Source organism: Streptomyces sp. SYSU D01066-1, assembly GCF_054956795.1.
The window spans coordinates 1-56,162 of record NZ_JBUDHV010000047.1 but is presented as its reverse complement, the minus strand read 5'-3'; the positions used below and the strand labels follow the sequence as shown (position 1 = coordinate 56,162).

Here is a 56,162-nt window from a genome sequence, read left to right as displayed (position 1 = left end):
GGCCGGTGCGGGCGCTGCCCGACGTGCCGGTGGCGCGTTGCATGGAGGTGACGCGGTTGTGGCTGTCGTAGGTGAAGAGGGTGACGGTGCCTTCGGGGGTGGTCACCTTCGTCAGGCGGCGGGAGGAGTCGTACTCGTAAGCGGTGGCTTTGCCGGCGGTGTCGGTGACCTTGGCGAGGTTGCCCGCGCTGTCGAGGTCGAGGACGGCGGTGCGGCCGGTGTGGTCCTTGGCCTGCCACTGGCTCGCGTCCGTCTTGACCAGGTCGATCCAGCGGCCCGTGCGGGTCTCGGTGAGCTTGAAGCCCTTGTGCTCGGCGCCTTCGTCGTGCTGGTCGACGGTGATCGTGCCGTCGTTCTTGTCCGTCACCTTGGTGAGGGTGCCGTGCTCGTTGTAGGTGTCCTTGGTGCCGGACTTGCGGTCGGTCAGGGTGTAGGTGCCGTCCGCGTTCTTCTTCAGGTCCTTCGAGTAGCCCGTCGGCGTCGTGTAGGTGCCGTCGGCTTTGGCGGTGAAGCGCAGCAGGTTCCCGGTGGCGTCGAAGACGTCGACCTCGCCGTCGCCGACCTGGAGGTAGCGCTCGTAGGCCTGCCACCAGCGCTGCGACACCTTCCCCCACGGCGCATCGAGGGAGCTGTAGGTACGGGTCAGCTGCAGCTTCTGACCGACGCCGGCGATATCGAAGTCGGTCGCGGCGAGCATCAGGTTGCCGTTGGAGACGTTCACCCGCGCCACCAGGGCGTCGTTGAGACGGGTGTCGAGGATCTGGTGCCAGGGCACCTCGCCCTGACCCTCGGGCAGGTAGTCGGCCGCTGCAGCAGCGACCGAGCGGGATGCGGAGCTCCTGGCAGGCTCTTCGCCCGTGGCACGGGCCTTCTGGGCCGCCCGCCAGGCCGTGACCTCGGCCGAGGGCTTGGCTTCGGCCTCCGAGGCGGGCGCCTTGACTGTGCCGGCCGGTGTCGCGGGAGCCTGGACCTTGGTCGGCTTCGTCCACGGACTCTCCGGCTCCGGGAGCTCCGGTTTCGGTGTCGCCGCCAGGCCGGGCGCGGCGGCGATCACCACGGCGGCCGTGGTGATCGCGGAGACGAGAGCGGTTCTGTGTGTTCTTCGGGCACGCCACATAGGCGTGCGCGCAGCACGCGAGTGCATCAGCTTCCCCCCCACAGAAAGTTAGACCCGGCGACCCCAGCGGCCACCAGCGGCACACAAGCTGTCACAAGAAGCACACAAATCGATGCGGCGTCCCCTCGAACGCCATATGCACACGGGCCGGAATGCGCCCCACCGCTTCACTGGTTCAAACACGCCCTTATTGGCGCAATAGGGTCGCCGAGCAAGCCCAGTTGGCGAAATTTTCACCGATCTTGGTGAGCATTCAGATCGAAAATGCTCGAACAGGCCCTGTGTCTGCGGGTCCAAGGACAGCGACCGGACCTTTTCGGCCAGGTTCAGACCTTCCAGCCGACCATGAGGCGTGATCACCGAGTCGTTCATGCTGGTCATGCCATGACCGCACTGGCCACGGAAGTTGTCTCAAAGGCGGTGGCGAACGCCAGCGGTTCCTAGGTGCAGGCCTTCACGGAATGCACACTGACCCCGTCCTGCATGCGTGGGCCCCCAGCCCGCGGCAATCACCCCTGCTGTGAAGGACCTCCTCTCCGATGAACGCACCGGGCAGACGTATGCCCTGCTCCCGCTCCACCCGCCACTCCCCCGTCCCACACCGGCTCACCCTCGCCGCCCGGCGGGCCGGGCACGTGCTGTGCTGGAGTCTCGCCGCCGGCATGACCACCGCCGCCCTCGACCTCCTCGCCACACCCCAAGCAGCCTGGTGGCCCACCGTCTGGCCACTGCCCTGGTACCTCACCTCCCTGGGCCTTCTTGCGCGCCCGCGAAAAGGCCACACAGCAACCACCCGACGAGGACACCCTGCCCGACCATTGGGACCGGGCAGCGTAGGAACGGCCGACCCTTCAAGAACACGGCGGGCACTGAAAACGGCGGCCATGCTGATCGCCACGTACTGCCAACGCACGGGCGTGGGCCGGGAGTCCCTGGAGTCGTGCGGGGTTCGCCGGGGCGCGGGTCGTACAGGGCGCGGCCGCCGGGCCACCGGGACAGCTCGGTGGTCAGGGCGACGCCGTCGTCGACCTCCTCGGTCCGCCAGCCGTGGATGTCCAGCAGCAGGCTGTCCAGCGGGCCGCCGACCAGTTCGGCGTAGGTCCGGTGCGGGAGCGGGCCGGGGTTGGGGTCGTCGTGCTCCGCGCCGTAGACGCGGCCGTTCAGCAGCTGCTCGTCTCCGTTCATCCGGTCAGCTTTCCAGCCGCTACCGACAACCGGGCCCGGCCTGGGTGGAGGCCGGGCCCGCTGTGCTCACCGCGGCTTGGGCGCTGCGGCCAGCACCCGCCGGTCCTCCTCGCCGCGGCCGACGATCCGCCACACCGGCCGGTCGGCCCCGTCATGGGTGAGCTGGTGCAGGGTCGTCGTCGCCACGGTGATCCGCCAGTTCGGCCGGGCGCGGTCGTGGAAGGCGGCCTCCCTCGTTTCCGGGGCCGCGCGGCGCTTGGCCGGGGCGAAGACGAACAGCAGCAGCGGGAAGGTCCGCTCCAGTGACGGACCGGCGTAGGTCTCCCGCCAGTGGTTGCGCGGGGAGCGGGCGGCGTTGCCGCGCCCGGACGCAGGCGCGTTGCGGTAGGCGTCGTAGCGCTCCAGCTTGGCGAGCAGGCCGGCGTAGGACACGGTGCGGTCGATCTCCACGAACGCGCTGGCGCCGTTGGCCAGGAGCACCACGGCGTCGGGCACCAGGTTCCCGGCCGGGGTGGGGTGGGCGACTTCCACCCGCCAGTCGGCGTGATCGGCCACCCCCGCCTGGTGGAAGGCGATGACGGTGTCGACCAGGGCGAGGCCATGCTCCCGAAGGCCCGTCTTGCTGGCCGCGATGCGCTTCCCCGTCGTCCGGCCGGCCGGCGACGCGAGCTCACCGGAGGCGGCGGCTTCGGCGAAGCCCGCCGAGGTGCAGTACCAGTAGCTCTGCTGGGCACGGTGGGTCCTGCCGACCAGGGCCGGGGATTCGGCGAGCAGGTTGCGCAGCGCGCGGCGGACATGGTCGGTGTCCTGCTGATGGGGCAGCAGCAGCGCCTTCAGCTGGCGGGGTGTGGCCAGGCGCAGCCGGGCGAGGGTGAGCAGGACCTCGCCGCGGAGCTTCGCGCCGGCCTTCGTCGCCGCGGCCTTCCGGGGCCGGGACGCTTCTCCAGATACATCAGTACCTGGAGAAGCGGAGTTGCAACCGGCCGGGGCAGGCGAATCAGGGGTCTGATCAGCAACAACCGCCAGACGACGGCTGGAGGCTGCGGGGCTGGGAGCGAGGCTTGTCGCAGGGCTCGGAGCAGGGCTTGCCGTCGCAGCGGTGTCCGCCAGGACCGGCGGGGTGTGCGGGTCGGGTGCGGTGGTCATCGCGTCCTCGGGTTTCTCCGGCCGCACAAGGCCGGGTCGGCAGTCGTCCGGCCCGCGCGCGGATCTGCGCACGGGCCGGAGCCACCGTGTGAAGCCACCCCTTGACCGCGGTCTGACGGCCACCAACAACCTGCGCCCGATTCCTCCTTGACCGCCCCTTGCAGTCCGAGTTTGTCCGTGACCGGAGTCACTCCCCACCGCCTCCCGGAGCGCGGCCTCTGTCCACAGGGCAGGGCTCGCACCGTAGGGCGACCGGCCGGGCGCACCAGGCATCCGGCCAGCGAACAGCAAGGAGCCGTCATGGAGACGACGTCACCCAAGGTCCCCCAGCTCGCCCCGGAGCAGATCCTGCGGGCCGCCGACTACGTGGAGCTGGTCTGGCGGGAACAGGGCACCGAGGAGGAGAAGGCCGCGCTGGCGGAGTTCCACGCCGACGGCCCCGAGCTGGCACGGCTGATCGGTGAGTTCGGTGCACTGCTGCTGGCCGGCCACCTCACCGCCGTGCCCGACGAGCACGCCGACTGCGAGTCCGCGTACGTCACCGAGAAGGTGGTGACGGTGGCGAGCCGGTACCTCAAGCGGTGGTGCCTGGCGAGCGGGGCCGGGGCGCACACCGCGTGGATCGCAGCCGGCTTCCTGATCGAGTGCATGCAGGAGGTCGATCAGGTGGGCCAGTATCTCGACGACATCCGCGGCAACGTCGGCGCGGGATTTCGGAGCGGCTACCGCCTGAACTGAGTCGGCAGCCGGGCAGCGCCCGGGGACGGAGATTTCTCCTCCCCGGGCGCTGCCCCTTTTGTGTGGGATGTCGCAGGTAGCGGAGGCGGACAAGGGGGGCGCCGCGAACGGCGCGGGGAGGGCCCTCTCCCCCGCCCGGCGGCCGGACTCTGTCCACAAGGCTGCAGCTCGAAGGTGGTTTCGAGGTCGCCGCGATCAGCGAGGCGGCCCGTACGTGAGGAGCTGTCATGCCCGAGAACACCGTCACTACGCCGCTCGCCCCGATGGAGCCGGAGGATGTCGCCGTTGCCTTCGCCTACATCCGGGCGCTGCAGGCCGACGACATCGACACCGCCTGCGCGGTCGTCGACGGCATGGGCCCGGAGGTGCTCCAGATGCTCCTGGACGTCGCCGCGCGCATCGTCATCCCGATCACCGCAGTGGACGACCACGACGGGGAGCCCTGCGCGCATTCCTTCCTGGCGGCGGCGCTCGGACGGCTTCTGCTGGAGCTCCTCTGTGATGGCGAGTGCCTGGCCGGTGCGCTGGGCATCGCCCAGACCATCATCCGCTTCACCGAGAACATCCTCACCGAGGAGCACAGCGACGTCGCCGACGTTCTGCGCCAGCTGGAGGCCACGGGGATGAAGCAGGCGATGCAGGCGCACCCAGCGCACCGCACCTCCGCGTAGCCGCACCTTCGCGACGGCGGTGGTGCGGTGCGGCACGCATCGCAGGCGCACCACCGCACCGCACCACCGCACCACGGTGGTGCGGTCCGCCGGCACCGCCGCGCCGCAGCGGGTGCGCCACAGCCGGGCGGGCTTCTCTATCACACACCCCCTTGACCGCGACCTAATCGCGAGCCGAAACCGGCGATGGCAAGGAGAAATGTCGCGGTAGCAGAGCTGGACAAGGGGGTCGCGCGCGTCCGGCCGCACCCGGGCAAAGGATCGGCCGACGGCGGGCGCACCGGTGCGGTGCGGTGCGTCGGGTGTGGCGCACCGGCGCGCGAGAGTGCCGGGCATCGTCGGAGTGGTGCGGTGCCGGACGCGGTGGCGCACCATCGAGCGACTCTGTCGGGGATCTTGGGATTCCCTTGATCATTGTCCTTGGCGCCACCAGCGAGGGCGGGGAAGTGCGTGCTCGTCGAGGTGCTGCTGGAATGCGGTCGGGGAGCGGGGCCGGTGGGTGGAGTCCGGCGGTTCCTGGGTGCTGAGCCGGTCGATGTTGATGGCGATGGCGGTCAGGACGTGCTGGACGTGGGCCTTGGCAACGCCGCGGTAGCGGCATCGCCGCATCTGGTGGTCGTTGGTAAGCGCGTCCATGGTGCCCTCGATGCCGGAGCGTGAGGCGTAGAGCCGTCGCCACTCCGGATTCTGTTGGTCGGCGCGGTTCTGGGCCTGGATCTGGTGCAGGTGGCGGGGCAGGAATTTCACGGTCCGTGCCGTTCCGGAAGTGCAGGAGGTCTTCTCGGGGCACGGGCCGCACTGCCGCTTGTCGAACCGGACCACCACGTACGGGGCCATTGAGGGGATTTCGTTCCAGTTGCCGCTGACCTTGCCGTTGGGGCAGGTCACCTCGCGGCGGTCGAAGTCGATGATGAAGTTCTCCCGGGCGAAGCCGTCTGCGGACTTGTTCTGGCGGGAGTTGTTGGTCTTGACCGGGCCGACCATGGTCACCCGGTGGGTACGGGCGGCGGTGTCGTGGTGGACGACGGAGGTGTAGCCGCTGTCGACGAGGTGCTCGGCGGGCAGCAGGCGGCGGCGCTTGAGGCGGGTGTGGATGCCCGGCAGCGCGGTGCTGTCGGCGGAAGGCGGCACGGTGGCGACGTCGGTGATGACATTGACGCCCTTGTCGTCGCAGGTCTCGGTGGCGTGCGCCAGAGAGCCGGTCCAGCGGCGGTGCCCGCGACTCGTCCAGCGGGCCTCGGTCTCGTACGGGGACTCGATACGCACCCGGGACGGCGGCTGCCCGTCGCTCTCCCGGCGTGGACGCAGTCGGCCGCGGGCATCGAGGAGGAAGTGCTGCACCAGTACCTGCCGCAGGATCTCCGCCTGCGGGCCGGCCAGCCGGCCCGCATCGCGGATACGTTCCAGGAGCTCGGTGGCATCGGCACCGGCCTGGGTGAGGCGCGTGACCGGGTGCGAGGGCTGGCTGGCCAGGCGGACCTGACGGCCGTAGCGCAGGGCCCACTCCTCGTCCACCAGCCCTTCCAGCAGGTCCGGCATCGTGCGAGCGGTCTCCTCCAGGGCCGCGCGGACCGTCTCCAGGACCAGTTCCAGCCGGGTCAGTTCACGAGCTGCGGACAGAATGAAGGTGGAGTCGGTGCGCTGCCGGCCACGCGCCTTGACCAGCCCTGCTTCCCTCAGCCGGGCCAGGACGAGATCGAGCAGAGCGTCGGCGCGGCCCGGCTCGGCGATCCGGTCACGGAAGTCGGACAGCACGCTGTGGTGGAAGCCGGGATCGTCCAGCTCCAGGCCGAGCGCGTACTTGAAGTCGATGCGGCAGCGCACCGCCTCGGCGACCTGCCGGTCGGAGAGATTGTGCAGGAACTGCAGGACGCTCACCGTGGCGAGTTGCGCGGGCGACAGTCCCGGCCGCCCGTCCCGGGGGTACCACGTGGTGAAGTCCCTGTCCCGCCACAACCCTTCGAGCCGGTCACGCACCCACATCGCGGTCGTGCCATGGGGATTACTCGCCCGAGCGATCTGCGCGGTCAGGGCAGGAACCTGGCCACCGGAACGGGGAGACATGGACACCGGATCACCTCGTGCACGACGAACGACCTTCACTTCCAAGCCGATCATCCCGGTCGAGCACCATGATCCACCGGTGAATCCCAAGATCCCCGACAGAGTCGCTCAGTGGGTGACGTGATCCTCACTCGGCCCGGCGGGTCGTCTCGTGGGTTAGGTTTCGCCAGACTCCGGGCGAGACGCCCTCCTTCTTCGAGAAGGCGCGGCTCAGGGCGGTGCCGGTGTCGTAGCCGACTCTGACAGCGATCTCCTGAACGCTCAGCGGTGTATCGCGAAGCAGTACCTTCGCCCGGTACATACGCCATGCCGTGAGGTATCCGAGCGGGGTCTCCCCCGTCCTCTCTTTGAACAGGGCGGCGAACGCCGAGCGTGACATCCCTGCCTCACGGGCGAGTTCGTCGACCGTCCACGGACGGCTCAGGTCCGCGTGCAGTTCATGCATTGCACTCGCTAGCCGTGGGTCCCTCAGTGCGCTGATCCAGCCGATGGTGCCGCTTCCTACGTCCGCGCAGCAGGTCCGTAGGGCTTGGACGAAGAGCACGTCGGACAGGCGACTCATGATGAAGCCGCCGCCGAGCCCGCCCGCCTCGCTCTCGCCCGCGATGAGGTCGAACGTGGCGCGCAGGAGCCGACTGGTGGTGTCGTTCAGGTTCAGTCGGAACAGCGGCGGCAGAAAGGCGAAGAGGGGTTCGGCCGCCACGGCGTCGAAGGCGAACCGGCTGGACACGATCTGGGTCGGCGCACCTGCGCCTCCGACCCGTACCGCATGGCCGGAAGCCCGGGGGACCAGGCCGTCGCAGTCGACGACCTCGCTGCTCGCCTCGTCCCGCAGGGTGAAGCCCACACCTGCCCGGGCCAGGAAGCAGTCGTCGGCTTCCAGACGATGTGGCTTGGCGAGGGTGTCCGCGGTGAGCACGCACGAGCCGCTGGAGATCAGGACCAGCCGGGCCAGGTGGCGGGGCGGAAACGAGATGCCCCACGGCGCACGGGCGTCGATGCGCGCATACCGCGCGTCCTCAATCCTCATCGTGGCGAGGAGGTCGTCGATCGGATCCATCCATCCTCCTGGACGATCTGCATCAAATATCGGACGTGACGATACAGACCGTCCAGCCGGACCGCCCTATCTTGAGGTCGATTCACGAATGAAGGGCATAACATGCGCATATTCCAGGTGCAAAAAGGCGGAGGTCTCGCGGTCTCCACTAAGCGTCCGGTGCCGAGTCCGTCGGTGGGCGAGGTGCTCGTACGGGTAAAAGCCACTTCCCTCAACGCGCGTGACCGACTCATCGTCGCCGACCGGTATTCTGCTGCTGCGGCTCCGGGGCGCGTCCCACTCTCCGACGGCGCGGGCGTCGTCGAAGCCGTCGGGGAGGGAGTCACACGATTCCGGACCGATGATCGAGTTGTGGGCGCCTTTCACCCGACCTGGCTGTATGGCCCGTTCCCAGGATGGGGAGAGTTGCACGGCACACAACGCGACGGATGGCTCGCCGACTACATCGTCCTCGGCGAACAGAGTCTGGTCCCCGTACCGGACCACCTGTCCTTCGAGGAGGCGGCCACGTTGCCGTGTGCCGCGCTCACCGCGTGGTCGGCCGTGAGCGGCGTCGGCCCGGGCGATGCGCTGCTGATCCAGGGCTCGGGCGGGGTGTCGGTCTTCGCGCTCCAGTTCACCCGCCTGGCCGGCGCACGCGTACTGGCCACGACATCCGGCGACGGCAAGGCCCGACGCCTGAGCGCTCTCGGCGCATCCGACGTCGTCAACTATGCCGACACCCCACAGTGGGGTGCACGGATACGGGCGCTCACGGACGGCGGCGTCGACCGTGTCGTCGAAATCGGCGGTGCCGGAACGCTTGCCCAGTCCATCGACGCCGTCGCCCACGGCGGGCAGATCGCCCTTGTCGGCGATCTCGCGTCGGGCGGCGGCATGGACGTGACGCGGTTCTTCCGCCGTGCCGCGACACTCCGATCGATCAGTGTCGGCAGCCGCAGCGACTTCGAGCAGATGAACAGAGCCATCGGTAAACACCGACTGCGGCCCGCCATCGACCGCGTCTTCCCGTTCGAACAGGCACCGGAGGCGTTTGCCCACTTCGAGAAGGGCTCCCGCTTCGGGAAGGTCGTCATCAGCCACTGAAGGGCCGTTCTCTATCCGGTCGTGCGCTCGGTCCGCTTCGAGCGGTGCCCTGAATCGGGTCACTTGTTGATTGGTAGGGCATAGAGGAAGGGCCTCTTGGTAGCTCGCGGTTGTCGAGTCCGGCGAGAGGCAAGAGGCCCTGTTGCCGAAGTGTCGCGTGATCGGGGAGTGTCTGACCTCGATCTTTCTTGAGGTTCCGCCGACGGAGTCGGTGGACCCTCCCGCTTTTCGGGGCTGATGGTGGGCAGGCTGGCGGCCCGGCTGTCGCGTCGGGCGGGCGCCGAATTCCACTGTCCTGAGGTTGGGTGACGCTGTCGTCGGAGCGGTGAATCTGCTGGTCAGCCGGGGTCTGACAGGAGTGCGAGCCGTTCGAGGGCGGTGGTGATCTGGCTGGTCCAGGGCCAGTGCCGGGCGAGGCGGAGGATGCGGCGTCGGCCGGTGGTGACGAGCTGGGCGGCCGCGGAGAGCAGCCGGAATCGCAGGCGGCGGGGCTCCCAGAGCCTGGCCTTGCCGGTCAGGGCGAGCATGGGCATCCAGGCCGGCAGGTCGAGAGCGACCCGCACGATCTCCAGCCAGATCCGGTTCTGGGCCGTGCGGTGCAGGGGCAGGTTGCGCAGACCGGTGGCCCGGGCGGCGCGGATGCGGTCCTCGGCCCGGGCCCGCAGCCGGCGGCGGAGTTCGAGTTCGGCGATCGGCCGGCCCAAGGTGTTGGTGGCGAAGCAGGTCAGCCGCATGCCGTCCGCGTCCGTGAGCCGCAACTGGGCCCCGGGTGGGGTCGTTCCTTGCAGACGATCAGCCGCATGCCCTTGGGCCGGCCGTCCAGGACGTCGCCGGTGAGTTCAGCGACCCAGGCGCCGTCGCGGATTTCGCCGTCCGCCTCGACGGCCGCCGTCCATGCCGATGCCAGAACCCTCAGCACATGCTGGTGGATCGTGTCGGTGATCACCATGCTGACCGAGTAGGACAGCCACTGTCCCCGATGAGCGAGCCAGGTGACGAAGTCGTGGGTGTGCCTGGGTACTTGTCTGAGTGCACCACCGAGTACGAAGTTATGTGCACCACTGCTCAGGCTGTCGGCGTACGGACTTTTCTCCCCAGTTGCGTACGGACGAACGTCCCCAGCTCTGACCGCAGGCAGCGGCAGTACGGTAGAGGATCTCGGTTGAGATCGATGCCCCGCCCAGGGACACTCGCGCGATGAGCCCCAGCACATCGTCGGAGCCGATCGAGCGAGGGTGGGACGAGCCCTGGTATCGGGTCCGCATGGCGGACTTTCAGGCGTCGTTCCTGCCCAGCGACGGCGAGGACTTGGACGAAGTCTGCAATGTCGATGTCTTCGTGACTCTGAGGGGTGGATCTTGTTGGACCGCGACCGTGTTCACCGTCGCGGAAGTCGAGCGTCTGATGAAGCTCTGGGCAGGGACCGACGAGGCCCTCGGAGGCCGGTACTTCTGGGTCTCGGACGGCCTGATCGTCAGGGATCCCGGCATCGACAGCATGACCGGCGTGATCGCCGGGCTGATCGAGAACGGCGAGTTCTCCGAGATCTTCCAGCGGGTGATCAACGACTGATCAAGTGTTCGGCCGCTGGAATCGACGTGGGCCGTCAGGCCACCTCGTTGTCCCGCTCGATGGCCTTGAGGCGGTTCTTGAGCCGGTAGCTGGGGCCGTTGATGGAGATCACTTCGCAGTGGTGCAGGAGACGGTCGAGGATCGCGGTGGCCAGGACTTCGTCGCCGAAGACCTGGCCCCATTCGCTGAAGGTCTTGTTCGAGGTCAGGATGATCGAGTCCTTCTCGCAACGCTTGGAAATCACCTGGAAGACGAGGTTCGCTTCGGCCCGTTCCAGCGGCTGGTAGCCCACCTCGTCGACCACGAGGACGCTGGGGCGGAGGTAGCTGGTGAGCTTGCTGATCAGCCGGCCCTGGTTCTCGGCGGCCTTGAGATGGCGGACCATGTCGTCGGGGCTGGTGAAGTAGATCGAGTAGCCGGCCCGGCAGGCCGCGACGGCCAGGGCGACGGCGATGTGTGTCTTGCCTACCCCGGGCGGCCCGAGCAGAGCGACGTCGGCCTTGTCGTCGACGAAGGACAGGGTGGCCAGGTCCTTGACCTTGCGGAGGTCGAGGTCGGGCTGGAAGGAGAAGTCGTAGTCCTCCAGCGTCTTGTGGTGCGGCAGCTTCGACAGCCGCAGGCCGTTGCGGAAGCGCCGGTCGTCGCGGACGGCGAGTTCCTCGGCCAGCACCAGGTCGAGGAAATCGAGGTAGCCCATCTTGGCCTCGGTGGCCCGCTGGACGTACTGGTTCAGGGCCTTGGCCAGGTGCGGCGGGCCGAGCTTGGCGGCGGTGGTGCGGATGCGGGTGCTGGTCAGCTCGCTCAACGGGCTTTCCTGGTCGGGTCCCGGAAATCTCGACGAGGTCCCCGGGACGTCCATCCGCTTGATGTCCTTTTGATGACCGTTTGGTCAGGGTGCGTCGATGAGGGCCCGGCCGTCAGTGCGTGCGAGCGCGGCGACTGCGTTCGCGTAGGCGGACTGAACGAGGGAGCGCTCGGTGGCGTTCGGTGTGGCGTTGGTGCAGGCCGTGCCGGCGCTCGATCCCGACATCAGTTGCGAGCAGGGGCCGGGCTTGGTGTCGGGCAGGCCGAGGCTGTGCCCCAGCTCGTGAGCGGCGATCCGGGTCTTGTCGTAACCCTGGTCCACGGCCTGGCTGCCGAGTTCGACCCGGACCTGACGGCCCGGACGAACAGGGCCGAGGGTGGCCTGCGGCCAGCCCGTGGTCGCGACGATCACGATCTCGGCCGCGGTGCCGGACGCTGCTTCGACCAGGTGGACGTTGCTCACGTTCGCGTTCCATGACGCGACTCCGGCCGCGATCGCGGTTTCCCAGCCCGCAGCGCGGCTGTCGTCGTAGCGAAGGGTCACCGCCGCCGCCCGCGCGGCGGACGATTCACCTGCGGGAGCGACCGCAGCGGTCGCGGGGCCCGCCATGGCGAGAACGAGCGCTGTGGCGGACGTGCCTGCCTTGAGCCAAGTAGCGAGGGGCATTGCTGCTCCTTCATCTGTGGGGGGGAATCCGGCCCCAGCGGGGTCGGGTACGCGAAGGAGGGGCACGGGCTGTCCGGTGGGGGCCGGACACACCGTCGACCGCCCCTCCGAGGCGTTGCGATGGTATGCCCTTCGATCCACTTACGTCATGCACCTGTCATGGTTAATTTCCGTCAGGATCCGCTGAGACATCCGGCCCACGAGCACGAGACTCCGGCAGGACGCACGCGGCGACCAGGCCGGCCGCGCCCGCTCGGCGGCCGACTGCCCCGCCAGGACGGAGGCGACCAGGATCCGGCCGTCCCTGGCCGCGACGCGGATCAGCCGTACCGCCCCGTTGCCTGCGGCGCCCCGGAGCGGCCACCGCCGCGCCCGTGAGGTTCCCCCGTTGCTCGGGGGGCTGATCAGCTGGTCAGGGCAGGTTGGCGGGGTTTCGGGTTCGCTCGTTCGGTCGTTGCCTGCTTGGCGTAGTGCTGCTCTTCGAACTCGACCGGACTGAGGTAGCCGAGGCGTTTCTGGATGCGCCGACTGTTGTAGAACCCGTCGATGTACTCGAAGAGCGCGAGGTTCACCTCGGCCCGGGTGACGAAGGTGCGGCCGCGCAGGCCCTCCGTCTTGATGAGCATCCAGAGGTTCTCCGCGAGGGCGTTGTCGCAGGAGTCCCCGACGGAGCCCATGGATGCCTGAATTCCTGCTCTCGTCAAGCGTGTTGTCAGCTTCACGGATCTCGTCTGGTTGACGATATCTGCGCCTCCCGGTTATCGTCGTACTGACGAAATCGAGGAGGTCCGCCATGGCCGACATCACCCGGCGCTTCGGATGGCGCCATCTGCGCTCCGCGCCCACCGCCCACATCCGCCACCACAAGCGCGGCCGGCTCGTCCACGACGGCCGGGGGCTCAGCTTCTGGTACCGGTCGCTGTCGGCGGCGCTGTCCGAAGTGCCGGTCGACGACCGGGAGTTGGCCATGGCGTTCCACGCCCGTACGGCAGACTTCCAGGACGTCGCCGTGCAGGCCACCGTCACCTACCGGATCAGTGACCCGGCCGAGGCGGCGAACCGGCTGGACTTCTCCGTGGACCCCGACAACGGGAGGTGGCGCGGCACCCCCCTGGAGCAGATCGCCACCCTCCTGACCGAGACCGCGCAACAGCACACGCTGGACGTGCTGGTCCGCACCCCGCTGGCCGTCGCGCTGGTGGACGGCGTCGCCTCCGTGCGGGAACGGGTCGTTGCCGGTCTCGCCGCCGAGCCCCGCCTGCTGGCCACCGGCATCGACGTGGTCGCCGTACGCGTCGTGGCGATCCGGCCCGAGGCGGAGGTGGAGCGCGCCCTGCGCACCCCGGCCCGCGAGCAGATCCAGCAGGAGGCGGACCGGGCCACCTACGAGCGGCGGGCCGTCGCCGTCGAGCGCGAGCGTGCCATCGCCGAGAACGAGCTGGCCAGCCAGATCGAACTGGCCCGACGCGAGGAGCAGTTGGTCAACCAGCGCGGCACCAACACCCGGCGCGAGGCGGAGGAGAAGGCGGCGGCGGACGGCGTACGGACCGAGGCCGAGGCGGCCCGCACGGTCCGCCTGGCCCGCGCGGAGGCCGAGGCCGCGCGCGCGACGGGCGCGGCGCGCGCCGAGGCCCAGGCCGCCTGGCTGCGGGTGCACGGCGAGGTCGATCCGGCCACGCTGCACGCCCTGGCGGCGACCCGGCTGGCGGAGAACCTGCCGCGGATCGAGAGCGTCACCCTTTCCCCGGACGTGCTCACCGGGCTCCTCGCCAGGATGGGGCGGCCGGAAGGCCGGGCGGACGCGTGAGTCTGGCCCCGCGGGCGGTGCTCGTGCACCGCAGGACCGAGTACGAGGAACTGCTCGCCCGGCACGGGACGCACGGGCAGGCCGCGTTCTTCCTCTCCAGCCGCGGCCGCTTGATCGACGAGGTGGCCCGCCGCCACGACGCCACCCGGCGGGCGCTGCGGGAGGTGGCGTCGGCGGTGCCGCTGACCTGGCGCAGCACCAGGGTGGAGCGGGCGGACCTGGACCGGTTCCTGTTCGCCCCGGAGGACGTGGTGGTCGTGGTCGGCCAGGACGGCCTGGTCGCCAACACCGCGAAGTACCTCTCCGGGCAGCCGGTGGTGGGCATCGACACCGATCCGGAACGCAATCCGGGAGTCCTGGTCCGTCACCGCTGCGCCGACGCGGCGGACCTGCTGCGCGCCGCGACCGCGGCCCGGGACGGGGACGGCGGCGGGGTGGAGGAGCTGACCATGGCCGAGGCGGTCGCCGACGACACCCAGCGCCTCCTGGCGCTGAACGAAATCTACCTGGGGCCGCCCGGCCACCAGACGGCCCGTTACCGCCTGGGCACCGGCACCGGGACGGACCCGGGCGAGGCCCAGGCCTCCTCCGGCGTCCTCGTCGGCACCGGCACCGGCGCCACCGGCTGGCTCCGCTCCCTGTGGCTGGAGCGCGGCGCCACCGTGACGATGCCCACGCCACGCGATCCGCGACTGCTGTGGTTCGTGCGCGAGGCCTGGCCGTCGCCCGCGACCGGCACCTCGAGAGTCTCGGGTGAACTGGAGCGGGGACAGACGCTGCGGCTGACCGTGGAGTCGGACCGGATGGTGGCCTTCGGGGACGGGATGGAGACCGACGCCCTGGAACTGACCTGGGGCCAGAGCGTGCGGGTGGGGATCGCCGAGGCGTCACTGCGCCTGGTGACGTGAAGGGCCCTGCCCGCGGGTCACCGGTGACCGGTGGGGGGGTGCCTCTATGTCTTTCGTCAAGCGAGTCGGGAGCTTCTGGGCTCGTAGAGGGTTCCTCGCGGAGCATGGCGAACAGGACGCTGATGCGTTGACGGGCCAGGCGGAGGGGGGCCTGGGTGTGGGTTTTGCCGCGGGCTCGGCAGCGGTCGTAGTAGGTGCGGGAGGCGGGATCGTGGAGGGCTGCGAACGCGGAGAGGAACATCGCTCGTTTCAGCTGCCCGTTGCCGCCTCTGGGGGCGTACTCGCCGTGGATCGACGTGCCGGACTGGCGGGTTGCCGGGGCGAGGCCGGCGTAGGAGGCCAGGTGGGCCGCGGTGGGAAAGCTGCTGGCGTCGCCGACGGTGGCCAGGAGGACTGCGGCGGTCCTGACGCCGATGCCGGGCATCGAGGTCAGGACCTGGGAAAGAAGGTGGGCCTCCAGCAGTGCCTCGATCCGTTTCTCCAGGGCCCGGTGTTGTTCATGAACGGCGGCCGGCGACTTGGCCAGCGACGGGACGATCACGTCGAGGGTGCCGGTGCCCGGGGCGGTGACGGTCTGCTCGTCGAGCGCGGTGAAGATGTCGTCGACCAGCCGCTCGGCCATGCGCGGCGCTCGGGGCCGGAGGACCTCGGCCAGCTTGCGGTGGCCCGCTTCGCGCAGTGCTTGCGGGGAGCCGTAGCGCTCGAGGAGCCAGTTCGCCACCGGTCGGTCTGGCCGCTCTGCCCGGACCACAGGACCGGGACTTGAGCTGCTTGCGGAGCTGCTTGCGGAGCTTCTCCGTGTTGCGTTTCACGACCACGATGCAATGTGCCCGCCGGTTCAGCAGACAGACGGCGTGGCCGTTCCGGTTGTGCATCGCGTCGCTGGTGACGACCGCGCCTGCCAGGTCCTCGAGGGTGTCGAGCAGCGGCTCGAAGCAGGTGATCTCGTTGGTCTTCTCGCCGACGTCCATCTGGGCGAGGACCAGCCCGCTCGCGTGGTCGCAAGCGGCCAGGAGGTGGATCTTCCGGCCTTTCGCGCGGGCCGCACCCCGCAGCGACTTCCCGTCAACGGCCAGTGCCCGAAGCCCCTCTTTCTCGGCCCGCCGATCTGCGAGCCAGGCTCCGACCGCCCGGTCCAGAGCGTCCGCGTCGATTCTGCTCAGCAGTCGCCGGACGGTGGACTCCGCAGGGCAGGCCAGGACCGTTTCGGGAACAGCGGATCGACGACCGCACCGAGCCGCTCGAGCAGAGCGGGCGGCGCGTCGGCGACCCATTCACCCACCGCGAGCAGAGATCTCGCTCCGGCCAGGACCGCGCAGGCCGGCAGGGCCAGGACCGTCACCAGCGGATGCCTCACTCCCCTCGGAGCACGTGGATCCGGGACCTGCGCGAGTCGCTCCAGCAGCCCGGGAACCTCGTTCCCGGCCGCTTCCGGGTGCGGTCCGAACTGGTCTAAGGCAGAAGTGATCAGAGATGATGCGTCGGCAGGCACGAGCAGTCCAAGTCACAGAGCGTAGAGAACTTCATGATCACGGACGTTCGTGCCTGCTTTGTTTCGAACTCTGCCCAACACGACGAGACGTCAGTGACCGGGCGTCAGCCGACCACGCCGAAGCCTTGGGCCCGCGGGGCCTGGACATCGACCACCTGGTATCCGTAGCCGCGACGAGTTGAATGGAGTTTTTACAGTTCACGACGTCAGCGGCATATCGTCGACAACTGGCCGTTGACGCGGTACTCGTACTCGCGACGGGCCGTACTGCGCCCCCTCACGGCTCATGTGAACTGGACTTTTTCGAGGGATAACCCCACCCGGTTTCGGGGGTCTCCCGGAGTGTGCTGAGGTGTCCACCGCCCTAGCGTGCGGCCATGTCAAATTCCCGACGCATCAGGGCCTTCGCGGCATACGCGGCAGTACTCGCCGCCACCGCGACGACCACCGCTACTGCCGCCGAGCCGAATCCGTTAGCCCGCTTCCACGGCCAGCACCTCGACTGGCACGCCTGCGCACTCGGCATCGACGACGAGCTCGGACAGGAGCTGGACGCCGCCGGCGCCGACTGCGCGGACATCACCGTGCCGCTCGACTACGCCGACCCTGGTGGTCGCACGATCACCGTCGCCATATCGCGCCTGAAGGCCACCGACACCGCCCACCGCATCGGTCCGCTGCTGTTCAACGACGGGGGACCGGCCGGCCCCAGCCTCCACATGCCACTGACCAAGTCAGAGGTGATGGGAGAGGTCGCCGACCGCTACGACCTGATCGGTATGGACCCGCGTTTCGTCGGCCGGAGCACCCCGCTGGACTGCGGCTGGAACCTCGGTTCGGCTCTTCTGCGCTCTGCGGGCGCCGACCGGGCGGCATACCGCCAGGAGGTCGCCGTCGCGCGCGACCTGGCCAGGCAGTGCGAACGCGCCCACGGCGACGTGCTGCCGTACGTCACCACCCGCGACACCGCTCGCGACATGGATGTCATCCGCGCCGCCCTCGACGAGGACGTCTTCTCCTACCTCGGATACTCCTACGGCAGCTACCTCGGCGAGGTGTACACACAGCTCTTCCCGGGCCGCACGGATCGCATGGTGCTCGACGGCGTCATGTCCCCGAAGCTCTACAACCACACCCTGCTGCGCGGCACCGAGGCGGCCAACGAGGCGGCCCTGCGCGCCTGGGCGTCATGGGCCGCCGCACGACACAGCGCCTACGGGCTGGGCGCCACGCGCGCCGAGGTCCTGACGGCAGTCGAGCACATCCTCGCCGCCGCCGCGCAGAAGCCGCTGCGGATCGGGAAGATGTACAAGCTGGACGAGCACGTCCTCCCCGCCGTCCTCATCGGCGGCCTTGGCAGCGACCTCGACGAGCGGCGCGCCGACCTGGCAGCGACCGTCCGCCTCCCGGCGCGCGCCGCGGAACGGGAGCCGGTCGAACCGTCCGAAGCGCTCGCCGGGCAGTTGGAATTCCTGCTGACCGGGGCAGGCTCGGCCCCCTCCAGCCAGATGACCGCGATCATCTGCGGTGACGTGGCCGAGCGACGCGGCGTTGGCACCTATTGGCGCGCGGTCCAGGTTTCCCGTGAGCGGTTCCCCCTCGCCGGGCCGCTGGCCGGCAACATCACCCCCTGCGAGTTCTGGGACCGGCCCGCCGAGGCACCGACCGTGCTCGACAACGACGTCCCCGCCCTGCTCGTCGCCGCCACCGGCGACCCCCGCACCGTCTACACCGGCGCCGAGGCCATGCGTGAGCAGTGGCCGAGCTCCCGGCTGCTCACCATGGACAGCGCCCGCCAGCACGGCCTGTACGGCGAGTACGAAAACGCCTGCATCGACGAGCGTGTCAACGCCTATCTCCGCACAGGACGACTCCCCGCACACGACCTGACCTGCGAGGTGTAACCCCGGCAGCGTCCTCGGCGACGCGGGCGGTGCCAGCGTCGCCGAGGACGTACACCGAGACCGACCTTGGGGAGCATGACGTCAGGGGATCGATCAGCGGGCCATGCCCTTTCACAACTCAGTCGGCTTCGTAGCAAGCCAGACGCCTGCGCAGGTCGAGGTTCTCGCCTCGTCTATCAAAGCAGGCCGAATCGGACATAATGGATGATTCATTGAGTCGAGGGCGGAGAAGGAGCAGTGCCCGGGTGGCCGGCACGAATGACCACGGGATGCCTGATCCGCAGGTGGAAGCCCGTTCGACCGGTCCGCGCCGGTATACCGCGGAGTACAAGGCGAGGGTCCTCGCGGAGTACGAGACGTCGGACAAGAAGGGCAAGGGCGCCCTGCTGCGGCGGGAGGGCCCGTACTCGTCGTTGATCACGACGTGGCGGCAGCAGCGGGACAAGGGCGGCCAGGCGGTGCTCTCCGCGCCGGCCGGACGGCCGAGGGCGGATCTGAGGGACAGAAAGATCGCGAAGCTGAAGGGACCGGGCAAGGGCGTCTACTGCTGCCTCTGCACGATCATCGACATCTTCAGCCGCTGCACGGTCGGCTGGATGACCGCCGCGCACGAGAACAAGGACCTCGCCGAGCGGTTCCTGTCCGAGACGATCGCCAAGTACGGCACCGAGCCAGGCCAGTTGACGATCCACTCGGACCGCGGGTCTCCGATGGCCGCACAGAACGTCGCCCAGATGACGGCCGGCCTCGGCGTCACCAAGTCGCATTCGAGGCCGAAGACGTCGAACGACAACCCGTACAGCGAGAGCCAGTACAAGACCCTGAAATACCGGCACGACTTTCCCGGCCGTTTTGGATCCCTCAAGGACGCCCGGGCGTGGTGCACCCGCTTCTTCACCTGGTACAACGAGGAGCACCGGCACTCCGGGATCGGCCTGCACACGCCCTACGACATGCACTTCGGCCTCGCCGGGCAACTCCGCGAGATGCGTGCCGACGTCCTCCAGGCGGTCTGCGCGAAGCACCCCGAACGCTTCGCCCGCAAGCCGCCCGAGCCGCCGGCACTCCCCCACGGATAGAACAGCCAGTCAGGCGTGGGCGTGGTGGCGGGCGTTTGGCAGTTTGTGCGGGGCAGCGTGGTGCACGGGCTGGCCTGTTGCGGGAACTGCGAGGCGTCGCAGGGACAGGCTCGCGGTGACGAGGAGAGCGGTGAAGACGGCCAGGAGGAGGACGGACACCCACATCTGTCGGCTCCCGGGTGCCTGCCAGCCGGTCCAGAGGGCCGAGCCCGTCCACAAGAGGATGCCCGCGGCGTAGAAGGAGCGGATACGGCGCAGTTGCCGCACGGCCCGCAGGAACTGGATGCGTTCGGTCTTCGGTGCCATGTCGGCCCGTGTACCCCGGTGCATGCTGTTCAACGGCCTGGGTTGATCGGGTTCGTCCTCCGACCGTCTCCCACGCTTACTGTTGGGTGCGTCCTTCGAAGCCACGTCGTACTGCTGCGCCTTGGTCCTCGACCAGCCCCGTGCTGTCAGGGAGGTTCAGGACGGCGCCGCAGTGGTTGCACAGTTTCCCGTCCTCGGCCGGCGTGCCGCACGCCTTGCAGAACCGGTTTCCCTCGGCGTCTCCAACGGTCTGTGTCATGACTCTCTCCTACAGGGTGGACAGTGATGGGTAGGGAGTACCCCTGAATCGCCCCGGTTCAAGTGAAGACTCGATTTCATGAAAGGATCGAGTCATGGCGTGACCTTCCCGTTACCCGCTTGAGCTCCGCCGCCGTGCGGTGCGCATGGTCGCCGAGGTGCGCGACGACCACCCGAACGAGACCGCCGTTCCGCAGGCGGTGGCCGAGAAGCTCGACATCGGCTCCCTCGAGACGCTGCGGAACCAGGTGAAGCAGTACGAGATCAATACCGGGACGCGTCCGGGGACGACGGAGGGGTCCGCCCGGCTCAAGGCGCTGAAGAAGGAGAACGCCGAACTCAGGTGGGCCAACGAGATCCTGAAGGCTGCGGCAGGTTTCTTCGCGGCCGAGCTCGACCGGCCACACACGCGCTCGTGGCCTTCATCGACGGGCACCGGGGCCGCTTCGGCGGCGTCGAGCCGATCCGCAGAACCCTCACGGAACATGACTGCAAGATCGCCCCCTCCACCTGCTACACCCACCACAAACGCCGGAGCACGCCGTCGGTCAGGACCGTGCGGAATGCCGAACCGAAGGAGCGGATCAGCGAGGACTTCGAGGCCGACCACCGTGTCTACGGGGCGAGGAAGATCTGTCGTGAGCTGAACCGGCAGGGCCATCGCGTGGCCCGCTGCACCGTCGAGCGTCTGGTGCGCGAGCTCGGCATCACCGGAGCGGTCCGCGGCAGACGCGCGATCACCACGCTGCCCGGCGGTCAGACCGGCCGGGCGTCGGACCTGCTGGACCGCGACTTCGTCGCCGCCGCCCCGAACCGCTGCTGGGTCGCGGACTTCACCCGCATGAAGACCTGGGCCCGTGTCGTCCACGTCGCCTTCGTCGTCGACACGTTCTCCCACCGGATCGTCGGCTGGTCCGCGGCCACCGTGAAGGAAACCGTGTCCGTCCTGGACGCCCTGGAGATGGCCGTGCGGCAACGTGACCGCGACCAACGCCCTCTTCGACCAGAGGAGTTGATCCACCACTCGGACGCCGGGTCGCAATATGCGGGTTTCCGGCTCGACGAGCACCTGGAGGCCGTCGGCGTCGCCGCCTCGATCGGTCGGCGACGCCTACGACAACGCCCTGATGGAGAGCACGATCGGCCTGTACAGGACCGAGCTGATCAAGCCTCGACGGCCCTGGAAATCGCTCTCCCGGGTTGAATTGGCCACCGCCGAGTGGGTCGACTGGTACAACCACCGCAGACTCCACGGCGAGATAGGCCACGTTCCGTCCGTCCAGTACGAGGCCGATCACTACCAGGAATCCACGAAATTCCAGGTCACCGTCACGGTCTGAGGTCTCTACCGAGCCCGGGGCGGTTCATCCGGACCGTTTCCGGTCACCCGGGCGGGGGCTTCCCCGGGGTGGGGTAACCCCGTACGGACCAGACGCGGAAATCGCCCCACGGGCAGTCGCCGGGCATGGTCGCCGACGCGCGGGGGACTACGGCCATCACTCCGGTGAGGGCGGCGGACGGCACGCCGGATTCAGCAGGCGCTGTCGCGGAACGTCACCTTGGTGACCTCCACCGGCAGGTAGAAGATGTTCCCCTGGTGGGCCGGCACGCAGAACGTGTTCGGCTGCTGCGAGCCGTCCGGGAGGGTGTAGAGGTACCCCAGGTCGGCGTTGCGGGACGTGTAGTTGTAGTAGGTGAGGGCCGGTGCCTTCCCGGTCCAGTCCTGGTTGGTGACCACCGACGGGGGCTCCGCGGGAGCGGGGTCGGGGATGGTGGCCCAGTTGGACCAGACGCAGAAGTTGCCCTGGGGACAGTTGCCGGGGGGCCAGGGCTCGTCCGAGGCGGCGGAGCTGGCGGCCGAGGCGCTCGGGGCGGAGACCATCGCGGCCACGAAAGCGGCGGAGGCGAGACCGAGGGCAAGGGGTCGTAACGTCATGGCTATTCCCATCTGCACGGAGGCGGGTGAACCGGAATGGAGGTTATCGATTTTATATTGAAAGGTCAAGCAATCGATTTCCGGCCCTGAGAATTCTCCCGTGATGTCACACTTGCAAGTGTGGCGAGAAATGCCGAAAACAGCGGATCCGCGAATGAGGACCCGAAGGGCGGGACATCCGGTATCTCGAACAGCCGACCGGGTAAGGCAGGATGTCAGGTGGGGTGGCTCCAGTCAGCAACGGCCGGGGGCCGGGCCGGTGGGCGGGTACGGCCGGTGGGCGCGGGTAGCGGGTCGGCATGGTGACACGACCGCGCTTCACCCTAGCCACCACGGTGCTCGACTCCCCCGACGCCCGCGAGTTGGCCGCCTTCTACCGGAGCTTGTTGGGCTGGCCGGTGCGGGAGGACGCACTGGACTGGGTGGTGCTCGCCCCGCCCGGTGGCGGGGCCGGCCTGTCGTTCCAGACCGAGCCCCACTACGTACGGCCGCGCTGGCCGTCCACCCTGGACCAGCAGCAGATGATGGTGCACCTGGACATCGAGGTGGACGACCTGCCGGCGGCCGTCGCGCACGCCACCGCGCTGGGTGCGACCCCGGCCGACGTCCAGCCGCAGGAGCGGGTGCGGGTGCTGCTGGACCCGGCCGGACACCCGTTTTGCCTGTTCGCGGGGGATGAGTGGTCAGCTTCGGCTTCCGGCAGCCGGTGATGACCTGCCCCGGCTGCGCGGACGGCCGGGGGCCTGTGCGTGAGCGCGGGGACTGCCGGCGGTGCACGGGCCGCGTCGATTCGGAGTCCAGGCGCGTGTACTGCCTGCGCCAGGTGGAGCCCTTGCAGCCCGAGGTGTGACGGCGTCGTCCCGCCGTCGCTGAACAGCACGATTCCATACACCAGGCCCCGGGGATGTCTTCACTCCCCAGGGCCCGTGGTGTGTCCGGACATGGGTCAGATCTCCCCGGCCGCCGTGGCGGTGAGCCAGTCGGCGGCTTCGGCGTCGGTCATCACCGGAATGGTCATCGTCCGTCGGGAGATTGCGCGGAGGGCGGGAGCACCAGGTCGAGAAAGGCATTGAGGGTTTGGCGGTCGAGGCCGCTGTCGAGGTGGAGGGAGCGTCGTAAAAGGTTTTCGACGTCCTTGGGGTCGAGTCCTGTTTGCCTCGTGAGGTTGGGACGCGGCTGGCGGGTGGCCGGCCCTTCAGCGCGGTGTGTCCACCGCCGGGGATGTTGCCTAGCTTCTTGATGTCGACGTGGACCAGTTCGCCGGGGCGGTCGCGTTCGTGGCGGCGTATGACGCGGACCTTGATGATCCGGCGCTCGGTGCGGGCCGGGGTGCGGCGCGGACTGGTGCGCGGCCGGGAGGAGCGGTCGCTCATGCCCGCCTCGCCGACGGTCCGGCAGCGGTCGGCCCAGCGCTGGGCGGTGGTGGGCGATACCTGGAAGCGTTCCGCGGCCCGGCGCGGGGGCCAGCCGTCCTCGACCACGCAGCGGGCCGGGCGCAGCCGTCCGGTCTCGGTCAAGGGGTGCATTACGGTGGGGCACGAGGGCCTTTCGGTCAGGTGCAGACGTCGCAGTCCACACCGAGCCGGAAGGCCCTGACCCGTTCAAGATCCCTCAGCCGAGACCTGGCTCACCCGTCCACAACCTCCCGAGACAGAACAACTAGATGAACGAGTCCGATGTCTGTGCTGGCCGCGACCATGGCGAAGGGCGCCCGTTGGCTCGTGTGCGACTACCAGCCTGAACGCCCTTCTGGCGGCACTGTGCGTGTTCATCGACGACCATGTGGCCCCCTCGCCGCCGGATCGGGCGGCCCCCGAAACTGACGGACGCCGAACTGCGGTGCCTCGCCGTCACCCAGGTGCTGCTCGGCTTCCCCCCGGCCCGGCACCGGATCCGCTTCGCCCAGGCCCAGCTGGGGCATCTGTTTCGCTGCCTGCCCCAGCAGTCCGCCTGCAACAAGCGGCTCAACGCCGCCGGACCGCTGATCAGTCACATGATCGAGACCCTGGCCAGGCAGGCGCCCACCCGGCACGACGGCCTGCGGCTGATCGACCCCGCTCCGCTGCCCTGCGCGGCCTCCCGCGAGACCGTCAAACGCTCCGGGCCGGCCGGGCACACCGGCTACGGCTACCGCCGCAGCCACTCCCGCTTCCTCTGGGGATTCCGGCTCCACCTGCTCACCACGGCCGAGGGCATGCCGGTGTCCTGGGGCCTGGCCCACCCGGACGGCTCACCCGGAACCGGGCGAGCGGGAGGTGATGACCGCGCTGCTGGAACGCGACCACCACCTCGTCCACAGCGGACAGGCGATCCTCGCGGACAAAGGCTTTGCCGGGCGGGAGGTCGAGGCGTTCCTCACGAGCGCCTGGGCGTCCATCCGGTGCGGCCGGACCGCAAGGACGAGCCGGTCCGGCACGGCCGCCCGGCACGTGTCCGCCAGTGGACCGGGGCCGTGTCCGACACCCCGAAGGCCGGCCCAGCCTGGAACACCACGGCGGCAGAACCCCGGACGGAGTTTTCGCCCGCACCGGACGAAGACTCCTGGCCCCCGCCGCCGGCATCCGGCGCAACTGGACCACCGGCGCCAAGACCGAACGGTCCCTGATCACCTATGACCACTGAGAACATCGGACTCATTCGTCTGGGGTACGTGCCGCTGTCGTTGCTGAGCGGTACCGTCGCCGGAGTGGCGCGTCCGGGCGTGGTGGCCGTGGGCTGGCCCTACAACCTGGTGGGCCGGCCCTCGCGCCGTTCCGGAGCCCGCCGGCGCTCCGCCGGCTTTGAACTGCTGCCTGCTCAGGGCATGAACAAGGCCAGGAAAATCACCACGAGGACGATGATCCCGACAATGAGCCAGATGCTCTTTCGCCGGCTCCCGGTCCGGGGCGACAGGTCCTCCGGGCCTCCACCCCGGGGCCGATCCTCCGGGAGCTGCGGGTTCTTCGGACGGTCATGCGCATAGAAGTCGTCGTCCGCCATTTCGGGCTCCCTCCGTGACCGAGTAACGGGTGCCTCGCACGGGCCGCCCGACACCTCGCGGCCTCCGCCTTTCTGCGCCTCTCCAGCGCCGGCGGCTCCGCTCGCCGGCCGGGGCCGACAGTCCGTGACCGTCGGATCTCCGACCGTGAACAGGGCGAGCCGGGCGACGATCAGCCGGCCGGCCCGGCCCCCGGCCGCGAGGTCAAGTCTGAGGCGGAGACGCCAAGGCAATCGCGCTCCGGCCGGCCGTCGGACCCCTCGGGTTCTTGGGGTGCCCCTGGGTCAGGCGGTCGGGTACCAGCCGATGACCGTGAGGTTCTCCGCCTCCTCGGCACCCTCGGAGTCGCCGTGAAGGTGGTCGCTGTTCCGCCGTACCCGGCGGGGAGCGGCGGGCCTTCGCGACGTGTCGCGACCGGCGTCCGTTCTCCGGCGTGGGCCGGCCCCACGCCGGAGAACGCGCAGGTTCCCCGAGGCCGACGGCCGCCTTCCAGCGGCCTCCTTCGGCGTTTCCGGACCGATTCGGTCCCATTTCATCACCGTGATGAGTTGAGATGGGACCTACCGCTACCGCTCGCAGCCGGTCGTGTCCGCGGCGTGAGTTTCGCCCGGTCACCCGGCCGGGTGACCGGTGCGCGTGGCCGCGATCGCGGTCCCGCGCCGGTGTGTCGGTGTCCGGCGTGAGGAACATCGTGGGCGCCCACGTGGCGGGGCCCGGGCCGGCAGGGGTGGGGGTCGCCGCCGACGCCGATGCGACCGTGTCCGCGGTGCAGGCACTGCTCGCCGAACGGTGCGCGGCTCCCGCTCCCGGCGACCGCACCGTCCGGGAGCCGGGCGAGCCCGGCGTGCGGCTGCGCTTCTTCCTGGACCCGCACGATGCCGGGTCCACGGACGTATGACGCACTCCGCGTACGCGCTCCCGCCCGGCCGGGTACTGCCCGGGACGACGGGCGGGCCACCGATGGCTTCCTCGGTGCATGCCGCCCTTCGGCCGTGCCGCCTGTTTCGGGGCCGGCGCACGCTCGGGCGGGCACGGTCAGGACGCGGGCCGGGCCGCGCGCAGGGGCTTGCGGCACCTCACCGTCGTGATCGAGTACGCCTGGGGCCGTGGCGGCGTCTCGTTCCCGGTGGCGTGACAGACCGGCCGGCACATCCTGCGGGCCGGGGCCGTCCTGCGGTGCGGGGCCGGGCGGAGCCGTGGGCTGGCGGCGCAGCAGCGGCGCGGGCTGGTGGTGTACGCGGTCGGCTTCGCCTCGGACCCGGGTGGGGACGTCGCCGCGCTCGGCGACGAGACGGTCGTAGGCGGGGGTCTCCTGGAGCACGGCGGGGCGTTTCCCTTCGGTGAGCGGGTGGCTCACGGCCCTTTGTCCGAGGCCGAACTGGTTGGTCAGGTCGGTGAACAGCTCCTTGGCGCTGCCCTGGAGGGCTTCGTCGGTGTCGGCGGGGAGCAGGCCGACGGTGACGGGCTGGATCGTGTGCGGGTAGCGGGCGCCGTCGGGCACGGAGGTGAAGCCGGGGTGGCCCACCACAACGGGGATCAGCGGCACGGTCTCGTGGCGGCCGGTGGTGACCGTGGCGTGGAGCGGCAGGCTGCTGTCGAGGCGGAGATGGCGGGCGAGCTGTGGGGCGATGACGCAGAGACCGCGGCAGCACGCATCGAGGGTGTCCTGGTACACGAGAAGCCCGAAGGGCAGGTGGTCATCGCCGCGGAAGCGGTCCCGTGAGGTCCTGAAGGTGAGGTTGGCGGCCGGCACGACGGTCCCCGTCGGCGTGGGTCTCCCGTCCGGCGCCCAAGCCGAGGGTGCTCAGTATCCAGCGGCGCGGGCCGGGCAAGAATTTCGTAGCCGAAGATCATCCCAGTGACACGGTCGGCCGGTCCGCGTAGCGGCGGCGGAGGCGGGCGATCAGAACGACGCGGTGGCGGAGGAGAGAGACGCCGGCGCGGCCGGCCATCAGACGTTTTTGCAGCTTGACGTCGGTGACACGGTCTCCATTGACGCCGGAGTTGCAGGGGGTGCCGATTCCCTGCGCGACGGCATGCCGGTCTTCACGAAGGGCTCCGGCGAGGCCGGCAGGAGGGGCCAGACCCCTGCCTGCGAGGTCGTCCAGCCAGTCCGGAAGGGGTGTCGCGTCGTGGTCGTCGAGCATGGCGGCGAACCGGCGGGCCAGATCGTGAGTCCGCCTGAGTTCAGGACAGTGCTCCAGGAACCGGGGCAGGCGATCGCTGATGTGGAGGTTGCGGCGGTGCGGGCGTGACATTCCCCCGCTTCTCGGGAGGGGGTGATCAGCTGGTCAGAGCGGGATGGCGGGGTTTCGGGTTCGCTCGTTCGGTCGCTGCCTGTCCGGCGTGGTGTTGCTCTTCGAACTCGACGGGGCTGAGGCAGCCGAGGCGTTTCTGGATGCGCCGGCTGTTGCAGAACCCGTCGATGTACTCGAAGAGTGCGAGGTGGTCCTCGAAGCGGCCGGTCAGGGCCTGGGCCAGGGCGGTGTGGCTGGCCCTGATGGTGCCGCGGGCCGGGTCCGCGAAGGCCTCGGGCCGCGCTCGCCCGCGATGAGTGCTTCGAGGATGACGCGTCCGGAGACGCCGAAGATGTCGGCGGCACCGGGCGGAGCTCGCGGACCCGCTCCTCGAGAACCGTCATCCCGCGGTTCCAGCCGATCCGCTCGGCGATCACCGTGGCCGGCATCGTCGGGGTCTTCCGCAGAAGCTCGCGGATCTGCACCTCGACCGCGTCCGCCACCGAGCCCTTGGCCGGCCTCTCGTACTTCGGCGGTCGGTCATGCGCCAGTACCCGCTTCACCGTGTTCCTCGAGTTGCCCAGATGTCGCGCGACCGCCCGGATGGTCATCTGCTCCGGCGCGACCGGCGGATCTCTGCCCAGTCCTCCACAAGGACCGCCTCTTCCTCCCGGCCTTGACCAGCAAGGCCGGAGTCAGACGAAGATCACCAAGCGGGTCGGATTCGATACACCGCCAGAGGGGCAGCGTCCGGGTTCTGGATCACTTTCCGTGCAGCGCTGACGGGCGGTCACGGGCCCGCCCCGGCCGCCGTACGGTCACCCGGCCAGGAGGACGCGCTTGCGGAGCAGGGCCAAGCCCGCGCGGCCGGGCATCTGCCGTTTGAGCGTGATCCGGTTCACCTGCCCCTCCACCGCCCCCGGGCTGGACGGCGACGTCAGCCCTGCCTCCACCGCCCGCAGGTCACACCCGACCCCGTTCACGGGGTCCCCCGCCAGGCCGGTCAGTCGGCGTCGGGGTGGGTGACCCCGTTCGGCGGGGCGGAGACGAGGATCTCCAGCGGGGTCTCGCCGCCGCGTTCGCCGCAGCGGCGGATGTCCGCGTCGGGGGTGAACCGCAGACGGAGCAGCTCGGCGCGGGGCGCGCCGCACGAGGCGCAGGTGCCCTCGCGGACGCCGCGCAGTACCTCGCCCGTAGGCCTTGACCATGTGTCTTCCCTGGTTGGCCAGGTGGTGGACGCGTCCGTCCGCCGAGCGGGGGGCTCACTGTTGAACTTGTTGCGAAGTATGCTGGGATGCCGGTAACCTCGCAACAAGTTCCATAGTCTTCTTCCAGGGAAGGCGGACGGGGTGCTGCAGATCCAACTAGGGGCCGAACAGCCCGCCGGCACCGGCGACGGTCTGGGACGCACCACGGTCGGATGGCGTCCCGGGATGTCCGAAAGCGAAGCCTGGCAGGCGGGGCGCGGTATCTGGAAGTTCAACGCCGGCCGGGCCCTGTCCCAGGAGGAGGTGCAGATCATCAATACCGACGGCACGGTGCTCGCCGTCGCGAGGATCACCGGGATCTCCAAACACGGTGACCGCTACGCCCTCGAGGGCGACCTGCTGCTCGGTGATGCGCGGGTGGGCCGCCCCACCCCATGCCCGCACCGGTCCCGTAACCCCGTCACCTACATCTGAAAGCGGCGGACCGATGAGCGACTTCGACGCGATCGACTCGCTGCTCGCCTCCCTCAGCCCGCAGCCCGCGCTGCCCGAGGCACAGGTGCGCCGTGACCTGCGTGAGCGGGCCGGCCTGCCGAAGGCCCAGGTGGCCCGGGCACTCGGGGTGAGTCCGTCCACGGTCACCGGGTGGGAGACAGGCCGGGACCCCTCCGGGGAGCTCAGGACGAAGTACGCCTACCTCCTGGACGGCCTGGCCGCGAAACTCGCACCCCCCGCCCCACCGCCCGCAGACGAAGCCACCTCGCCCCCGCCCCCACCGGACGAGAACACAACGCCCCCGGCACCCGGCGGCGGCCTGGCCGCAGGCGACGGCATGGACGACGTCGAAGCCCTGGCCGCCCCCGCACCGTGTGTCCTGTGCGGGCAGCCCGCAGGCCACCAGGTCGCCGGCTTCCCCCAGCACCTCGACCCTGCCCAGTGCGCGACGACAGCCCCCGCACCCGCCGCCCCTGCCAAGCGGCCTCAGGGCCGCACCGCGAAGACGGTGACGACCGTGCCCGCAGGCCGGCGTGTGCGGGCCGCGTCCGCCACCGACCCGTCGTCCGATCCGATCGCGGCGGCCGTGGCCGAGGCGCTCGAGGCACATGAGGGTGATGTGGAGGCGGCGACCGCAGCCCTGGTCAAGCGGGCGATCCCGGATGCGATGGCTCTGCTGGACGAGACCCGCAGGGGCGGCCGCTATGCCATCGTCGCCCACCCCTGGATCCCGGACATCCTGCGCAAGCAGTCTGCCCGTGGTGCCGACCAGATCTGGGAGGCCCGCCCCAAGTGGACCCGCTCCGAACTGCCCGCAGGCCGGCACGAGGTGACGGCCCTGGACATCAACGGTGCCTACCTCAGCGCGCTCAAGACGCACCTGCCGCTCGGGCAACTGGAGCACTCCACCGGTGGCGGGCACGACCGGCGCCGGGCCGGGGTCCACCTGATCACCCCGCCCGCATGGGAGCACGGCGCCTATCTGCCCAACCCGATCGGCAACCGCGACGAACCCGGCCCCCTGTGGGTGACCGAGCCGACCCTGCGCCTGCTGCTGCGCCTGTCTGGCCCGAAATACGCCCTGTGCGAACCCCCCGAGATCCACGAGTCGTTCACCTCGGGTGCGACGGAGAACCTGCTGGAGAAGTTCCGGATCGCGCTCAAGGACGCCCGTGACACCGCGATCGCCGGCGGGGACGAGGTGATGCTGGAATACGTGAAGGCGATGTACTCGAAATTCGTCTCCACCATGGGAGAGTCGAACTACAACCGGGAGCTGTACCGCCCGGACTGGATGCACCTCATCCGCTCGCAGGCCTTCGCCAACCTCTGGACCAAAGCCCTCAAGGCGCACGACGCCGGCCTGACGGTCGTGCGTGTGATGGGCACCGACGAACTCCACGTCGTCGGCGACTGGCGGCGTGTCTTCCCGGAAGGCCGCGGGGTTTCCGAAGTGAAGGTCAAGGACGTCTACTCCGTCGGCACCGCACCCACCGGCCCGGCCGCCGCCTCATACACCGACGAGAACTGACAGGGCAGGGGAGTTCACGTGCCCGAGCGCACCATCGATTTCGGCAAGTACGGCGCCCAAGGCCTCAAGGGCCACAAGGCGGTCGCCCGCCAGCTCGACGCCCTCGCCGACTTCATCGCTTCTCCCGTCACCACCCGGCGCGGCCTCATGGCCCGTCTGCACTACCTCACCCGCACCCCCCGCGCCCGCGCCGCCGCCCACGACGCGGGCCTGACCGTCACCGACCGCACCCTGAAGGCATGGCTGGCCGGCACCCGTAACCCCACCAGGCAGAACCTCACCCGGATCGAGGCCTCCTACCGCACGGTCCGCCGCCACAACGTCGCCCGCTACCTCCTGACCCGCCTGGGCCGCGCCGGCCGCGGTACCCGCGTCGAGATCCACCCGCTCAACCAGTCCGGCGTGCACCCTTCCCACCAGCGGGTCGTGGCATTCCGCACCCTCAACATCCGCCACTGGGAGGCCATCATCGACGCCTGGTCCACCGGCGACGACCAGGCCCTGGACAACGCCTGGATCGAGCAGATCGTCGACCTCGGCTCGCAGTGGGGCCAGTACGAATACGTCACCAACATCGGCTTCGCCGCCTGAACCCCACACACCGCACACGAAAACCGGCACCTACAGGTGCGGCAGGGTCCGTTGCACGATCAGTTCTGTCCGGGTTCTTCCGGCGAGGCCGGGGGCGGTCAGAGGGCGGTGGCAGTCGCGGGCGGCGTGACGTAGCTCGACGGCGATGCTGGTGTGGCCGTCCTGGCGGTGGATGCCGGTGGCGAGATCGCGCAGACCGGCCGTGACGCGCGGGAGCCGGCCGATATGGATCTTTGAGTCGTCCTCGCGGAAGGTGCGGTCCCGGACGCCGGGCACGTGGCCGACTACCTCACCGACTACGAAAAGCGCTACGCCCTGCCCGTCCAGCACGGCACCCGCGTGGACGCCGTACACCGCGACGCAAGCCGGCTCCTGGTCGAAGCCGACTCCGGCACCTGACGGGCCCGCGCGGTCATCAGCGCCACCGGCAGCCGGTCACGGCCCTTTCTTCCCACCGTCCCCGGCCGGTCCGTGTTCACCGGACGGCAGCTCACACCGTGAACCACCGCCGTCCGGCCGGCTTCGCCGGCCAGCGCGTCATCGTGGCCTGCGGCGGCGACTCCGGCGCACAGATCGCCGCTGACCTGGCCCTGGACAGCCGTGTCGACGTCACCTGGGCGACCCGACGCCCACCACGGTTCCCGCCCGACGACATCGACGGCCGCGCACTGTTCGACGTCGCCACCGCCCGCCGCCGCGCCCTCGACGCCGGCCGTGACGACACCGGCGGGGCGGCTTCGCTCGGCGACATCGTGGCCGTACCGCCCGTTCGCGCGGCTCGGGAGGCCGGTCCCCTGCGGCCGAGGCCGATGTTCACCAAGCTCACTGAGGCCGGCGCCCAATGGGCCGACGGCTCATGCGCCGAGGCGGACGCGGTCGTCTGGTGCACCGGATTCCGTCCCGCGCTGTCGCATCTGATCCCGCTCGGCCTGCGCCAGGCACGCGGCCACATCCCGGCTGAGGGCACGCGCGCCGTGCGGGAGCCGCGCCTGCGCCTGCTCGGCTACGGCGACTGGACCGGCCCCGCCTCGGCCACCCTGATCGGCGTCGGTCGCCCGGCTCGCGATGCGGCCCGGCAGATCGCCGAACCGCTGCGCTGAGGGCCGGGGCATTGCTGCGCGCCCCCGCTGCCGCGGGGTGCCGTCCGCGGCGTCACCTGCCGACGGCGGCTGGACGAGCTCCGGCCGCGTCGACCGGGGCCTCCTCACGGGAGGGGTGAGGAGTCCAGCGTCCGGAACAGCTCCACGAGGAGCTGGACGCCGTATCCGGTGCCGCCCCGCGGTGTGGCGCCGTGGGCCTCGGCCGACCAGGCCGGGCCCGCGATGTCCACATGCGCCCACGGGACCTCCGGATCGACGAACTCCCGGAGGAACAGCGCGGCGGTCGTCGCGCGGGCTTCCGGCAGCCCGGGGAAGTTGCGCACGTCGGCGGCGCGGGACCGTACGGTCTCGGCGAGGTACTCCTGGAGCGGCAGCCGCCAGACCGGCTCGCCCGAGGCGTGCGACGCGCGTTCCACCAGCTCGCTGGTCGCGTCGTCGCCGAAGAGCGCCGCCATCCGGGGACCGAGTGCGGCGATCGCGCCGTAGGTGAGGGTGGCGATGTCCACCAGGGCCTTCGGCCGGTGTTCGCAGGCGAAGGCGAGGGCGTCGGCGAGGATGACACGGCCCTCGAAGTCGGAGTTGAGGATTTCGACGGTCATGCCGTTGCGGCTCGTGACGATGTCGCCCGGCCGGGCCGCCCCCGGCCCGATCATGTTCTCGACCAGCGGGCAGAACGCCCGCACGTGCAGGTCCGGTGCGACGGCCGGGAGCAGGGTCATCGCGTGCAGGATCGCGGCGACGGACGCCATGTCGTGCTGCATCGTCACCATCGCGTCCGCGCCCTTGAGCGAGAGGCCGCCGGTGTCGAAGGTGACGCCCTTGCCGACCAGGCACAGGTCGGGCCGCGGCGTCCCGGCGCCGGTGTGCACGATCTCGGCCATCAGCGGGCGGTGCGCCGAACTGCGGCCGATGGCGAGGATTCCGCCCGCTCCGTGCTCCTGGAGCCATGCCTCGTCGCGGACGTGGACCTCGAGACCGGCGGCGGTGCCGGTCTGGGCGCAGAGCCGGGCGAGGGCGGCAGGGGTCAGCACGTTGCCCGGCTCGTTGACCGCGTCCCGGGCCCGGCACACCCGGTCGGCGAGGTCGAGGCCGCCCGCCCACGCCTCGCGGCCGGTGCCGGACAGCCAGGTGGTGGCCGGCCGGCGTCCGCCCGAGAGGTGGGTGTCGAACCGGTACTCCCCCAGGCGCAGGCCGAGCGCGACGGCGCGGGCCAGGGTGTCCTCGGCGAGCGGGGAGCGCAGCAGCGCACTGTGGTCGACCGTGACCGCCCCGAGGTGGCCGAGGCGGCGGCCGGCGGCGCCGAAGCACTCCCGGACGGTCTCCGGGGTGAGCCGGCCGGCCGGGCCGCATCCGACCAGGAGGACGGGCGGCTCGCCCGGGGCCAGCAGCACCTCGCCGGCCCGTCCCGCGAACCGGCCGACGGTGCTCAGGGCCCGGGTCGCCGGGTCCTGGAGGAGCGGGTCGCCCTCCAGGACGGCCAGGCAGCGCGCGTCGGCGGCGGCTGTCCCTGTCATGAGGCCAGCTCCCGCGCCCGCCGGCGGCAGGCCCGGACGGCGTCGTCGAACAGTGTGCCGAGGCCGCCCTCCTCGAACACCGCGACGGCGCGGGCGGTGGTGCCGTTCGGGCTTGTCACCTGGCGCCGCAGCTCGGCCGGGTCCGTGCCGGTGGCCTCCATCAGCTCGACCGCCCCGCGGAAGACCTGGCGCGCGAGCGCCGCGGCGGTGCCGGCGCCGAAGCCCTGGGCGACGGCGGCGTCCCGGAGTTTCTCGACGAGCAGGAAGACGTACGCCGGCCCCGATCCGGTGACGGCGACGACAGCGTCGAGCTGGTCCTCGTCGACCTCGATGACCTGGCCCAGGCCGGCGAGGAGCGCCCTGACGGCGTCGTACCGCCCGGCCGGCACCCGCGCGTCGGGCACCAGCCCGATCACGCCCTGCCGGACGGCGCTCGGCGTGTTGGGCATCGCGCGCAGGACGTGCACGTCCGCGGGGAGCCTTTCCCTGAACGTCGCAGCGCGGACGCCCGCGGCGACCGACAGCACCACGGTGCCCGGCCGGGCCGCCGCCGCGACGCCGGGCAGGACGTCACGGACGAGGTGGGGCTTGACCGCCACGACGACGATGTCGGCGTCCCCGGCCGCCGCCTTCAGCGCCTCCGGGTCGCTCTCCAGGGACGTGGTGACGGTGCCGTGCGGAAGGCGGCTTGCGGCGGTCCGCGCGGCGCCGGCCGCCGTCCGGTTCACCGTGGTCACCGAGGCGAACGCGGTTCCGGCGGCGGCCCAGCCGGCCAGCAGGGCGCGGGCCAGGGAGCCGGCGCCGACCACCGCGACGCGTGGTGCCGTCACCGGCCCGCCTCCGTCACGACGGATCCGCCGGAGACGACGGTCCGGGGGCGCTCGCCGTCGGCGATGACGTCGATGTCGTCGAACGGGTTGCCCGACCAGACGACGAGGTCACCGGCCGCGCCGACGGCGATCCGCCCGAGGTCGTCGCGGCGCAGGACCGCGGCGTTGCCGGTCGTGACCGCGCGCAGCGCCTGGAGCGGCCCGACCGCCTGGGCCATCAGACGGATGCCGACCAGCTGCTCGGAGACGAGGTCGCCCATGTTGTCCGAGCCGAAGCCGACGGTGACGCCGGCCGCCAGCGCGTGGCGGACGGCGTCACCGCCCGCCTCCAGCACCTCCCGGTTCTTGCGCTGGGCGACCTCGGAGAGGCCGAGCGCGGCGCCGAGCCGGTCCATCGCGTCGTACGCGCCGAGGGTGGGCACCAGTACGGCCCCGTGCTCGGCCATCAGCCGGGCGGTCGGCTCGTCGAGCAGGTTGCCGTGCTCGATGGAGCGCACCCCGTTGCGCACGGAGTGCGCGATCGCGGCCGGCGAGTAGGCGTGGGCCGCGACGTAGCTGCCGCGGCGGTCGGCCTCGTCGCTGACCGCCCGCACCTCCTCGGCGGAGTACTGCGGGACGGCGATGGGGTCGACCGGTGACACCACCCCGCCGGACGTCATGATCTTGATGGCGTGGGCGCCGTGGCGGAACCGTTCGCGGACCGCGGCCCGCAGTGCCTCGACGCCGTCGACGACCTCGACCGTGCAGCCGTCGTGGCAGGCCGAGTCGTCGCCGCGGCCCCGGTGGTCGCCGTGTCCGCCGGTCTGGCTGAGGGCCGCGCCGGTGTAGAGGTAGCGCGGTGCCTCGATGACGCGCTCCTCGATCGCCCGGCCCAGGCCGGCGTCCCCGCCGGCCGGGTCGCGGACGGTCGTGAACCCCCGGTGCAGTGCGTCGCGCAGCCGGTGCTGTGCCTTGAGCGCGACGTAGCTGAGCGGGGCCCGCTCGATCGGTGCGGAGTCGAGGGCGATCGCGTAGGCGTGGAAGTGCGCGTCGAGCAGGCCGGGGGTGACGACCGCGCCGCGGGCGTCGATGGTGCGCACCTCGGCCGGGGCGACGTCGCCGACCTCGCGGATGACTCCGTCGACGACGCGGACCGATCCCTCGGTGAGGTCCTCGCGGGTGCCGTCGAAGAGGAGTGCGTTGCGGATGACCAGGTCGTTGCCGTTCACGCGCGGACGACCGCCCGCCGGGCCGCGGTCGCGGGCTCGTCGACCGTGCCCGTGGCGGGGTCGATGACGACGCCGTAGTCCTCGGCCGCCCTCTCGGCCGAGACGAAGCCGTTGCGCACGTCGTGGGCGACCGCGGCCGGGTCGCGTTCGAACGGGTCGCCCCAGCCGCCGCCACCGCCGGTGGCGTTGACGAGCAGGTCGCCGGGTTCGAGGTGGCTGTACTCGCCGGAGGCGTTGCGCTCGGCGGGCGTGCCGGGGTTGATCGTCATGCCGTTGGGCACGCCGGGCCTGCCGCCGGCGATCGGCCACGGCGGGGAGAGGGTCTTGTAGACCAGGCCGATGCCGACCGACGGGGAGGTGAACCGGTACGCCCGCGTGACACCCACGCCGCCGCGGTGCTTGCCCGGGCCGGCGCTGTCGGGCCGGTAGCCGTAGTGCTCGATGATCATGGGGGACTTGGTCTCCAGCACCTCGACCGGGTTGTTGCGGCAGCCCGGCTCGGAGAAGTGCATGATGCCGTCCTCGCCGTCGCCGCCGGCGTGGCCGCCGAAGCCGACGGCCTCGTTGGTGGCCTCGTGCCAGTGCTCGCCGTTGCGGGGGTTGACGCCGAGACCCATCATCGAGTTCACGTCGCCGCCCGAGGAGGCCGGGATGACGTCGGGCATCCCCTGGGCGAGGGCCTTGAGGACGACCTCCCCCGCCAACAGGCCGGTCCACAGGGTGAAGGTCGGCATCGGGGGCACGGCGTGCATCACGCTGCCCTCGCGGGTGATGACCCGCAGCGGGGCGAAGTTGCCCGCCACCACGGGGGTGTCGGGTGTGGTCAGCGACTTGAAGACGAGACTGCACAGCGCCTCGGTCTCGCCGTACGGCAGGTTGATCGGGCCCTTGACGCCGTAGGCGCTGTCGGACCAGTCGACGATGAACTCGTCGTCGGTGATGGTCACCTTGGCGTCCATCTTGACCGGCTTGTCCTTCTCCACGCCGTCGCTGTCGACGAAGTCGCTGGCCTGCCAGGTGCCCTTGGGCAGTTCCCTGAGCGCGAGCCGGGCAAGCTTCTCACCGTGCTCGTTGATCGTGCGCATCGCCTCGACGAGCGTGTCGGCGCCGTACTTGTCGGCGAGTTCGCGGGTGCGCTGGACACCGGCGTGGCAGGCGGAGACCTGGGCCTGGAGGTCGCCGATGGTGCGTTCCGGCTCGCGGCTGTTGAAGCGGATGATGTTGAAGATGTCGTCGCACTGCTCGCCGGCCCGGTACAGGCGGGTGCCCGGGAAGAAGATGCCCTCCTGGTACATGTCGGTGGAGTCCAGGACGTAGCCCGGGTCCTTCTGCATGAGGTCCAGGACGTGGATGCGGCAGGAGCTGTAGCCGATCAGCTGCCCGTTCGCGGCGTGGATCGGGGCGAAGACGAGGGTGTCGAGGGTGTGGGCGCTCGACCAGTAGGGGTAGTTCAGGAGGAACACGTCGCCCTCCCCCATCGCCTCGGCGCCCAGGAACTCGACGGCCTTCTTGATGCCGGCGTCGTTGCCGCGGGTGAAGATGGCGATGCCGGGGGCGTCGGCGACCACGTCGCCGCTCGCGTCGTGGATGCCGATGCCGTAGTCGTGAATCTCGTAGACGACGGTGTTGTACGCCGTCCGGCACAGGTTGCGGGCGACCTCCTCGGCCGCCGCCAGCAGGCCGTGCCGGATGACCTCGGTGGTGATGCTGTCGATCATGCGTGGTTCTCCTGCCCGTGGGCCTGGCTCGCGGCCGCCGCGTCGGCGGCCAGGTCGATGACGAGTTCACCGAAGTCGCCGACGGTCAGCACGTCGCCGGCGTGCATCACGGTCGTGGCGGTGTGCTCCGTGATCACCGCGGGGCCCTCGACCCGGTCGCCGGCCCTCAGCTGCTCCCGTGCGTAGAGGCCGTACACCTCGGTGGTGCGGTCGTCGACGTGGACGGACCGGTCGCCGAGCCGGGTCGGGCCCTGTCCCGCCGCGCGCCGTGGCAGGGTCGGGAAGTCGGGCTTCTCGACCAGTCCGACGGCCCGCAGGCGCAGGGTGGTGATCTCGACCGGGTCGGTCATGGTGTGGCCGTACTGGCGGCGGTGCAGCTCCTCGAACTCGGTGAGGAGGCTGGCCGCCAGGTCCTCGACGTCGCCCGGGTAGGCGACCGAGACCGAGTGCTCCTGGCCCCGGTAGCGCACGTCGAAGCTGCGGGTGAGCTGCCGGGCGTCGGCGCCGAACCCCTCGTCGTCCAGCACCTTGACCGCGTCGGCCTCCATGTCGCCGAAGATCTCTTCGAGTTCGGCGTGCCGCAGCGTCTCCAGCGGCAGGATGCTGGTGCGGGCGAAGTCGTGCTGCACGTCGGCCATCAGCATGCCGAGCGCGGAGAACGCGCCCTGGCCCGGTGGGACGATCACGGTCGGGACGCCGAGTTCGCGGGCGACGTCGACGGCGACCAGGCCGCCGCCACCGCCGAAGCTGAGCAGCGCGAACTCCTTGGGGTCCAGCCCGAGTTCGACGGTGATGCCGCGGACCGCTCCGGTGATCTTCGTCGTCGAGATGCGCAGGACGCCGCGCGCCAGGGCGCGTTCGCTCAGGCCGAGCGGTCCGGCCACGTCGGCCAGGGCCCGCAGGGCCTTGTCCTCGTCCAGCACGAGGCTTCCGCCGAGCGGGGTGTCGGAGCCGAGGTAGCCCACGGCGAGGGCCGCGTCGGTGAACGTCGGTTCGGTGCCGCCGCGGCCGTACGACGCCGGTCCCGGCTGGGCGCCGGCGCTCTGCGGGCCGACCTGCAGGGCGCCGCCGGCGTCGACGTGGGCGAGGGAGCCGCCGCCCGCGCCGATGGTCTGGATGTTGAGCGACGGCGCGGTGATCGGCAGTCCCTCGAACTCGGCGCCCTGGTAGCGCAGCGGCTGGTGGTCGAGGACGAGCGACGCGTCCAGGCTGGTGCCGCCCATGTCGATCGTGATCAGGTCCGGCCGCCCGATCAGGCGGGAGAAGGCCGCCGCACCGATGACGCCGCCGGCCGGTCCGGACAGGATCAGGTTGACCGGCTGTTCCCTGGCCGCCGTCACGGTCATGGCGCCGCCGCCGGAGCGGGACATCAGGAACCGGCCGCCGAAGCCGCGCTGCGCCAGGGAGCCTTCGAGCTCTTCGAGGTAGCCCCGCACGATCGGCTTGATGTAGGCGTCCAGGACCGCCGTGGAGGTCCGCTCGTACTCGCGGTACTCACGCGAGAGTTCGTGCGAGAGCGTGACGTCGACACCCGGCGCGACCTCGTTGAGGATGTCGCGCATGCGCTGCTCGTGCGCGGGGTTGGCGTAGGCGTGCAGGAAGGCGACGGCGACCGCTTCGTAGCCGCCGTCGGCGATCCGCCGTGCCACCCGGCGGGCGTCGTCCTCGTCCAGAGGGGTGGCGACGGAGCCGTCGAAGTAGGAGCGTTCCCGCACCTCGAAGGTGTCGGCGCGCTCGACCAGCGCCCGCGGCTTGCGGTAGCGGATGTCGTACATGGCGCGCCGGTCGGTGCGGCCCAGCAGGTACACGTCGCGGAAGCCCTGGGTGGAGACGATGGCGATGCGGGCGCCGGTGCGGGTCAGCAGCGCGTTGAGGCCGAGCGTGGTGCCGTGGTTGAACATCGCGATGTCGGCGAAGGGCGCCTCGGCCTTGGAGAACGCCGCGAGGACGCCTTCGGTGGGTGCTGACGGGGTGGTGGCGACCTTCTCGAACCGCAGTTCTCCCGTGGCCGGCACCAGCTTCACCACGTCGGTGAAGGTGCCGCCTACGTCGATGGCCACCCGAATGCTTTCTGACATGACTGGTACTCAGCCCTTTCCGGGACGGGGAGGGTGCCGCGCCGCGCTCAGCGGCGGCGGCCGTCGGACGCGGCGAGCGCGACGGCGGCGAGGATGATGACACCGGTGACGAGGTCCTTGAGCTGCGGGTTCCAGCCGAGGATGTCGAAGCCGTTGCCGATGAGGGCGATGAGGAAGACACCGGCCACGGAGCGCCACACCGCGCCGATTCCGCCGTGGATGCTGGTGCCGCCGAGGATGATGGCGGCGATGGCGCTGAACTCCATGCCGGCGCCCGCCTGCGGCTGGCCGGCGCCGATGCGCGACACGCCGATCGCCGCGGCGATACCGGCCGCCAGACCGCTCAGGGCGAAGACGGTGACCTTGATCCGGTCGACCGAGACGCCGGAGAGCTTGGCCGCCTCCTGGTTGCCGCCCACGGCGAAAACGTGCCGGCCGAAGGTGGTGCCGTTGAGGACGAACCACATGACCGCCGCGAAGACGGCCAGAATGATGACCGAGTAGAAGACGTCACCGATCCGCCCGCGGCCGAGTTCGGAGAACCCGGGCGTGGTCACGCTGATCAGAAAGCCGCCGGTGATGAGGACCGCGATGGCCGCGAAGATCAGACTGGAGGCGAGTGTCGCGAGGAAGGAGTGCACCCGCAGTCTCGTCACCGCCAGGCCGTTGAAGGCACCGAGGGCCAGTCCCAGGACCGGTGCGGTGAGCAGGCCGATCGTGACGTTCCCGGTGTGCGTGGTGACCCACGCGGCGGCGACGCTGCCGACGGCGTACATCGCCGCCGTGGAGAGGTCGAAGGAGCCGGAGATGATCACGAAGGTGCCGGCCACGGCGACGATCGCCAGCGGCGCGTTCTGGTTGACGATGTTCAGCAGGTTCGTCGAGGTGAGGAACGACGGCGACGACACGGCGAGGACGACGATCAGGGCGGCCAGCAGGATGAGGACCGCGTAGTCGCGGACGATGTCGAGGGCGCCGGCGGCGGTGACGCGGCGCTCGCGAGGGGCGGCGGCGGTGGTGCTGGTCATGCGGTTGCTCCGATTTCCTGGTCGACGGCGAAGAGGCGGGCCAGCAGCTCCTCGACCCCCAGTTCCGAGGGGTCGACCACGTCGGCGGTGGTGCCGCGGTCGACGAGGCAGGCGCGCGTGGCGAGCGCCAGCACCTCCTCGTGTTCGGAGGAGATGAGCAGCACGCCGACGCCGCGGGCGGCGAGCTCGACGATCAATTCGTAGATGGTGGCCTTCGCGCCGATGTCCACACCGCGGGTGGGCTCGTCGAAGATCACGAGGGCGGGGTCGCCCAGCAGCCACTTGCCGAGCAGTGCCTTCTGCTGGTTGCCGCCGGACAGTCCGCCGACGGGCAGGTCGATCCGCGGGGGCCGCATGTCCAGCCGCGTCGCCAGCTCGGTGGCGCGCGCCCGTTCCTGACGGCGGGAGAGGACGCCGAAGCGCGAGAGGCGGCCGAGGAAGGCGAGCGCGATGTTCTCGCGCACGCTGCGCTCCAGGACCAGTCCCTGGGCGTGCCGGTCCTCGGGGATCATGGCCACGCCGGCGGCGATCGCGGCCCTGGTGTTCCAGGCGGTCCGGTCGCGACCGCCGAAGCGAATCGTTCCTTCAGTGATCCGGTCGATGCCGGCCGCGGCCCGGGCGATCTCGCTGCGGCCGGAGCCGACGAGACCGAGCAGCCCGACGATCTCTCCGGGCCGCACGACGAGATCGGCGTGCTCGACACCCGCGGCGGTGCGCACACCGCGCAGTTCCAGCAGCGGCTCGACGCTCTCCTCGACCGGGGGCAGCCGGGGCGGGAAGGTGACCGCCAGCTCGCGGCCGAGCATCCCCTGGACCATGCTCTGCTTGGTCTCCTCGCCGGCGGCCCTGGTCCGCACCCGTACGCCGTCGCGCATGATGGTGATGCGGTGGGAGACCTCGAGCACGGAGTCGAGGAAGTGCGAGACGTAGACGACGCTGCGGCCCTGCTCGCACAGCTTGCCGATGAGCCGGTGCAACTGGTTGATCTCGTGCCCGGTCAGCGACGAGGTCGGCTCGTCCATCACGACGACCCGGGCGTCGCGGGCCAGCGCCCGCAGGATCTCGACCTTCTGCTGGTCGGCGATGCGCAGGTCGCCCACCCGGGCCTTGGGGTCGAGCTCGAAGTCGGCGTCCTGCTGGAGCTTGTGGAACCGCGAGGTCAGATCGCGGCGCAGGATGCCGCCCCTGGCGCCCTCCATGCCGAGGAAGACGTTCTGCTCGACGGTGAGCTGCGGGACGAGCGCCAGCTCCTGGGCGATCATCACCACGCCGGCCCGCTGGGCGCGGACCGGGTCCCAGCGTCCGACGGGCTTCCCGTCGATGGTCAGCTCGCCCAGGTCGGGTGAGTAGACGCCGGCGACGATCTTTCCGAGTGTGGACTTTCCGGCGCCGTTCTCGCCCACCAGCGAGTGCACCTCGCCCGCGTACAGGTCGAGGTCGACGCCGGCGAGTGCCTGGGTGCCGCCGAAGCGCTTGGAGACGCCCCGCAGGCTGACGACAGGGGCAGTGGTGTTTTCCATGGTCACTGGGCTCCGATCCGGGACGGGACTCAGCCGGCCCACTCGCCCTTGAAGTCGGGCGCCTGGGTGAGGGTCTCCTTGTCGGCGTAGGCGTCGACCGCGCCGACCTGGTCGGCGTCCACCCACTCCTCGGCCTCGCCGCCGGTGAGCTTGGCGTGCAGCTGCTTCATCGCCGCCTCCCCCATGCTGACCGGGAAGTTGAGGTAGTCGGCCTGCCAGGTGCCGTCGCGGACGTTGTCGACCGCGTACGTCGTACCGCCGCCGCCGGTGAGGTAGACCTCGGCGGGGTCGATGCCGGCGTCCTCCAGCGCGATCTGCGCGCCCTTGGTCTGCTGGTCGGCGTTGGAGAGGATCGCGTCGACGTCGGGGTGGGCCTGCAGCACGTTCGAGATCGCCGTGGCGGAGGTGTCGGGGTCGTACTGGCCCTCGGCGGTGGCGACGACCTTGATGTTCGAGTGGGCGCCGAGGACGCTCTTGTACGCCTTCTCGCGCGTGACGTCCAGCGTCGTCTTGAGGTTGCCGACGAGCAGGGCGACATTGCAGGGGTCGATGTCCTCGCAGTACGTCACGACGCCGTCGGCCTGCTTCTCGGCGGCCTCCGCCGGGTCGACCGCGACGGTGCTGACCACGCCCTCGACCTGCGGCTTCATCTCCGAGATGTCCGGGCCGACGGGGTTGAGCACGGTGGCGACGGGGATGCTGTTGGCCAGCGGGAAGCCGGCGGCCAGCGACACTCCGTCGTTGGGGACGACGATCACGCCGTCGTACTTGGTGCCCGAGCCCGCGGTCTCCAGCTGGGACAGCTGGGTGTCGGAGTCGAAGCCGCCGTCCAGGACACTCACCTCGACGGCGGCGCCGAGTTCTTTCACCGCGTTCCGCACGCCCTGGGCGACGGCCTGGTTGTAGCCGTTCTGGCTGGAGGACAGGAGCACGGCGACGGAGTAGGAGTCCTTGCCGTCCGCCCCGGTGCCGGCGCCACCGCCGCAGGCGGTCAGGACGACGGAGCCGGCGACTGCCGCGGCTGCCGCCGCGAGTCCGCGCCCTGTGGTCTTCGTCGAGCGTTTCATGGGATATCTCCTGGTCAGGGGTGCGGTCTTCGCACGGCACCTACGGTGTGATGACAAGGGGCGGGCACGGGACCCCGCGCCCGGCCGGGGGCGGCCGAAGACCGCGCGTCAGGGCTTGCGGACCTCGTGGTCGACCTCGAAAACGCGTCCCGTGCCGACCTCGGCGTCCCGCAGCAGTTCCCGGAGCCGCTCGTTGGAGCTGTCGCGCCAGGGGTTGTCGATCCAGCCCTGGTAGGCCTGTGCATCCGGCCACAGCGCGGTCACGAGGATCTCGCCGGAGCCGTCGGCGGCGACGGAGATCTCCGAGGCCAGGGCGGCGGAATGGTCGAGCGAGTACTGCAGCACGTCGTACTCGCGGTAGTAGGCCAGGACCTCACTGGTCCTGGTGGGATCTACCCGGAGCGTCAGCATCGTGCGAATCACGTTCTCGTTCCTTTCGCGGCGCTGCCGCGCACGAGCATGGACGGTGAGGAGAGCGGGGCCGCGGCCAGGGCGCGAGGAGGGGAAGCACGGTGAACGGAGCGCCCGCCATCGCGCCGGCGGCGACTTCCGGGGCGGTCCGGTGAGCCGAACGGAGCGCCTCACGAAGTCTGCGGAGCCGGTTCACGTGTAACCCCTGTCTCGCGGTCAGGCTCGTCATGTCCGGCGGCCTGGCTGGACATTAAGATGTGACATTGCACTGATACAAGGGGGCGGAGCGGTATTTCTTCCCCCTGTAACAGGAAACCGGCTGTGTACGGGTCCCGCGCAACACAGGGGTAACGCGGCGCACGGGGGACTTCGGGGCCGCCCCCGGACGGGGACGGCCCAGTGGCGGCCGGGGCGGCCCGGACGGCGCGGTCAGGATGACGCCGCGACGTGCGGGACGGAGCCGGACACGCCGCTTCGGCCGTGCCCCCCGGCTTGGGTGCGCAGGAACGCTCCGGCCCCGTCCGACAGCGGCCGGCGGCCGGTCACCGCGCCGTGGCGGGGCCGTGCGCCCGCCGCGGTTCAGCGGTCCGTCGTGGACCCCGCGGGGCGGGCCCAGCGCCCTCTCGTCTGACTGATGTGAGCGGACATCAGTTCCTGCACTTCCCGGGCGTCGCCCGCCGCGATCGCGTCGAGGATCGTGTGATGCTCACGAGCCGACACCTCCAGTTCGCCGCTCTCGTGCAGCGACGCCAGGCCGTACAGCCGGGTGTGCGCCCGCAGGTCGGAGATGAGCGCGGTCACCCGGCGGTTCCCGGCGTACTCGAGCAGCCGCAGGTGGAAGGCGCGGTCGGACTCGGTGTAGGCCACCAGGTCGCCCGCCAGGGCTCCCTGGACGATCGCCTCCGCCATCTCCCGCAGCATCGGCAGGTCCTCGGCCGGGATCAGCGGAGTCACCCGAGCGGCTAACGGCGGCTCGACGAGCATCCGCAGCTCGGTGATCTCGTCGAGGTCCGACTCCTCGATCGTCGTCACCCGGAAACCCTTGTTGGGGACGGTCGTCACGAGGTTCTCGCGCACGAGATCCAGCATCGCCTCACGCACGGGCGTGGCCGACACGCCGAAACGCGCGCCGAGCGCGGGCGCCGAGTAGACGACGCCGGGCTCGAGCTCACCGGAGACGATGGCGGCGCGCAGCGCACGCGAGATCCGCTCGCGCAGACTGACCTTGTCGAACTGCTGAATGTTCGTGATGTTCATGGACGCCGCCCTCGCCGGTGTGGGTGGACCGATCCTATCGAGGAAGGGAGCAATGTCACACGGCATACATCAGGACGCGCCCTCCTCCGTCCGCCCGGCCAGCTCCTGGAGCGAAACCGGTGCCGCGAAGGTCCGCTTGGCCGCCGGCCGGAGATCCGCGGCGGTGAGCGCGCGTTCGCCGCCGGCCGCGAGGCAGGCGGCGGCGAAGCCGCAGACCCGTCCCTGGCACCAGCCCATGCCCGGCCGGGCCAGCAGCTTGACCGTGCGCGCGTCCGAGGCGCCGAGGGTGTCCCGCACGGCGCGGACGTCGCCCGCCGTCACCTCCTCGCAGCGGCACACGGTGGTCTCCGGACGCAGCCACTCCTGCCACCCGGCGGGGACCGGGAAGGCACGGTGCATGGCCCGGGCGAAGGAGCGTCCGCGACGGATCCTGCCCCGCAGCCGGCGCACCCGGGCCGCCGACGGCCGCAGCCCGGCGTCCCGGGCGGCCGCGAGGCCGGCGAGTTCCCCCTCCGCCAGGGCCAGTGCCGCGCCGCCCACGCCCGTCGCCTCGCCCGCGACGTAGACACCGTCGACGTCGGTGCGCTGCCACGGGTCGACGACGGCGACCAGTGACTGGTCGGCGTCGACCCGGGTGGCGGCGCCCACGGCGGTGACCAGTTCCAGCGAGGGCGTGAAGCCCCAGCCCAGCGCGACCAGGTCGACCGCGAGTTCGCGTGCCGCGGAGCCGGGACGCGGCCGGCCGTGCCGGTCGACGCGCCCGAGGCGTACCGCTGTCACGCTGTCCTCGCCGAGGATCTCGGTCACGACGGTCCTGCTCCGGAACGGGATCCGTCGGCGTACGAAGGCAGCGGCGTACTCGGCGGCCTCCAGCCCCTTCGACGGCACCGCCACCGCGCCGATCGGGGACCTGGCCCAGCCGGTCAGGGAGCCGGCCTCGCACACCGCGACGACCTCGGCGCCCGCCTCGGCCAGACCGGCGGCCACCGGCAGCAGGAACGGTCCGGTGCCGGCGACCAGCGCGCGCTTGCCGGCGACGCTGCGGTGGGCCTTCAGCAGGGCCTGGACCCCGCCCGCCGCCATCACACCGGGGAGGTCCCATCCGGGGACCGGCAGCTGGCGGTCATAGCCGCCCGGGCACAGGATGAGCGCGGCGGCGGACACCTCCGGTGTCGCCGTCCGGTCCTTCGGGCCGACGGTGGCGGTCAGGTGCAGGACGTGGCCGCCACCGTCGGTCGCGCGATCGAGGAACCAGACCTGGTGACCGCCGATCCGGTGCAGGGGTTTGCGGGAGCCGGGCGCCTGCACGGCGCGCAGCCGGTCGCGCAGGTCGGTGAAGCGTGCCCACAGGTGCTGCGAGCGGCCCTCGTCCTCGATGGGCACGGACTCGTCGGGGTGGCGCCAGAACTGTCCGCCGGGCTGGTCGCCGGCGTCGACGCAGACGACGCTCAGTCCCTGTTCGGCCGCCGTGACGGCGGCGGCGAGGCCCGCCGGTCCGGCCCCGACCACGGCCACGTCGTACACGGCGTCAGCCATGGTCGTCCGCCTTCCCGTCCGCTTCGGCGCGCACCGCGCCGTCGGCCGCGGCGCGGTGGCTCTGCAGCCGCATCCCGTCGCGCGCCGGAACCAGGCAGGCCCGCTGGTTCGGCACGCCGTCGACGGTCAGCAGGCAGTCGTAGCAGACGCCGATGCCGCAGAAGATTCCCCGCGGGCGGCCCCGGTGCCGGGTCGTGCGCCAGGAGCGGATGCCGGCGTCGGTCAGCGCCGCGCCGACGCTCTGGCCGGGTTTCGCCTCGATCACGGCGCCGTCGAAGGCGAGGGCGATCCGGTCGTTCATGAGACCTCCTGGAGAGCGAAGCGCTCCGGTGCGAACGGGGCCATGTCGATGTCGGGCCGGTCCCCGGTGAGCGCCTGGACGAGCAGTCTGGCGCTGCCCACCGACAGGCCGATCCCGGCGCCCTCGTGGCCGGCGGCGTGCGCCAGCCCGGGTGCGCGGGGGTCGGGTCCGATGACCGGCAGGTGGTCCGGGCAGTAGGGGCGGAAGCCGAGGTAGGTCCGCAGGAGCGACAGGGAGCCGAGCGTGGGGTAGAGCCTGAGCGCCTTGCGGGCCATCTCGCGCAGCGCCGGCAGCGAGACGGTGCGGTCGAAGCCGACGCGTTCGCGCGAGGAGCCGATCAGGATCGTGCCCGACTTGGTGCCCTCGATGACGGTGGAGGTCTGCAGCCCTTCGTCGGAGCTCTGGGTGCTGGCGACGTACTCGCCCGCGTAGACCTTGTGGAACACCGTGCGCGGCACCGGTTCGGTGACCAGGACGAAGCCGCGGCGCGGCAGCACCGGCACCGCCACCCCCGCGAGTGCGGCGATCTCGCCCGCCCAGGTGCCGCCCGCGTTGACGACGTGCCCGGCGGGGACGTCCCCGCGGTCGGTCCGCACGCCGGTCACCCGGTCACCGTCGCGCAGGAAGCCCGTCACCGTGGTGCCCGTGCGGACCTGGGCCCCGCGCTCCCGTGCCATCCGCAGCAGGTGGGCGGCCATCAGCATCGGCTGGACCTGGCAGTCCTGCGGGTAGAACGCGGCGCCGCTCAGGTCCCGGGTCAGGTGGGGCTCGTAGCCGTGGACCTCGTCGGCGGGGACGAGCTCCACGTCGATGCCCGCCGCCCGCTGCCGGACCGCCAGCTGAGCGAGTGAGGCGGCGCCGGTCTCGTCGGAGGCGACGACCAGGCCGCCCTTGGTCTCGAACTCCCACAGCTCACCGTGTTCGGCGAGGTCCTCGCGCCACAGCCGGTTGGACAGCAGCGCGAGGTCGAGCTCCGGTCCGGCCTCCTTGTCGGAGACCAGCAGGTTGCCTTCGCAGGCGCTGGTGGTGCCGCTGACGATCGCGCCGCGCTCGATCACCTCGACGCTCAGGCCCGCCACCGTGGCGAAGTAGGCGGTGGCGGCGCCGAGGGCGCCCGCGCCGATCACCACGACGTCGGGAGCGCCGGCGCGGCTCACAGCTCGAACCCCGCGGGGAACGGGTCGGTCGGGTCGAGCATGTACTGCGCCGTACCGGTGATCCAGGCCCGCCCGGTGATCGTCGGGATGACCGCCTCGATGCCGCCCACCTCGGTCTTCTCGACCAGCCGGCCGGTGAACGTGGTTCCGATGAACGACTCGTTGACGAAGTCGGTGTCCAGCGCGAGTTCGCCGCGGGCGTGCAGCTGTGCCATCCGGGCGCTGGTGCCGGTGCCGCAGGGGGAACGGTCGAACCAGCCCGGATGGATCGCCATCGCGTGCCGGGAGCGCCGCGCGGTCGAACCGGGCGCCTGGAGGTAGACGTGGTGGCAGCCGCTGATGTCGGGACGGGTCGGGTGGCGCGGCAGGGCGTGCGCGTTGATCGCGTCCATGATCGCCAGCCCGGCGTCGAGCAGTTCCTGCTTGGCGGCGCGGGCGAACGGCAGGCCCAGCTTCTCCAGTTCGACGACGGCGTAGAAGTTGCCGCCGAACGCCATGTCGTAGTCCACGCTGCCCAGGCCCGGCACCTCGACGCTCTGGTCGAGGGCGAGCGCGAACGACGGCACGTTGCGGATGGTGACCGACGTGGCGCGGCCGTCCTCGACGGCCACCTCGGCCTCGACGAGGCCGGCGGGGGTCTCCAGCCGCAGCGTGGTGACCGGCTCGACGACCGGCACCATACCGGTCTCCACCAGGACCGTCGCCGTGCCGATCGTGCCGTGTCCGCACATCGGCAGCAGTCCGGAGACCTCGATGAAGAGCACGCCGAAGTCGGCGTCCGGCCGGGTCGGCGGCTGCAGGATGGTGCCGCTCATCGCGGAGTGCCCGCGCGGCTCGCACATCAAGAACGTGCGCAGGTCGTCGTTGTTCTCGATGAACCACTGCCGGCGCTCGGCCATGGTGGCGCCGGGGAACACCCCGACACCGCCGGTGACGACGCGCGTCGGCATCCCCTCGGTGTGGGAGTCGACCGCGTGGATGACGCGTCCGGACCTCATGCTTGCTCCTGACCGGTGACGCGCCCGTCGATCCGCCGCTCGACGCCGGTCGTCGGGCTGTCGCGGAGTTCGCCGGGCAAGAGGTGCTGGGGGAAACCCTGCCATGCCACCGGACGCACGAACCGGGCGAGGGCCGCCGTCCCCACCGAGGTGGTGCCGGGTGCGGTGGTGGCGGGGTAGGGGCCGCCGTGCTGCTGGGCGTAGGTGACCGAAACGCCGGTGGGCCACTGGTTCCACAGGATCCGGCCGGCCTTGCGGGCCAGGAGGCCGGCCAGCCGCGGGACGACCTCGTCGTCCTCCTCGGCCACGAGCGTCGCGGTCAGCTGGCCGTCGACGCGGCGTGCCACGTCGAGCAACTGGCTCTCGTCGCCGTAGCGCACCACCAGTGCCGTGGGCCCGAAACACTCGGTGAGGAGACCGTCGAGGTCGCCGAGGAGGTCCTCGACGCCGGCGACGAGCACCGTGGGGGCGGGGTGTTCGGGATACCGCGGGGAGGTGCCCGCGGTGAGGACGGCGACGCCCGCTTTGGCTTCGAGCCGCTCGCGGGTGCGCTGGTGGCCCGCGGCGATGCGGTCGTTGAGCAGCGGAGCCGCCTCCGGCAGGACCGCCTCGCGCAGCAGGGGGACGATGCGGGAGTCCTCCGGTACGAGGAGCACGCCGGGCTTGGTGCAGAACTGGCCGGCGCCCATGGTGAAGGAGGTGACGAACCCGTCCACGATCTCGGCGGCGCGGCCGGCGGCGGCCCGCTCGGTGACGAAGACGGGGTTGACGCTGCCGAGTTCGCCGTAGAACGGGATCGGCTCCGGACGGGACTGCGCGAGGTCGAAGAGGGTGCGCCCCACCGGGATCGACCCGGTGAACGCCCCGGCTTTGACGTCGGGGTGGGTGAGTACTTCACGGGCCCGCGCGGCGTCGTGGACGAGTGTGAGAAGACCGTCGGGGGCCCCGGCTCCGTCGAGGGCCTGGCACACCACCCGGGCGGTCGCGTCGGAGAGGCCGGGATGTCCGTCGTGGGCCTTGACCAGGACCGGGCATCCCGCCGCCAGCGCGGAGGCGGTGTCGCCGCCCGCGACACCGAACGCGAAGGGGAAGTTCGAGGCGGCGAAGACGAGTACGGGCCCCAGGGGGACGGCCGTGCGGCGCAGGTCGGGGCGTGCGGCGCCCATCGGCCAGTCCGGGTCGGCGTGGTCGATCCGGATGCCGAGGTGCTCCCCCGCGGCGGCGGACCGCGCCAGCAGCCGCAGCTGGAAGGACGTGCGTCTCAGCTCACCGGCCAGCCTCGCTTCCGTCAGGTGCGTCTCGCGCCGGGCGAGGGGCAGGAGTTCGCCTCCCGCCGCGTCGAGCGCGTCGGCGACCGCCCCCAGGACGGTGGCGCGGTCGGCGGCCGGGGCCGCCGCCCAGGTCTCGCCGGCCGTGACGGCTCGCGCCACCAGTTCGCCGGCGGACGGGTCCACAGTGTTGAGCGACATGTCTCCTCGCTGGATCGGGTTGCGGTCGTGAGGTACGGCCGCGGCTACGTCGGCCGCGGGGAGCGGTGCCGCTCGTACAGGGCGGTGGCCACGACGAGGTCTTCCCAGGCCATGCCCACCCCGGAGAAGACGGCCGGCCGGCCCGGCGTGCGCCGGAAGCGGCCGCGGACGAGATCCGCCAGATTGGCGAGCGGGAGGCGGTCCCAGTCGGCCGCCGCCCGTGCCCGAAGCAGGTTCCCCGCTTCGCGCAGGGCCGACACCCTGGCCTCGACCACCACGTCGCTCCGTCGGATCAGCTCCGGCGGGAGTTCGGCGCGCTCGGGTCCGTGAGAGCCCACGGCCGCGACGACGGCGCCGTCGGCGACCTGGCCGTCGTCGAGGACGGGACTGCTGGAGGAGGTCGCGCACAGGATCACGTCGGCCCACGGCACGTCGTCCGGCGAGCCGGCTCGCACCCGCGCCCGCGGGGTGTCGGTCCGGGCCGCCAGCGCGAGCGCCGCTTCCCGGCGACGGCCGACGACGACGGCGTCGAGGGGCCCCACCACCGCCCGCAGGCAGCGCAGGTGCCGTTCCGCCTGCGGGCCGGTGCCGAAGACGACGGCCCTCAGCGGCCGGTCCGGCCGCGGCTCGCCCGCCGCCAGCAGATGCCTGACGGCGAGCACGGTGGTGGCCGGGGTGCGCAGCAGCGTCAGTTCGACCGCGTCCATGAGGGCCACCGGAGCCAGGCCGTCACTGGAGAAGAGCGTGTAGACCCCCTGGATCTTCGGTCTGCCGTGGGCGGGGTTGTCCGGGGCCACCGTCACCAGCTTGACCCCGGACCACTGGGGACCGCGGGCCGGCATCACCAGGAACTCGCCGCGGGGAGCCGGTGAGAACAGGCGGGGGCTGTCGTCTTCCGGGTCGACGGCTCCCGAGGTCAGCGCGTCCTCCAGGAACCCGACCGCGTCGGCGTCGGACGCCAGCGCGGCCAGGTCCTGCCCGGTCAGGAAGGGAAGCGTCATCGGCTCAGTCGAGGCCCTTGCCGATGACCGCGTTGGTCTCCGCCGTGATGCGCTCGGCGATCCTGGGCGGCAGCGGCAGGCGCGGAGGACGGCACGCGCCGCCCTTGCGGCCGACCAGGTCCATGGAGAGCTTGATGGCCTGGACGAACTCCGTCTTGGAGTCCCACCGCAGCAAGGGGTGCAGGTCGCGGTAGAGGCCGAGTGCCTCGGCGGCGTCCTCGGCCCGCCCCGACGTGGCCAGGTCGTAGAGCTTCTTGCAGGCGTTGGGGAACGCGTTGGTGTAGCCGGCGATCCAGCCGACGGCACCCGCGAGGCCGACTTCGAGGAGAACGTCGTCGGATCCGATGAGGACGTCGAGCCCGGGAGCGAGTTCCCGCACCTCGTAGGCGCGGCGCACGTCGCCGGAGAACTCCTTGACGCCGACGATGAGCCCCTCGCCGTGCAGTTCCGCGAGCAGGTCGGGGAGCAGGTCGACCTTGGTGTCGATCGGGTTGTTGTAGGCGACGACCGGCAGGCCGACGGCCGCGGCGGCGCGGTAGTGCTCCACCACGGTACGCCGGTCGGCGCGGTAGGCGTTCGGCGGCAGCAGCAGGACGGACCGGGCGCCGGCCTTCGCGGCCTGCTCGATCCAGCGGCAGGTCTCCAGGGAGCCGTACGCCGCGGCGCCGGCCATCACGTTGAAGCCGTCGGGAGCCGCCTCGACCGCGACCTCGATGACGCGAGCGCGCTCCTCGGGCGTGAGGGTCTGGTACTCCCCCAGGGACCCGTTGGGGCACACACCGTCCATGCCGTTGTCGGCCAGCCAGCGGACGTGATCCGCGAAACCGTCGAAGTCGACGGAAAGGTCGTCGTTGAAGGGAAGGGCGGTTGCGACGTTGATGCCGTGCCACGGCTTCCGCGCCATGAGGTCTCCTCAGGTCAGGTGATGCAGGTCATGTTATGTGACATTGCACTGGCACACAAGGGTTCGTCGGCCGCCGGAACGGCCCGGCCCGTCCGGCGCGGGACGCGGCCGGCTCCGGGCCGGTCGGGCACACACCGGCCGACGGTTCCGCCGCGCTCGCGCGCACCGGGCGCGCCCGGACAGGAACGCGTCACGCACCCGCCGGGAGCGGCGACGGCCGGGTACCTGCCCCTTGGGAACGTCCCCTCTCCACCCCGGCGGCTCCGGCCTCCGCCCCGCCGGACGAGCCGGCGGCCGAACGGGCCTGCCCGATCACGGCCCCGCCGTCCGGAAAAGGCCACCGGCAGGAAGCCCGCCCCACGCGTCCATCCCTCCCCGGTGACGCGCCCGGTGCGAGGGGCGGGGGCCGGCGGGGCGGGTCTGGACGCCGTACGCGCCGCCCGGCCCCCACCGGCCCGTGGCGCGGGCCGGCAACGCCGGCGCGGCCGGCGCCACCGCGCTGGGGACGCAGCGGAACACCGCCCGCGGCTCCTGGAGCTTCGAGCGCACCGGGAGCAGGCTCGCGCGGATCACGCGGCAGGCGCACGCGCGGTGCCGCGAGGCGGCCGGGACCTACGGCGGTGACGCCGATGGCCGATGACCACGTGCTCGGCGCCCACACGGCAAGGTTCCCGCGGGCCGCGGAGGCGATGACCGCCCAGGGCGTCGTCCGACCGTCCGGGGTGCGGGCCGGCCGGTGACCGGCCGGCCCGCACCGTGCGTCCGGTTCAGCGCCGGACCGTCGTGCCGCGCTCGGCGGCCAGTACGGGTCGCGCACCGCTCGGGCCGCCGCCGTCCTGACGGCGCCGGTGGACGGTGAGCAGCCACACCGCGGCGAGCAGGGCGGTGGTGACCAGGACGAGGAGCAGTCGGTCGGTGTCGGCCGCGATGCCGTCCGCGGCGCGGGCGACGGGGTTGGGCAGGCCGAGGCGGTCGGCCAGCCAGCCCAGGGCCAGGGCGGCGGTCAGCAGCGCGCAGGCGGTGCGCACGGCGGCGTGCCTGGGCAGCCGGGTGAGGCAGATCAGGCTCGGCAGGGCGAGCAGGACGAGGACGAGCTGCATGGTCTCGATGCCGAGGTTGAAGCCGGCCAGGCTGAGGAGCAGTTGCCGGGTGGAGAGGTTCATCTCGGCGAGGGTGAGGGAGAAGGCCAGGCCGTGCCCGAGGCCGAAGACGCCCGCGACGACGGCCTCCCGGCCCGGGAAGAGCGGACGTGCGGCGTGCACGGCGCCGATGAGGATGCTCAGGGCGATGAACGCCTCGACCGGCTGGGCCGGGATGTCGAGGCGGCCGAAGGCGCTCGCGGCGAGCGCGATCGAGTGCCCGACGGTGAAGGCGAGCGTGGTGCGGGCGATGCGCACCAGCGCGGTGCGGGTGTCCGCCAGCCCGGTCCAGCGGCGGCCGGTCGCCCGCAGCGGCGCGGGCAGCAGCAGGATGAGCAGGAACAGCAGGTGGTCGGTGCCTTCGAGGATGTGCTGGGCGCCGAGCCGGAACATGGCCCAGGTGCCGCGCCACAGGCTGCCGTCGTCGAGGTCGACGGTGAGCGGGGGCACCGTCATGGTCCGGGTGTCGGTACTGATGACACCGACCTGGGCCGCGGTGCCCTCGCCCGCTTCGCTCACGCGGCCGGCCGCCCAGTCCTGGCGGACGGAGACCAGGACGGTGTGGGTGACGACCTGGTGGACGACGGCGTCGTAGTCGAGCACGAACCGGCGGGAGTCGCCGCCGGGCGGCGGGGTGAGGGTGGCCCGGACGGTCAGTTCGCGGTAGACGCCCGTGGCGGTCTGCTCCGCCCGGCCCAGTGCCATGGACCCGATGGTCACGTCCCACGCGGTGCCCCGGCCGGTGACGGGACGCAGGTGCGCGGCCAGGTACCGGCGGACCGCGGCGGCGCGCGCCGCGAGCTGCGCGGCGGTGGTGGTGTCGTCCAGGGCGATTCCGCTGGCTGTGGCGAAGTCACCTACCGGGAGGGCGAGTTCGGCGGTCACCGAGTCCTCGTGCACGTCGAGGACGACGACCGAGTGCGGCATGGGATGCGCGGCGGCCGGCGGCGCCGCCAGGAGCAGCGCCGCCAGTACCGCCACCGCCATCCCGGCCACCCCGCGCAGCACCGGACGCAGTGCGGGTGGCGTCGAGAGCGGCGGGCGGTCCATCAGAAGGTGAACTCCCCGCCGTAGTCGCGGGCGTGGTCGCGGTAGACGGTGTGGTAGTGCACCTGGTTGCGGTAGATCACGCCGTTCTGGCAGACGAACTCGATCCAGACGCCGGGGCCGTCGATGCGCACGTAGTCGCCCTGGGCGCTCAGGGTGGCATTGCCGGAGTAGGCGATGTAGGTCTGGTCGAGTTCCGCCTCGTAGGCGGCCAGCAGCTCGGACGAGGTGGAGTCGTCGACGACCTTGACCCACGGGGTGATGGCCGCGAGGACCAGCTGTTTCTGGGCGCTGGAGAGTGTGCTGACCGGCAGGCCCGCCTTGGTCGTCGGGAACTGTCCGTCCTTGCCCGGGCCGAGCAGCACATCGCCGAAGGACTGGGAGAGCTTGGCCTGGGAGAGCTGGCTGCTGCTGAGGCCGTTGAGCATGTTGAGCATGCCGTTGCGCTGTCCGCTCAGCGGGGCGTAGGTGGTGCCGCCGGAGGTCCAGCTGCTCGGCTCGACACCGACGAAGTACGGGCTGGCGCCGGTGACTTCGCCGCCCTCGTAGGTGAGGTTCACCGCGAGGTGGTGGCCGCCGAAGTGCAGCTGCCAGGTGCCGGTCTCGCTCGGGGTGCCGAGGAAAGCCAGGTAGTAGTTGCCACTGCCGTAGCCGCCGGCGCTCTGGCCGAGGACGTCGTCGGCGGCCAGGACCTGCTGGATCTGGTCGTACCCGGTGCCGTTGGCGGTGCCCGCGGCGGCCTTCAGCACCGCCTTGGCGGCGGTCAGCTGCGCGCTGCTCAGCGAGCCGAGCTGGATGCCGACCCGGCAGGACGAGCCGCAGGGCAGGTTCGACCAGGCGGTGGCGTTCGCCTTCGTGAAGCCCAGCAGGACCTGGCCCTGCTGGCTGGTGGACAGGGTGTCCACGAACGCGTCGGCCGCGGCGACCACGTCCGAGACCGCCGCGGTGGACGCGGTCGTGCCCGCCACCGCCGCGGCGTCGTGCTGTCCGCTCGCGGCGTCGGCGTGGGCGTAGACCCCGCCGAGGACGAGCGTCGTCCCCGTCGCGAGGGCCACCGAGGCCCGCCTCCACCTGCTCGATAACGTCCGACGTGCGCTGTCTTCGCTCACCTTGTCAGTCCCTTCCAGGATCACGTGGGGGGATGTCGCGATCATGTCATTGTCATGTTGCGAACAAGGTGAGGATAAGCGGAATCCGGCGGTCCCGCTCCATCCCGGAAGCGATTTCTGATGCGATCAGCCATACCTGTGAACGGGATGTCCGCAGGCTCTGATCGACCTGTGAAAGGCGGCCGGCCGTGGTGCGGCCGGACCGCCCGTTCACGGTCAGCGGGTCAGCGGGTCAGCGGGTCGATGTGCTTCGCGGAGAGGGTGAGCCCCGCCTTCGGCGGTCACCGCCACGACGACGTGGATCGGCCGGTTCGCGACCTGCCCGTACCTGGTCTTGGCGTTGACGGCGTACACGGACAGGGCCGGTCTTCGGCGGCGACGGCCTCGGGTGGTGGATCCGGCGGCAGGCCGGTCCCCGGGCGGGGCCGTCGGGCGGGCGGCAGTGGTTGTCCGAGCTGGGCACGCCATCCGCCGATCGGCCCGCCCCAGCCCCCTCGGAGGGCGCCGCGAAGGCAGCCGGGAGGCCCGCGGCGGCCTTTCGGCGTGGCGTGGCGGCCCCTGGCCCGGCACATCGTCCGTGCGGGCCGCCACCACGTCCCCGGGGCCCGTACAGAGGAGTTCGCGGTCGCGGGCCGTTTCGCACCGGCGGCGGATGCTTTTCGCCCGCGGGCAAGGGCCAGGTCCGCTGGAGCACGCGCTGGAACACCGTACTGAAGGCCGCCGGTGGTCCCCGTTCGCGGGCGTGCGGGACCGGCCTTCGGGCGGCGCGGACGCCAGGTGCGGGTGCGGGTGCGGGCGCCAGTCGTCGTGTCCGCCGGCCGGCCGGGTGTCCGTCAGGCGACGGGGCCGAGGGTGAAGCCGCCGTCGGCGACGATCTCGGAGCCGGTGGCGAAGCGTGCCTGGTCGGAGGCGGCGAACAGGATGAAGTCGG

At 71.2% G+C, this 56,162-nt stretch carries 47 protein-coding genes and 10 pseudogenes (1 of these 57 running past the window's edge); 17 read left to right on the top strand and 40 right to left on the bottom strand.

What is annotated here, in order from left to right; translation table 11 throughout:
- The 3 genes and pseudogenes from ACY1JF_RS29370 to ACY1JF_RS29360 form a co-directional block, all read right to left on the bottom strand.
- Positions 1-1,117, bottom strand: the 5' portion of a protein-coding gene (locus ACY1JF_RS29370) for an RHS repeat-associated core domain-containing protein (protein ID WP_462708295.1). The gene continues 2,222 nt to the left of window position 1, outside the view; the window shows 1,117 of its 3,339 coding nt (coding positions 1-1,117); its start codon is at positions 1,115-1,117; its stop codon lies beyond the left edge, outside the window.
- A gap of 921 nt (positions 1,118-2,038) precedes the next feature.
- Positions 2,039-2,302, bottom strand: a pseudogene (locus ACY1JF_RS29365) (hypothetical protein); the annotation flags it as partial.
- A 66-nt stretch (positions 2,303-2,368) separates the two neighbouring features.
- Positions 2,369-3,448 carry a replication-relaxation family protein gene (locus ACY1JF_RS29360; protein ID WP_462708294.1) on the bottom strand — a complete coding sequence of 360 codons (1,080 nt, stop codon included), beginning with the start codon at positions 3,446-3,448 and terminating at the stop codon, positions 2,369-2,371.
- 300 nt (positions 3,449-3,748) lie between these two features.
- On the opposite strand from ACY1JF_RS29360, the gene ACY1JF_RS29355 reads away from it, so the two are divergent.
- On the top strand, positions 3,749-4,186 hold the full coding sequence (locus tag ACY1JF_RS29355; protein WP_462708293.1) for a hypothetical protein: 438 nt from the start codon (positions 3,749-3,751) through the stop codon (positions 4,184-4,186).
- Positions 4,187-4,413: 227 nt separating this feature from the next.
- Positions 4,414-4,857: a hypothetical protein gene (locus tag ACY1JF_RS29350; RefSeq protein WP_462708292.1), complete on the top strand. Its 444-nt coding sequence runs from the start codon at positions 4,414-4,416 to the stop codon at positions 4,855-4,857.
- A 411-nt stretch (positions 4,858-5,268) separates the two neighbouring features.
- Here ACY1JF_RS29350 and ACY1JF_RS29345 read toward each other — a convergent pair whose 3' ends face one another.
- Positions 5,269-6,921, bottom strand: coding sequence for an IS1182 family transposase (locus tag ACY1JF_RS29345; RefSeq protein ID WP_462708291.1), 1,653 nt, complete (start codon positions 6,919-6,921; stop codon positions 5,269-5,271).
- Between the two features lie 127 nt (positions 6,922-7,048).
- A complete protein-coding gene (locus ACY1JF_RS29340) occupies positions 7,049-7,981 on the bottom strand; it encodes an AraC family transcriptional regulator (RefSeq protein WP_462708290.1) in 933 nt (310 codons plus the stop codon).
- Between the two features lie 102 nt (positions 7,982-8,083).
- Here ACY1JF_RS29340 and ACY1JF_RS29335 point away from each other — a divergent pair, with 102 nt between their 5' ends.
- The gene (locus ACY1JF_RS29335; RefSeq protein WP_462708289.1) at positions 8,084-9,067 is read left to right on the top strand and encodes a zinc-dependent alcohol dehydrogenase family protein; all 984 of its coding nucleotides are present in this window, start codon (positions 8,084-8,086) and stop codon (positions 9,065-9,067) included.
- Positions 9,068-9,405: 338 nt separating this feature from the next.
- On the opposite strand, the pseudogene ACY1JF_RS29330 reads toward ACY1JF_RS29335, so the two are convergent.
- A pseudogene (locus ACY1JF_RS29330) lies at positions 9,406-10,076 on the bottom strand (transposase); the annotation flags it as partial.
- Positions 10,077-10,264: 188 nt separating this feature from the next.
- Between ACY1JF_RS29330 and ACY1JF_RS29325 the strand changes: the two are divergent.
- A complete protein-coding gene (locus ACY1JF_RS29325) occupies positions 10,265-10,639 on the top strand; it encodes a hypothetical protein (protein WP_462708288.1) in 375 nt (124 codons plus the stop codon).
- 34 nt (positions 10,640-10,673) lie between these two features.
- Here ACY1JF_RS29325 and istB read toward each other — a convergent pair whose 3' ends face one another.
- The 3 genes from istB to ACY1JF_RS29310 all read right to left on the bottom strand — a co-directional run bounded on the left by istB (position 10,674) and on the right by ACY1JF_RS29310 (position 12,787).
- Positions 10,674-11,444 carry an IS21-like element helper ATPase IstB gene (gene istB, locus ACY1JF_RS29320; protein WP_462708287.1) on the bottom strand — a complete coding sequence of 257 codons (771 nt, stop codon included), beginning with the start codon at positions 11,442-11,444 and terminating at the stop codon, positions 10,674-10,676.
- 84 nt (positions 11,445-11,528) lie between these two features.
- Entirely contained in the window at positions 11,529-12,110 is a 582-nt protein-coding gene (locus ACY1JF_RS29315) for a snapalysin family zinc-dependent metalloprotease (protein WP_462708286.1), read from the bottom strand.
- 404 nt (positions 12,111-12,514) lie between these two features.
- The gene (locus ACY1JF_RS29310; protein ID WP_462708285.1) at positions 12,515-12,787 is read right to left on the bottom strand and encodes an IS3 family transposase; all 273 of its coding nucleotides are present in this window, start codon (positions 12,785-12,787) and stop codon (positions 12,515-12,517) included.
- Positions 12,788-12,903: 116 nt separating this feature from the next.
- Between ACY1JF_RS29310 and ACY1JF_RS29305 the strand changes: the two genes are divergently transcribed.
- Positions 12,904-13,917 carry an SPFH domain-containing protein gene (locus tag ACY1JF_RS29305; protein ID WP_462708284.1) on the top strand — a complete coding sequence of 338 codons (1,014 nt, stop codon included), beginning with the start codon at positions 12,904-12,906 and terminating at the stop codon, positions 13,915-13,917.
- Complete coding sequence (locus ACY1JF_RS29300; protein ID WP_462708283.1) at positions 13,914-14,825, top strand: hypothetical protein; 912 nt, start codon at positions 13,914-13,916, stop codon at positions 14,823-14,825. Before ACY1JF_RS29305 ends, ACY1JF_RS29300 begins: the two co-directional genes overlap by 4 nt.
- Before the next feature lie 56 nt (positions 14,826-14,881).
- Here the strand turns inward: ACY1JF_RS29300 and ACY1JF_RS29295 are convergent.
- The 3 genes and pseudogenes from ACY1JF_RS29295 to ACY1JF_RS29285 all read right to left on the bottom strand — a co-directional run.
- Positions 14,882-15,549: pseudogene (locus tag ACY1JF_RS29295) on the bottom strand (transposase); the annotation flags it as partial.
- Positions 15,550-15,640: 91 nt separating this feature from the next.
- A pseudogene (locus ACY1JF_RS29290) lies at positions 15,641-16,099 on the bottom strand (ISAs1 family transposase); the annotation flags it as partial.
- Positions 15,985-16,317: a transposase family protein gene (locus tag ACY1JF_RS29285; protein WP_462708282.1), complete on the bottom strand. Its 333-nt coding sequence runs from the start codon at positions 16,315-16,317 to the stop codon at positions 15,985-15,987. The pseudogene ACY1JF_RS29290 and the gene ACY1JF_RS29285, both read right to left, overlap by 115 nt.
- Positions 16,318-16,694: 377 nt before the next feature.
- On the opposite strand from ACY1JF_RS29285, the gene ACY1JF_RS29280 reads away from it, so the two are divergent.
- Positions 16,695-18,221: an alpha/beta hydrolase gene (locus ACY1JF_RS29280; RefSeq protein WP_462708281.1), complete on the top strand. Its 1,527-nt coding sequence runs from the start codon at positions 16,695-16,697 to the stop codon at positions 18,219-18,221.
- Positions 18,222-18,490: 269 nt separating this feature from the next.
- Positions 18,491-19,300, top strand: a complete 810-nt coding sequence (locus tag ACY1JF_RS29275; RefSeq protein WP_462708280.1) for a transposase — start codon at positions 18,491-18,493, stop codon at positions 19,298-19,300.
- A 9-nt stretch (positions 19,301-19,309) separates the two neighbouring features.
- On the opposite strand, the gene ACY1JF_RS29270 is transcribed toward ACY1JF_RS29275, so the two are convergent.
- Positions 19,310-19,606: a hypothetical protein gene (locus ACY1JF_RS29270; protein ID WP_462708279.1), complete on the bottom strand. Its 297-nt coding sequence runs from the start codon at positions 19,604-19,606 to the stop codon at positions 19,310-19,312.
- 404 nt (positions 19,607-20,010) lie between these two features.
- On the opposite strand from ACY1JF_RS29270, the pseudogene ACY1JF_RS29265 reads away from it, so the two are divergent.
- Positions 20,011-21,204 (top strand): annotated as a pseudogene (locus ACY1JF_RS29265) (IS3 family transposase).
- Between the two features lie 191 nt (positions 21,205-21,395).
- On the opposite strand, the gene ACY1JF_RS29260 reads toward ACY1JF_RS29265, so the two are convergent.
- The gene (locus tag ACY1JF_RS29260; protein WP_462708278.1) at positions 21,396-21,800 is read right to left on the bottom strand and encodes a hypothetical protein; all 405 of its coding nucleotides are present in this window, start codon (positions 21,798-21,800) and stop codon (positions 21,396-21,398) included.
- A gap of 299 nt (positions 21,801-22,099) precedes the next feature.
- Here ACY1JF_RS29260 and ACY1JF_RS29255 point away from each other — a divergent pair, with 299 nt between their 5' ends.
- The gene (locus tag ACY1JF_RS29255) at positions 22,100-22,510 is read left to right on the top strand and encodes a VOC family protein (protein WP_462708277.1); all 411 of its coding nucleotides are present in this window, start codon (positions 22,100-22,102) and stop codon (positions 22,508-22,510) included.
- A gap of 462 nt (positions 22,511-22,972) precedes the next feature.
- Here ACY1JF_RS29255 and ACY1JF_RS29250 read toward each other — a convergent pair.
- Positions 22,973-23,339, bottom strand: a pseudogene (locus ACY1JF_RS29250) (leucine zipper domain-containing protein); the annotation flags it as partial.
- A 141-nt stretch (positions 23,340-23,480) separates the two neighbouring features.
- Here ACY1JF_RS29250 and ACY1JF_RS29245 point away from each other — a divergent pair.
- Positions 23,481-24,422: pseudogene (locus tag ACY1JF_RS29245) on the top strand (transposase family protein).
- A 174-nt stretch (positions 24,423-24,596) separates the two neighbouring features.
- Here ACY1JF_RS29245 and ACY1JF_RS29240 read toward each other — a convergent pair.
- Positions 24,597-24,779 carry a hypothetical protein gene (locus tag ACY1JF_RS29240; protein ID WP_462708276.1) on the bottom strand — a complete coding sequence of 61 codons (183 nt, stop codon included), beginning with the start codon at positions 24,777-24,779 and terminating at the stop codon, positions 24,597-24,599.
- A gap of 677 nt (positions 24,780-25,456) precedes the next feature.
- On the opposite strand from ACY1JF_RS29240, the gene ACY1JF_RS29235 reads away from it, so the two are divergent.
- Positions 25,457-25,675 (top strand): DUF6207 family protein, encoded by a 219-nt coding sequence (locus ACY1JF_RS29235; RefSeq protein ID WP_462708275.1) that lies wholly within the window; start codon positions 25,457-25,459, stop codon positions 25,673-25,675.
- Between the two features lie 330 nt (positions 25,676-26,005).
- Positions 26,006-26,500, top strand: coding sequence for a hypothetical protein (locus ACY1JF_RS29230; RefSeq protein ID WP_462708274.1), 495 nt, complete (start codon positions 26,006-26,008; stop codon positions 26,498-26,500).
- A 127-nt stretch (positions 26,501-26,627) separates the two neighbouring features.
- Here the strand turns inward: ACY1JF_RS29230 and ACY1JF_RS29225 are convergent, their stop codons facing one another.
- The 4 genes and pseudogenes from ACY1JF_RS29225 to ACY1JF_RS29210 form a co-directional block, all read right to left on the bottom strand.
- Positions 26,628-27,035 (bottom strand): hypothetical protein, encoded by a 408-nt coding sequence (locus tag ACY1JF_RS29225; RefSeq protein ID WP_462708299.1) that lies wholly within the window; start codon positions 27,033-27,035, stop codon positions 26,628-26,630.
- Positions 27,036-27,060: 25 nt separating this feature from the next.
- Positions 27,061-27,246 (bottom strand): IS3 family transposase, encoded by a 186-nt coding sequence (locus tag ACY1JF_RS29220; RefSeq protein WP_462708298.1) that lies wholly within the window; start codon positions 27,244-27,246, stop codon positions 27,061-27,063.
- Between the two features lie 124 nt (positions 27,247-27,370).
- Positions 27,371-27,666 (bottom strand): annotated as a pseudogene (locus ACY1JF_RS29215) (IS21 family transposase); the annotation flags it as partial.
- 166 nt (positions 27,667-27,832) lie between these two features.
- Positions 27,833-27,997, bottom strand: a pseudogene (locus ACY1JF_RS29210) (ISL3 family transposase); the annotation flags it as partial.
- Between the two features lie 450 nt (positions 27,998-28,447).
- Between ACY1JF_RS29210 and ACY1JF_RS29205 the strand changes: the two are divergent.
- From ACY1JF_RS29205 to ACY1JF_RS29195, 3 genes are read left to right on the top strand one after another with little or no spacing between them, the layout of a single operon-like run.
- Entirely contained in the window at positions 28,448-28,696 is a 249-nt protein-coding gene (locus ACY1JF_RS29205) for a hypothetical protein (RefSeq protein ID WP_462708273.1), read from the top strand.
- A gap of 13 nt (positions 28,697-28,709) precedes the next feature.
- Complete coding sequence (locus ACY1JF_RS29200; RefSeq protein WP_462708272.1) at positions 28,710-30,248, top strand: helix-turn-helix domain-containing protein; 1,539 nt, start codon at positions 28,710-28,712, stop codon at positions 30,246-30,248.
- A gap of 18 nt (positions 30,249-30,266) precedes the next feature.
- A complete protein-coding gene (locus ACY1JF_RS29195) occupies positions 30,267-30,839 on the top strand; it encodes a transcriptional regulator (protein WP_462708270.1) in 573 nt (190 codons plus the stop codon).
- Positions 30,840-30,869: 30 nt separating this feature from the next.
- On the opposite strand, the gene ACY1JF_RS29190 is transcribed toward ACY1JF_RS29195, so the two are convergent.
- Positions 30,870-31,115, bottom strand: coding sequence for a hypothetical protein (locus ACY1JF_RS29190; RefSeq protein ID WP_462708269.1), 246 nt, complete (start codon positions 31,113-31,115; stop codon positions 30,870-30,872).
- Here ACY1JF_RS29190 and ACY1JF_RS29185 point away from each other — a divergent pair.
- Positions 31,101-31,939: pseudogene (locus tag ACY1JF_RS29185) on the top strand (NAD(P)-binding domain-containing protein); the annotation flags it as partial. The gene ACY1JF_RS29190 and the pseudogene ACY1JF_RS29185 sit on opposite strands and share 15 nt — an antisense overlap.
- Positions 31,940-32,043: 104 nt before the next feature.
- Here the strand turns inward: ACY1JF_RS29185 and ACY1JF_RS29180 are convergent.
- The 19 genes from ACY1JF_RS29180 to ACY1JF_RS29090 form a co-directional block, all read right to left on the bottom strand.
- Positions 32,044-33,453, bottom strand: coding sequence for a leucyl aminopeptidase family protein (locus tag ACY1JF_RS29180; protein ID WP_462708268.1), 1,410 nt, complete (start codon positions 33,451-33,453; stop codon positions 32,044-32,046).
- The gene (gene proC / locus ACY1JF_RS29175; protein ID WP_462708267.1) at positions 33,450-34,283 is read right to left on the bottom strand and encodes a pyrroline-5-carboxylate reductase; all 834 of its coding nucleotides are present in this window, start codon (positions 34,281-34,283) and stop codon (positions 33,450-33,452) included. Before proC ends, ACY1JF_RS29180 begins: the two co-directional genes overlap by 4 nt.
- Complete coding sequence (locus ACY1JF_RS29170) at positions 34,280-35,491, bottom strand: metal-dependent hydrolase family protein (protein ID WP_462708266.1); 1,212 nt, start codon at positions 35,489-35,491, stop codon at positions 34,280-34,282. Before ACY1JF_RS29170 ends, proC begins: the two co-directional genes overlap by 4 nt.
- On the bottom strand, positions 35,488-37,209 hold the full coding sequence (locus ACY1JF_RS29165) for a hydantoinase B/oxoprolinase family protein (protein WP_462708265.1): 1,722 nt from the start codon (positions 37,207-37,209) through the stop codon (positions 35,488-35,490). Before ACY1JF_RS29165 ends, ACY1JF_RS29170 begins: the two co-directional genes overlap by 4 nt.
- Positions 37,206-39,287, bottom strand: coding sequence for a hydantoinase/oxoprolinase family protein (locus ACY1JF_RS29160; RefSeq protein WP_462708264.1), 2,082 nt, complete (start codon positions 39,285-39,287; stop codon positions 37,206-37,208). The genes ACY1JF_RS29165 and ACY1JF_RS29160 overlap by 4 nt, the downstream gene beginning before the upstream one ends.
- 47 nt (positions 39,288-39,334) lie before the next feature.
- Positions 39,335-40,315: an ABC transporter permease gene (locus ACY1JF_RS29155; protein ID WP_462708263.1), complete on the bottom strand. Its 981-nt coding sequence runs from the start codon at positions 40,313-40,315 to the stop codon at positions 39,335-39,337.
- Positions 40,312-41,835 (bottom strand): sugar ABC transporter ATP-binding protein, encoded by a 1,524-nt coding sequence (locus ACY1JF_RS29150; RefSeq protein WP_462708262.1) that lies wholly within the window; start codon positions 41,833-41,835, stop codon positions 40,312-40,314. The genes ACY1JF_RS29155 and ACY1JF_RS29150 overlap by 4 nt, the downstream gene beginning before the upstream one ends.
- Before the next feature lie 29 nt (positions 41,836-41,864).
- Positions 41,865-42,902, bottom strand: coding sequence for a sugar ABC transporter substrate-binding protein (locus ACY1JF_RS29145; RefSeq protein ID WP_462708261.1), 1,038 nt, complete (start codon positions 42,900-42,902; stop codon positions 41,865-41,867).
- 108 nt (positions 42,903-43,010) lie between these two features.
- Complete coding sequence (locus ACY1JF_RS29140) at positions 43,011-43,325, bottom strand: hypothetical protein (protein WP_462708260.1); 315 nt, start codon at positions 43,323-43,325, stop codon at positions 43,011-43,013.
- 567 nt (positions 43,326-43,892) lie between these two features.
- Entirely contained in the window at positions 43,893-44,570 is a 678-nt protein-coding gene (locus tag ACY1JF_RS29135; protein ID WP_462708259.1) for a GntR family transcriptional regulator, read from the bottom strand.
- Between the two features lie 69 nt (positions 44,571-44,639).
- A complete protein-coding gene (locus ACY1JF_RS29130; RefSeq protein ID WP_462708258.1) occupies positions 44,640-46,106 on the bottom strand; it encodes an FAD-dependent oxidoreductase in 1,467 nt (488 codons plus the stop codon).
- Positions 46,099-46,407 (bottom strand): (2Fe-2S)-binding protein, encoded by a 309-nt coding sequence (locus tag ACY1JF_RS29125; protein ID WP_462708257.1) that lies wholly within the window; start codon positions 46,405-46,407, stop codon positions 46,099-46,101. The genes ACY1JF_RS29130 and ACY1JF_RS29125 overlap by 8 nt, the downstream gene beginning before the upstream one ends.
- Entirely contained in the window at positions 46,404-47,564 is a 1,161-nt protein-coding gene (locus ACY1JF_RS29120) for an NAD(P)/FAD-dependent oxidoreductase (protein WP_462708256.1), read from the bottom strand. Before ACY1JF_RS29120 ends, ACY1JF_RS29125 begins: the two co-directional genes overlap by 4 nt.
- Positions 47,561-48,562 carry a proline racemase family protein gene (locus ACY1JF_RS29115; protein ID WP_462708255.1) on the bottom strand — a complete coding sequence of 334 codons (1,002 nt, stop codon included), beginning with the start codon at positions 48,560-48,562 and terminating at the stop codon, positions 47,561-47,563. Before ACY1JF_RS29115 ends, ACY1JF_RS29120 begins: the two co-directional genes overlap by 4 nt.
- Positions 48,559-50,031, bottom strand: a complete 1,473-nt coding sequence (locus ACY1JF_RS29110) for an aldehyde dehydrogenase (NADP(+)) (protein WP_462708254.1) — start codon at positions 50,029-50,031, stop codon at positions 48,559-48,561. Before ACY1JF_RS29110 ends, ACY1JF_RS29115 begins: the two co-directional genes overlap by 4 nt.
- Positions 50,032-50,075: 44 nt before the next feature.
- Entirely contained in the window at positions 50,076-51,032 is a 957-nt protein-coding gene (locus ACY1JF_RS29105; protein WP_462708253.1) for an ornithine cyclodeaminase family protein, read from the bottom strand.
- A 4-nt stretch (positions 51,033-51,036) separates the two neighbouring features.
- On the bottom strand, positions 51,037-51,936 hold the full coding sequence (locus ACY1JF_RS29100; RefSeq protein WP_462708252.1) for a dihydrodipicolinate synthase family protein: 900 nt from the start codon (positions 51,934-51,936) through the stop codon (positions 51,037-51,039).
- A 767-nt stretch (positions 51,937-52,703) separates the two neighbouring features.
- Positions 52,704-54,125 (bottom strand): HupE/UreJ family protein, encoded by a 1,422-nt coding sequence (locus ACY1JF_RS29095; protein WP_462708251.1) that lies wholly within the window; start codon positions 54,123-54,125, stop codon positions 52,704-52,706.
- Positions 54,125-55,177 (bottom strand): DUF3500 domain-containing protein, encoded by a 1,053-nt coding sequence (locus tag ACY1JF_RS29090; protein ID WP_462708250.1) that lies wholly within the window; start codon positions 55,175-55,177, stop codon positions 54,125-54,127. Before ACY1JF_RS29090 ends, ACY1JF_RS29095 begins: the two co-directional genes overlap by 1 nt.
- Positions 55,178-56,162 lie beyond the last annotated feature (985 nt).

Bases quoted from the DNA above. Each gene is read 5' to 3' on its own strand.
- ACY1JF_RS29360 (WP_462708294.1), bottom strand. From the start codon at position 3,448: ATGACCACCGCACCCGACCCGCACACCCCGCCGGTCCTGGCGGACACC.
- ACY1JF_RS29355 (WP_462708293.1), top strand. From the start codon at position 3,749: ATGGAGACGACGTCACCCAAGGTCCCCCAGCTCGCCCCGGAGCAGATC.
- ACY1JF_RS29350 (WP_462708292.1), top strand. From the start codon at position 4,414: ATGCCCGAGAACACCGTCACTACGCCGCTCGCCCCGATGGAGCCGGAG.
- ACY1JF_RS29345 (WP_462708291.1), bottom strand. From the start codon at position 6,921: ATGTCTCCCCGTTCCGGTGGCCAGGTTCCTGCCCTGACCGCGCAGATC.
- ACY1JF_RS29340 (WP_462708290.1), bottom strand. From the start codon at position 7,981: ATGGATCCGATCGACGACCTCCTCGCCACGATGAGGATTGAGGACGCG.
- ACY1JF_RS29335 (WP_462708289.1), top strand. From the start codon at position 8,084: ATGCGCATATTCCAGGTGCAAAAAGGCGGAGGTCTCGCGGTCTCCACT.
- ACY1JF_RS29325 (WP_462708288.1), top strand. From the start codon at position 10,265: ATGAGCCCCAGCACATCGTCGGAGCCGATCGAGCGAGGGTGGGACGAG.
- ACY1JF_RS29315 (WP_462708286.1), bottom strand. From the start codon at position 12,110: ATGCCCCTCGCTACTTGGCTCAAGGCAGGCACGTCCGCCACAGCGCTC.
- ACY1JF_RS29310 (WP_462708285.1), bottom strand. From the start codon at position 12,787: ATGGGCTCCGTCGGGGACTCCTGCGACAACGCCCTCGCGGAGAACCTC.
- ACY1JF_RS29305 (WP_462708284.1), top strand. From the start codon at position 12,904: ATGGCCGACATCACCCGGCGCTTCGGATGGCGCCATCTGCGCTCCGCG.
- ACY1JF_RS29280 (WP_462708281.1), top strand. From the start codon at position 16,695: ATGTCAAATTCCCGACGCATCAGGGCCTTCGCGGCATACGCGGCAGTA.
- ACY1JF_RS29275 (WP_462708280.1), top strand. From the start codon at position 18,491: ATGCCTGATCCGCAGGTGGAAGCCCGTTCGACCGGTCCGCGCCGGTAT.
- ACY1JF_RS29270 (WP_462708279.1), bottom strand. From the start codon at position 19,606: ATGGCACCGAAGACCGAACGCATCCAGTTCCTGCGGGCCGTGCGGCAA.
- ACY1JF_RS29260 (WP_462708278.1), bottom strand. From the start codon at position 21,800: ATGACGTTACGACCCCTTGCCCTCGGTCTCGCCTCCGCCGCTTTCGTG.
- ACY1JF_RS29255 (WP_462708277.1), top strand. From the start codon at position 22,100: ATGGTGACACGACCGCGCTTCACCCTAGCCACCACGGTGCTCGACTCC.
- ACY1JF_RS29240 (WP_462708276.1), bottom strand. From the start codon at position 24,779: ATGGCGGACGACGACTTCTATGCGCATGACCGTCCGAAGAACCCGCAG.
- ACY1JF_RS29225 (WP_462708299.1), bottom strand. From the start codon at position 27,035: ATGTCACGCCCGCACCGCCGCAACCTCCACATCAGCGATCGCCTGCCC.
- ACY1JF_RS29205 (WP_462708273.1), top strand. From the start codon at position 28,448: ATGTCCGAAAGCGAAGCCTGGCAGGCGGGGCGCGGTATCTGGAAGTTC.
- ACY1JF_RS29200 (WP_462708272.1), top strand. From the start codon at position 28,710: ATGAGCGACTTCGACGCGATCGACTCGCTGCTCGCCTCCCTCAGCCCG.
- ACY1JF_RS29180 (WP_462708268.1), bottom strand. From the start codon at position 33,453: ATGACAGGGACAGCCGCCGCCGACGCGCGCTGCCTGGCCGTCCTGGAG.
- ACY1JF_RS29165 (WP_462708265.1), bottom strand. From the start codon at position 37,209: ATGATCGACAGCATCACCACCGAGGTCATCCGGCACGGCCTGCTGGCG.
- ACY1JF_RS29160 (WP_462708264.1), bottom strand. From the start codon at position 39,287: ATGTCAGAAAGCATTCGGGTGGCCATCGACGTAGGCGGCACCTTCACC.
- ACY1JF_RS29155 (WP_462708263.1), bottom strand. From the start codon at position 40,315: ATGACCAGCACCACCGCCGCCGCCCCTCGCGAGCGCCGCGTCACCGCC.
- ACY1JF_RS29150 (WP_462708262.1), bottom strand. From the start codon at position 41,835: ATGGAAAACACCACTGCCCCTGTCGTCAGCCTGCGGGGCGTCTCCAAG.
- ACY1JF_RS29145 (WP_462708261.1), bottom strand. From the start codon at position 42,902: ATGAAACGCTCGACGAAGACCACAGGGCGCGGACTCGCGGCGGCAGCC.
- ACY1JF_RS29135 (WP_462708259.1), bottom strand. From the start codon at position 44,570: ATGAACATCACGAACATTCAGCAGTTCGACAAGGTCAGTCTGCGCGAG.
- ACY1JF_RS29130 (WP_462708258.1), bottom strand. From the start codon at position 46,106: ATGGCTGACGCCGTGTACGACGTGGCCGTGGTCGGGGCCGGACCGGCG.
- ACY1JF_RS29125 (WP_462708257.1), bottom strand. From the start codon at position 46,407: ATGAACGACCGGATCGCCCTCGCCTTCGACGGCGCCGTGATCGAGGCG.
- ACY1JF_RS29115 (WP_462708255.1), bottom strand. From the start codon at position 48,562: ATGAGGTCCGGACGCGTCATCCACGCGGTCGACTCCCACACCGAGGGG.
- ACY1JF_RS29110 (WP_462708254.1), bottom strand. From the start codon at position 50,031: ATGTCGCTCAACACTGTGGACCCGTCCGCCGGCGAACTGGTGGCGCGA.
- ACY1JF_RS29105 (WP_462708253.1), bottom strand. From the start codon at position 51,032: ATGACGCTTCCCTTCCTGACCGGGCAGGACCTGGCCGCGCTGGCGTCC.
- ACY1JF_RS29100 (WP_462708252.1), bottom strand. From the start codon at position 51,936: ATGGCGCGGAAGCCGTGGCACGGCATCAACGTCGCAACCGCCCTTCCC.
- ACY1JF_RS29095 (WP_462708251.1), bottom strand. From the start codon at position 54,125: ATGGACCGCCCGCCGCTCTCGACGCCACCCGCACTGCGTCCGGTGCTG.